At 67.4% G+C, this 56848-nt stretch carries 53 protein-coding genes (2 of these 53 running past the window's edge); 35 read left to right on the top strand and 18 right to left on the bottom strand.

Annotation, left to right across the window (positions count from 1 at the left end):
• Window positions 1-444, bottom strand: the 5' portion of a protein-coding gene (gene pgm, locus VIK36_RS01115) for a phosphoglucomutase (alpha-D-glucose-1,6-bisphosphate-dependent) (RefSeq protein WP_324643773.1). It extends 1209 nt beyond the left edge of the window; 444 of the gene's 1653 nt are visible here — the first part of the coding sequence; its start codon is at window positions 442-444; its stop codon lies beyond the left edge, outside the window.
• A 241-nt stretch (window positions 445-685) separates the two neighbouring features.
• Here pgm and VIK36_RS01120 point away from each other — a divergent pair, with 241 nt between their 5' ends.
• Entirely contained in the window at window positions 686-1642 is a 957-nt protein-coding gene (locus VIK36_RS01120; protein WP_324643774.1) for a nuclease-related domain-containing protein, read from the top strand.
• Here VIK36_RS01120 and VIK36_RS01125 read toward each other — a convergent pair.
• Window positions 1602-2528, bottom strand: a complete 927-nt coding sequence (locus VIK36_RS01125) for a LysR family transcriptional regulator ArgP (protein ID WP_324643775.1) — start codon at window positions 2526-2528, stop codon at window positions 1602-1604. The genes VIK36_RS01120 and VIK36_RS01125 overlap by 41 nt on opposite strands.
• 70 nt (window positions 2529-2598) lie before the next feature.
• Here VIK36_RS01125 and VIK36_RS01130 point away from each other — a divergent pair, with 70 nt between their 5' ends.
• Together VIK36_RS01130 and VIK36_RS01135 are read left to right on the top strand one after the other, a co-directional pair.
• Entirely contained in the window at window positions 2599-3195 is a 597-nt protein-coding gene (locus tag VIK36_RS01130) for a LysE/ArgO family amino acid transporter (protein WP_420716240.1), read from the top strand.
• 34 nt (window positions 3196-3229) lie between these two features.
• Window positions 3230-3691: a DUF4190 domain-containing protein gene (locus VIK36_RS01135; RefSeq protein ID WP_324643776.1), complete on the top strand. Its 462-nt coding sequence runs from the start codon at window positions 3230-3232 to the stop codon at window positions 3689-3691.
• An 81-nt stretch (window positions 3692-3772) separates the two neighbouring features.
• Here VIK36_RS01135 and VIK36_RS01140 read toward each other — a convergent pair whose 3' ends face one another.
• Together VIK36_RS01140 and VIK36_RS01145 are read right to left on the bottom strand one after the other, a co-directional pair.
• A complete protein-coding gene (locus VIK36_RS01140) occupies window positions 3773-5218 on the bottom strand; it encodes a cytosine permease (protein ID WP_324643777.1) in 1446 nt (481 codons plus the stop codon).
• A 139-nt stretch (window positions 5219-5357) separates the two neighbouring features.
• On the bottom strand, window positions 5358-6056 hold the full coding sequence (locus VIK36_RS01145; protein WP_324643778.1) for a FadR/GntR family transcriptional regulator: 699 nt from the start codon (window positions 6054-6056) through the stop codon (window positions 5358-5360).
• Between the two features lie 144 nt (window positions 6057-6200).
• Between VIK36_RS01145 and VIK36_RS01150 the strand changes: the two genes are divergently transcribed.
• From VIK36_RS01150 to VIK36_RS01160, 3 genes are read left to right on the top strand one after another with little or no spacing between them, the layout of a single operon-like run.
• Complete coding sequence (locus tag VIK36_RS01150; RefSeq protein WP_159634477.1) at window positions 6201-7571, top strand: SLC13 family permease; 1371 nt, start codon at window positions 6201-6203, stop codon at window positions 7569-7571.
• Window positions 7572-7616: 45 nt separating this feature from the next.
• On the top strand, window positions 7617-8840 hold the full coding sequence (locus VIK36_RS01155) for a CoA transferase (RefSeq protein ID WP_324643779.1): 1224 nt from the start codon (window positions 7617-7619) through the stop codon (window positions 8838-8840).
• A 1-nt stretch (window position 8841) separates the two neighbouring features.
• A complete protein-coding gene (locus VIK36_RS01160; protein WP_255174020.1) occupies window positions 8842-10374 on the top strand; it encodes an acetyl-CoA carboxylase carboxyltransferase subunit alpha/beta in 1533 nt (510 codons plus the stop codon).
• 12 nt (window positions 10375-10386) lie between these two features.
• Here the strand turns inward: VIK36_RS01160 and VIK36_RS01165 are convergent, their stop codons facing one another.
• The 4 genes from VIK36_RS01165 to VIK36_RS01180 all read right to left on the bottom strand — a co-directional run bounded on the left by VIK36_RS01165 (window position 10387) and on the right by VIK36_RS01180 (window position 13117).
• Window positions 10387-10839, bottom strand: coding sequence for a LapA family protein (locus VIK36_RS01165; RefSeq protein WP_255174021.1), 453 nt, complete (start codon window positions 10837-10839; stop codon window positions 10387-10389).
• A gap of 198 nt (window positions 10840-11037) precedes the next feature.
• A complete protein-coding gene (locus tag VIK36_RS01170) occupies window positions 11038-11241 on the bottom strand; it encodes a hypothetical protein (protein ID WP_324643780.1) in 204 nt (67 codons plus the stop codon).
• Window positions 11242-11351: 110 nt separating this feature from the next.
• Window positions 11352-11579, bottom strand: a complete 228-nt coding sequence (locus VIK36_RS01175; RefSeq protein ID WP_324643781.1) for a hypothetical protein — start codon at window positions 11577-11579, stop codon at window positions 11352-11354.
• A gap of 131 nt (window positions 11580-11710) precedes the next feature.
• Window positions 11711-13117, bottom strand: coding sequence for an amidase (locus VIK36_RS01180; RefSeq protein ID WP_324643782.1), 1407 nt, complete (start codon window positions 13115-13117; stop codon window positions 11711-11713).
• 219 nt (window positions 13118-13336) lie between these two features.
• Between VIK36_RS01180 and VIK36_RS01185 the strand changes: the two genes are divergently transcribed.
• The 3 genes from VIK36_RS01185 to VIK36_RS01195 all read left to right on the top strand — a co-directional run bounded on the left by VIK36_RS01185 (window position 13337) and on the right by VIK36_RS01195 (window position 14962).
• Window positions 13337-13663: a rhodanese-like domain-containing protein gene (locus tag VIK36_RS01185; protein WP_224024197.1), complete on the top strand. Its 327-nt coding sequence runs from the start codon at window positions 13337-13339 to the stop codon at window positions 13661-13663.
• Window positions 13663-14643, top strand: coding sequence for a prephenate dehydratase (gene pheA, locus VIK36_RS01190; protein WP_324643783.1), 981 nt, complete (start codon window positions 13663-13665; stop codon window positions 14641-14643). The genes VIK36_RS01185 and pheA overlap by 1 nt, the downstream gene beginning before the upstream one ends.
• Window positions 14644-14737: 94 nt before the next feature.
• The gene (locus tag VIK36_RS01195; protein WP_159634453.1) at window positions 14738-14962 is read left to right on the top strand and encodes a hypothetical protein; all 225 of its coding nucleotides are present in this window, start codon (window positions 14738-14740) and stop codon (window positions 14960-14962) included.
• Between the two features lie 52 nt (window positions 14963-15014).
• Here the strand turns inward: VIK36_RS01195 and VIK36_RS01200 are convergent, their stop codons facing one another.
• On the bottom strand, window positions 15015-16112 hold the full coding sequence (locus tag VIK36_RS01200; protein WP_324643784.1) for a diacylglycerol/lipid kinase family protein: 1098 nt from the start codon (window positions 16110-16112) through the stop codon (window positions 15015-15017).
• An 88-nt stretch (window positions 16113-16200) separates the two neighbouring features.
• On the opposite strand from VIK36_RS01200, the gene serS reads away from it, so the two are divergent.
• From serS to VIK36_RS01220, 4 genes are all read left to right on the top strand, one after another.
• Entirely contained in the window at window positions 16201-17481 is a 1281-nt protein-coding gene (gene serS, locus VIK36_RS01205) for a serine--tRNA ligase (protein WP_255174026.1), read from the top strand.
• A gap of 138 nt (window positions 17482-17619) precedes the next feature.
• Window positions 17620-18627, top strand: coding sequence for a type IV toxin-antitoxin system AbiEi family antitoxin domain-containing protein (locus VIK36_RS01210; protein WP_255174027.1), 1008 nt, complete (start codon window positions 17620-17622; stop codon window positions 18625-18627).
• A 242-nt stretch (window positions 18628-18869) separates the two neighbouring features.
• Window positions 18870-19757, top strand: a complete 888-nt coding sequence (locus VIK36_RS01215; protein WP_324643785.1) for an HAD family hydrolase — start codon at window positions 18870-18872, stop codon at window positions 19755-19757.
• Window positions 19758-19823: 66 nt separating this feature from the next.
• The gene (locus VIK36_RS01220; RefSeq protein WP_324643786.1) at window positions 19824-20408 is read left to right on the top strand and encodes a histidine phosphatase family protein; all 585 of its coding nucleotides are present in this window, start codon (window positions 19824-19826) and stop codon (window positions 20406-20408) included.
• A 53-nt stretch (window positions 20409-20461) separates the two neighbouring features.
• On the opposite strand, the gene VIK36_RS01225 is transcribed toward VIK36_RS01220, so the two are convergent.
• Together VIK36_RS01225 and VIK36_RS01230 are read right to left on the bottom strand one after the other, a co-directional pair.
• Window positions 20462-21061 carry a hypothetical protein gene (locus VIK36_RS01225; RefSeq protein ID WP_324643787.1) on the bottom strand — a complete coding sequence of 200 codons (600 nt, stop codon included), beginning with the start codon at window positions 21059-21061 and terminating at the stop codon, window positions 20462-20464.
• A 133-nt stretch (window positions 21062-21194) separates the two neighbouring features.
• Window positions 21195-23426 carry a catalase gene (locus VIK36_RS01230; RefSeq protein ID WP_324643788.1) on the bottom strand — a complete coding sequence of 744 codons (2232 nt, stop codon included), beginning with the start codon at window positions 23424-23426 and terminating at the stop codon, window positions 21195-21197.
• A gap of 187 nt (window positions 23427-23613) precedes the next feature.
• On the opposite strand from VIK36_RS01230, the gene VIK36_RS01235 reads away from it, so the two are divergent.
• Window positions 23614-26025, top strand: a complete 2412-nt coding sequence (locus tag VIK36_RS01235; RefSeq protein WP_324643789.1) for a phosphoketolase family protein — start codon at window positions 23614-23616, stop codon at window positions 26023-26025.
• A gap of 4 nt (window positions 26026-26029) precedes the next feature.
• Here VIK36_RS01235 and VIK36_RS01240 read toward each other — a convergent pair whose 3' ends face one another.
• The 3 genes from VIK36_RS01240 to VIK36_RS01250 form a co-directional block, all read right to left on the bottom strand.
• Window positions 26030-26782, bottom strand: coding sequence for a DUF429 domain-containing protein (locus VIK36_RS01240; RefSeq protein ID WP_324645344.1), 753 nt, complete (start codon window positions 26780-26782; stop codon window positions 26030-26032).
• 37 nt (window positions 26783-26819) lie between these two features.
• Window positions 26820-28163: a carboxylesterase family protein gene (locus VIK36_RS01245; protein ID WP_324643790.1), complete on the bottom strand. Its 1344-nt coding sequence runs from the start codon at window positions 28161-28163 to the stop codon at window positions 26820-26822.
• A 93-nt stretch (window positions 28164-28256) separates the two neighbouring features.
• Window positions 28257-28745 carry an inorganic diphosphatase gene (locus VIK36_RS01250; protein WP_043450105.1) on the bottom strand — a complete coding sequence of 163 codons (489 nt, stop codon included), beginning with the start codon at window positions 28743-28745 and terminating at the stop codon, window positions 28257-28259.
• A 156-nt stretch (window positions 28746-28901) separates the two neighbouring features.
• Between VIK36_RS01250 and dacB the strand changes: the two genes are divergently transcribed.
• The 14 genes from dacB (at window position 28902) to VIK36_RS01320 (ending at window position 43313) form a co-directional block, all read left to right on the top strand.
• Window positions 28902-30413: a D-alanyl-D-alanine carboxypeptidase/D-alanyl-D-alanine-endopeptidase gene (dacB, locus tag VIK36_RS01255; RefSeq protein WP_324643791.1), complete on the top strand. Its 1512-nt coding sequence runs from the start codon at window positions 28902-28904 to the stop codon at window positions 30411-30413.
• A 361-nt stretch (window positions 30414-30774) separates the two neighbouring features.
• A complete protein-coding gene (locus tag VIK36_RS01260; protein WP_255174035.1) occupies window positions 30775-31920 on the top strand; it encodes a zinc-dependent metalloprotease in 1146 nt (381 codons plus the stop codon).
• Window positions 31921-32028: 108 nt separating this feature from the next.
• Window positions 32029-33102 carry a tRNA lysidine(34) synthetase TilS gene (gene tilS, locus VIK36_RS01265; RefSeq protein ID WP_324645345.1) on the top strand — a complete coding sequence of 358 codons (1074 nt, stop codon included), beginning with the start codon at window positions 32029-32031 and terminating at the stop codon, window positions 33100-33102.
• Window positions 33103-33132: 30 nt separating this feature from the next.
• The gene (gene hpt, locus VIK36_RS01270; RefSeq protein WP_041651844.1) at window positions 33133-33684 is read left to right on the top strand and encodes a hypoxanthine phosphoribosyltransferase; all 552 of its coding nucleotides are present in this window, start codon (window positions 33133-33135) and stop codon (window positions 33682-33684) included.
• A 515-nt stretch (window positions 33685-34199) separates the two neighbouring features.
• Window positions 34200-36263: an ATP-dependent zinc metalloprotease FtsH gene (ftsH, locus tag VIK36_RS01275; protein ID WP_159634414.1), complete on the top strand. Its 2064-nt coding sequence runs from the start codon at window positions 34200-34202 to the stop codon at window positions 36261-36263.
• A gap of 9 nt (window positions 36264-36272) precedes the next feature.
• Window positions 36273-36917, top strand: a complete 645-nt coding sequence (gene folE / locus VIK36_RS01280) for a GTP cyclohydrolase I FolE (protein ID WP_324643792.1) — start codon at window positions 36273-36275, stop codon at window positions 36915-36917.
• A gap of 9 nt (window positions 36918-36926) precedes the next feature.
• Window positions 36927-37865 (top strand): dihydropteroate synthase, encoded by a 939-nt coding sequence (gene folP, locus VIK36_RS01285; RefSeq protein WP_255174036.1) that lies wholly within the window; start codon window positions 36927-36929, stop codon window positions 37863-37865.
• A 13-nt stretch (window positions 37866-37878) separates the two neighbouring features.
• The gene (gene folB, locus VIK36_RS01290) at window positions 37879-38271 is read left to right on the top strand and encodes a dihydroneopterin aldolase (RefSeq protein ID WP_324643793.1); all 393 of its coding nucleotides are present in this window, start codon (window positions 37879-37881) and stop codon (window positions 38269-38271) included.
• Window positions 38268-38813: a 2-amino-4-hydroxy-6-hydroxymethyldihydropteridine diphosphokinase gene (folK, locus tag VIK36_RS01295; RefSeq protein WP_324643794.1), complete on the top strand. Its 546-nt coding sequence runs from the start codon at window positions 38268-38270 to the stop codon at window positions 38811-38813. The genes folB and folK overlap by 4 nt, the downstream gene beginning before the upstream one ends.
• A complete protein-coding gene (locus tag VIK36_RS01300; RefSeq protein WP_324643795.1) occupies window positions 38810-39358 on the top strand; it encodes a DUF3180 domain-containing protein in 549 nt (182 codons plus the stop codon). The genes folK and VIK36_RS01300 overlap by 4 nt, the downstream gene beginning before the upstream one ends.
• Window positions 39339-39851, top strand: a complete 513-nt coding sequence (locus tag VIK36_RS01305; RefSeq protein ID WP_255174040.1) for a PH domain-containing protein — start codon at window positions 39339-39341, stop codon at window positions 39849-39851. The genes VIK36_RS01300 and VIK36_RS01305 overlap by 20 nt, the downstream gene beginning before the upstream one ends.
• The gene (locus tag VIK36_RS01310; RefSeq protein WP_324643796.1) at window positions 39848-41503 is read left to right on the top strand and encodes a PH domain-containing protein; all 1656 of its coding nucleotides are present in this window, start codon (window positions 39848-39850) and stop codon (window positions 41501-41503) included. The genes VIK36_RS01305 and VIK36_RS01310 overlap by 4 nt, the downstream gene beginning before the upstream one ends.
• Window positions 41496-42389, top strand: a complete 894-nt coding sequence (locus tag VIK36_RS01315) for a Rossmann-like and DUF2520 domain-containing protein (protein WP_255174042.1) — start codon at window positions 41496-41498, stop codon at window positions 42387-42389. The genes VIK36_RS01310 and VIK36_RS01315 overlap by 8 nt, the downstream gene beginning before the upstream one ends.
• Window positions 42390-43313 (top strand): pantoate--beta-alanine ligase, encoded by a 924-nt coding sequence (locus VIK36_RS01320; protein ID WP_324643797.1) that lies wholly within the window; start codon window positions 42390-42392, stop codon window positions 43311-43313.
• A 49-nt stretch (window positions 43314-43362) separates the two neighbouring features.
• On the opposite strand, the gene VIK36_RS01325 is transcribed toward VIK36_RS01320, so the two are convergent.
• Window positions 43363-43629: a hypothetical protein gene (locus VIK36_RS01325; RefSeq protein WP_255174044.1), complete on the bottom strand. Its 267-nt coding sequence runs from the start codon at window positions 43627-43629 to the stop codon at window positions 43363-43365.
• 168 nt (window positions 43630-43797) lie between these two features.
• On the opposite strand from VIK36_RS01325, the gene VIK36_RS01330 reads away from it, so the two are divergent.
• Window positions 43798-44376, top strand: a complete 579-nt coding sequence (locus VIK36_RS01330) for a TetR/AcrR family transcriptional regulator (RefSeq protein WP_420716281.1) — start codon at window positions 43798-43800, stop codon at window positions 44374-44376.
• A 43-nt stretch (window positions 44377-44419) separates the two neighbouring features.
• On the opposite strand, the gene VIK36_RS01335 is transcribed toward VIK36_RS01330, so the two are convergent.
• Entirely contained in the window at window positions 44420-46033 is a 1614-nt protein-coding gene (locus tag VIK36_RS01335) for an HNH endonuclease signature motif containing protein (RefSeq protein ID WP_324643799.1), read from the bottom strand.
• Between the two features lie 330 nt (window positions 46034-46363).
• On the opposite strand from VIK36_RS01335, the gene VIK36_RS01340 reads away from it, so the two are divergent.
• Complete coding sequence (locus tag VIK36_RS01340) at window positions 46364-46930, top strand: type 1 glutamine amidotransferase domain-containing protein (RefSeq protein ID WP_324643800.1); 567 nt, start codon at window positions 46364-46366, stop codon at window positions 46928-46930.
• A gap of 130 nt (window positions 46931-47060) precedes the next feature.
• Window positions 47061-48563: an MDR family MFS transporter gene (locus VIK36_RS01345; protein WP_324643801.1), complete on the top strand. Its 1503-nt coding sequence runs from the start codon at window positions 47061-47063 to the stop codon at window positions 48561-48563.
• A gap of 55 nt (window positions 48564-48618) precedes the next feature.
• Here VIK36_RS01345 and VIK36_RS01350 read toward each other — a convergent pair whose 3' ends face one another.
• Both VIK36_RS01350 and VIK36_RS01355 read right to left on the bottom strand, forming a co-directional pair.
• Window positions 48619-49455: an alpha/beta hydrolase gene (locus VIK36_RS01350; protein WP_324643802.1), complete on the bottom strand. Its 837-nt coding sequence runs from the start codon at window positions 49453-49455 to the stop codon at window positions 48619-48621.
• Between the two features lie 51 nt (window positions 49456-49506).
• The gene (locus VIK36_RS01355) at window positions 49507-50178 is read right to left on the bottom strand and encodes a TetR/AcrR family transcriptional regulator (RefSeq protein WP_324643803.1); all 672 of its coding nucleotides are present in this window, start codon (window positions 50176-50178) and stop codon (window positions 49507-49509) included.
• A gap of 240 nt (window positions 50179-50418) precedes the next feature.
• On the opposite strand from VIK36_RS01355, the gene VIK36_RS01360 reads away from it, so the two are divergent.
• The 4 genes in view from VIK36_RS01360 to uca are tightly spaced (at most 48 nt apart) and all read left to right on the top strand, a layout consistent with a single transcriptional unit that may run on beyond the window.
• Window positions 50419-51921: an amino acid permease gene (locus VIK36_RS01360; RefSeq protein WP_324643804.1), complete on the top strand. Its 1503-nt coding sequence runs from the start codon at window positions 50419-50421 to the stop codon at window positions 51919-51921.
• A gap of 48 nt (window positions 51922-51969) precedes the next feature.
• Entirely contained in the window at window positions 51970-52845 is an 876-nt protein-coding gene (locus VIK36_RS01365; protein ID WP_324643805.1) for an urea amidolyase associated protein UAAP1, read from the top strand.
• Window positions 52842-53537, top strand: coding sequence for an urea amidolyase associated protein UAAP2 (locus tag VIK36_RS01370; protein ID WP_324643806.1), 696 nt, complete (start codon window positions 52842-52844; stop codon window positions 53535-53537). The genes VIK36_RS01365 and VIK36_RS01370 overlap by 4 nt, the downstream gene beginning before the upstream one ends.
• Window positions 53538-53545: 8 nt before the next feature.
• On the top strand, window positions 53546-56848 hold the 5' portion of the coding sequence (uca, locus tag VIK36_RS01375; RefSeq protein WP_324645346.1) for an urea carboxylase. The gene runs 441 nt beyond the window's last position; the window shows 3303 of its 3744 coding nt (coding positions 1-3303); it begins with the start codon at window positions 53546-53548; its stop codon lies off the right edge, out of view.

The following is a 56848-nucleotide window of genomic DNA, read 5'->3' on the forward strand; positions in this document are numbered from 1 at the left end:
GTGGCTGGGCGTCACCACGATGCCGTCAGCCTGCGGTGCCCCGAGCGCCGCCTTCCGGTTGTACGTAAGGATGGCGTGGCTCAGCGCCGGCGTGGGGGTGTAGCCGTGCCGGGCGTCGACCAGCACCTGGACGCCGTTGGCGGCGAGGACCTCGAGGGCCGAGTTCTGTGCCGGCTCGCTCAGTGCGTGGGTGTCCTTGGCCAGGAACAGCGGACCGGTGACGCCCTGCGCCGCCCGGTACTCCACGATGGCCTGGGTGATGGCCACGATGTGTGGTTCATTGAACGACGCTTTGAGGCTGGATCCCCGGTGCCCGGATGTCCCGAACACCACGCGTTGGCCGGGATCACTGAGGTCCGGCGCGATGTCGTAATACGCGTCAAGGAGCGCAGTGATGTCAACAAGGTCCTGGGGTTGGGCAACTGTACCCGCGCGGCTAGCCATGGCACCAGCATGCCAGAAGCTGGCAGGAGTCAAAACGACCCGCCCAGAATCCGGACGCTGTGACCTGACGTGACGGACGCAAACCAAGTAGTCAACCTGAGTACACGCCCGCAAAAGTACCTATATACCGGCCCTTCCGTGCCCTGCTAATTTCAAGAAAATTCCACGAAAACACGCGAAAGGAACGGACGACGGCGGGCTGCCGGCGTCGTCCTGTCCGGCAAGGAAACGGGGACGTCCAATGGGGGCAGGAGACGGGGCAGCGGAACAGTCCAGGCTTGCTGCCGAGCGCGTTGCACGGCTGAAGCGGCGGCTGGACCAGGCCGAACATTCCACCAAGGCATGGGACGCCGGCGCGGTGGGGGAGCGGATGGTGGCCGACAAGCTCAGCGAGCTGGTTCCCCGCGGCTGGTACGTCCTCCACGATGTCCATTGGCCGGGCAGGCCCAAGGCAAACCTGGACCATGTCCTGGTGGGCCCGGGCGGCGTGGTGGTGGTGGATTCGAAGAACTGGACCGGTGAAGTGCGGGTGGCTTCCGGGGTGCTGTGGCAGGGCCGTTACGCGCGGACCCAAGCGGTGGAGGGTGCCCTGGCCCAGTGTGCTGCTGTCGCCTCGGTGCTGGCTCCGCCGCACCGCAGGCTGGTGCGTCCGCTCATTTGCATGGCTGCGCAGCCGGACCTTTTCGGAGTGACGGCCTCGGACGTCGCCGTGGCGGGTTCCCAACGGGTTGTCGGGGCCATCGAGGCGTTGCCTGCCGTCCTCGACCAGCAGGCAGTCGTGGGCCTGTATGAGGAGCTGGGCCGGCAGCTTACGCATGAGCAGGAGCCGGGCATCACGGCCCTGCGCAACGTGCGCCCGGGAACGGTGGTGCGCCCGGCGGGTGCGCTGCCCCCAACGGGGCCCGCGGTACTCCCGGGAAGCACTGCCGGCTCCGGCGACGAGTCCGCCAGGGCCCGCAGTGCAGCGCGGCACCCCGCCGGCCGGGCGCTGCCGCCACGGGAAACACCAGCAGGCCAGCGGGCCAGTGGGGCGGCTGGGCTGCCGGCAAAAAAGCGGTCAGCGCGACCGCCCGGTGCGGGGCGCCACGGCCGGAACACCAAAGCGCAGCAGCACGGCAGTACCAGCGGAGGAAAGCTGGCGCTGCTGGCTGCCTTCGTCATTTTCGCCGTCTATATCCTGCCCTACTTGGCCCGTTAGCTTCCCGGCCGCCTCCGGGCTGCAGCAGGGTTCCGGCAGCCGTCCGGACAGCTGCGCCCAGCCGCGCGAGCCGGTCTGAATCCAGGGCCCAGGCTTGCCAGTAGAGGGCCACATCCTGGTGGGCGTCCTCCTCCAGCCGGACCAGGACACCGTCGGCCAGCTCGCCGGTGAGCTGAAGCTCCGGGATCATTCCCCAGCCCAGGCCGGCCTTGACGGCTGCCAGGAACCCCTGGGAAGAAGGCACCGTATGCGTGGGTGGAAGTCCAGGCACGCTCTTCGCGGTCAGCAGCTGCTGCTGGAGCGTGTCCTTCGTGTTGAATTTCAGCACCGGCATGGCCGCCCAGTCCACGATGCCGGAGGCGGAATAGCGACGGCGCAGCGCCGGGGTGGCCACCGGGATGTAGCGCATGGATCCCAGCAGCTCCACGCGGCACCCGCTCATCGGGACGGGGTCGGACGTCACTGCGCCCATGACCGCTCCGTCGCGGAGCAGCTGGCTGCTGTAGCCCTGGTCCTCCACATGGAGGTCCAGGGCAGAGTCCTCCCAGCCTGCGGCCTGGTGCAGGACCGGAATGAACCACGTGGCCAGCGAATCAGCGTTCACGGCCACCGGCAGATGGGCCCGCGCCGGCGACCCTGCTCCCAGTGCTGCTGACGTTTCCGCCTCCAGTACCTGCACCTGCCGCGCCATCCGCAGCAGCAGCGCACCGGCGTCCGTGGCGGTACAGGGCACCCGGCGGCGTACCAGGACCTGGCCCACGGACGCTTCCAGCGCCTTGATCCGCTGGCTCACCGCGGACGGCGTGATCCGGAGCAGGTCTGCTGCGGCTTCAAAGGTTCCTTCGTCCATGACCGCGACGAGGGCTCTCAGATGCTCAAGGTTCATGAAGACATTCTAATGAGAACGAAGGATCCGTTATTTGCCTTCACCGAGAGGGGATCCTACGGTCATTGGTATGTGGGCCGCAGGAATTACGGGAATGCTGACCGGGCTGGCGCTGATAGTTGCGATCGGCGCCCAGAACGCCTTTGTGCTGCGCCAGGGCATCCGCCGGGAGCACATCGGGGCAGTGGTGGCTGTCTGCATGGCCGGTGACGCCCTGCTGATCGTGCCCGGTACGGCGGGTATCGGGGCGCTGGTCACCCGGTTCCCGGGAGTGCTGGAAGTCCTGCGCTGGGCGGGAGCCGCCTACCTGCTGTGGTTCGCAGTGCGGTCCTTTATGGCTGCGGCCAGGCCTGCCGCGCTGGCGGAGCAGGCGCCCAGGTCCAGGAATTCGGTCATCGCAACCACGGCGGCCCTGACATTCCTCAACCCGCATGTCTACCTGGACACCGTGGTGCTGCTGGGCAGCCTTGCCAACCAGCAGGGTCCTGACCTGCGCTGGACTTATTCCGCCGGCGCCGTGGCCGGAAGCGTCCTGTGGTTTTCCGTCCTGGGGTACGGGGCGCGGGCGCTGGCCGGAGTGCTGGCAAGCGCCCGCACCTGGCGGTGGATCGACGCGTCCATCGGCGTCCTGATGGTGATCCTGGCCGTCCGCCTGATCCTGCACTGAAGTAGGCTGTAGTCAGATTCGCAGGGGAGAAATCATGACCAGCCAGCCATCCCAAGGGCCTGATTACCAGGGGCCCGATTACCAGCGTCCCGGAAACCATCCCAACGGTTCGCCGTGGCCCGGGTACCAGCCGCCCCAGCAGTACGGCCAGCCCCGGTACGGCCAAAATCAGTACGGCCAGCCCCAGTACGGCAACACCCAGTATTTCGGGCAGCCGTCCTACTACGGCGGAACTGTGGAACCGAAGACCCTGAGCATCGCCAGCATGGTCTGCGGCATCGCCTCAGTCATCATGGGCTGGCTGTTGCTTCCCCAGTTCGCCGCCATCATCACCGGCCACCTGGCACTGCGCCGCGAACCCTCGGGCAAGGGGATGTCGATTACCGGCCTGGTGCTGGGCTACCTCTGCCTGCTGGGGTACGGGGCGCTCTGGCTGCTGTTCATCATTGGCGTGGCGGTCGCCGCCACCGCCGGGTCAAACACCGGCACCTTCTAGCCCTGCCGGCCTGGTCCGGACCGCGGCGGCGGCCCAGGCACCTGCGCCCGGCCCGCCGTCGTGCCTTCCGGCACCGCGTGCTTATGCCTCCACGGCCGCGGCAGCCGGCACCCCTGCGGGGCTCTCGGGGTAGATGGACTCCGCCGGGGCGCGGTTGGTTGCCTTGGCCCAAGGGTAGTAGATGGCCAGGGTGGCAACGATCCCCACGAGCCAGGAGATATCCGCGCCGCCCAGCAGCTTGGTGACCGGGCCGGTGTACAGCGACTGCGCCAGGAACGGGATCTGAACGACGACGCCGGCTCCATAGGAGACCAGGGCGGCGGCGTTCCAGCGGCCGTAACGTCCGTCCGGGTTGTAGAGGGCCGGAATGTCCAGCCGGTCGCGCGAGATCTTGTAGTAGTCCACGAGGTTGATCACGGACCAGGGCGTGAACACCATGAGCAGCAGGAGCACGAAGTTCTTGAACAGGTTCAGGAAGTCCTTGCTGGCGAACAGTGCGATGAGGACGCTGGCGCCGATAACGGCCACGATGAACGCGATCCGCACGGCTTTCGAGACGGTGTCCCGGCGGTTGACCGCGGTGCTGATGGTGACGCCGCACATGAAGGCGCCGTAGGCGTTGAGGCAGTTCACGGTCAGCTTGCCCGTGACGATCATCAGGTAGATGAAGATGGCGATCACGCCCCCGCCGGCAAGGTCTCCCATGTACCCCACCTGGTTCTTCAGGAAGTCCCCGCCGAGCTTGGCTGCGGACAGCCCGCCGGCCAGGGCACCCAGGGTCATGGCCCACTGTGCGCCGCCCACCGAGCCGGCGAAGGTGTACCAGAACGTCTTGCGCTCCGAGGTGTGGGCCGGGAGGTAGCGGGAGTAGTCGGCCACGTATGGGCCGAAGGTCAGCTGCCAGCCTGCACCGAGGGCGATGGCGGTCAGGAAGGTGGGCCATTCGAAGCCCTTGACCATCATCACCTGGGTGACATCGAACTTGGTGACGACGGCGACTGTCAGGTACAGGAACCCGGCCAGTCCCAGCACTGTGGCAATGCGGCCCAGCGCATGGATGTACTTGTAGCCCAGGATGGCCAGCAGCGCAGTGGCGGCACCGAAGATGAGGATTCCGACGGCGGGAGCGTCCACTCCCAGCATGAGGTTGATGGCCTGCCCCGAGAGGACGGTGCCTGTGGAGGCGAACCCCACGTACATCAGGATGACCAGCGCCAGCGGGATCACAGCTCCGTAGACGCCGAACTGGGCGCGGCTGGAAATCATTTGGGGCAGCCCCAGTTTGGGGCCCTGGGCAGAGTGGAGGGCCATGACGGCGCCGCCCAGCACGTTGCCCACCAGCAGGCCCACGATGGCCCAGAAGGCATCCGCCCCGAATACCACGGCAAGGGCGCCATCCACGATGGCGGTGATCTGCGCGTTGGCGCCGAACCACAGGGTGAACTGGCCCCCCGGGTGGCCGTGGCGCTCGCCCGGCGGAATCATGTCGATCGATCGTGCCTCTACGGCGGTACTGCCTCCGGCCATGGCCAAACTCCTCAGTGATGAAAACGTAAGGTCCATCACCTCGGTTTTCACGCCGCGGAAACACCGCCAATAAGGCGCACCTGTCCGGGAAGCCAGACAGTCGGGCGTGTCGCCGCGGGATGCCCGGTGCGTGCGGCTGCTAGCGGAGCAATTCCACGTCGGAGACAAGCTCGATGTGCGCCAGCATGGCGTCTGCCGCTGCCGCCGCGTCCTGCGCACGCACGGCATCCGCGATCTTCCGGTGCGAAGCCAGCGACTGTTCCGGCCTTCCCGGCTGGCCCAGGGATTCCATCCTTGTTTCCAGGATCATCTCCGCGATGAAGGCCATCAGTTGTGCAAGGACAGAGGAATGCGCTGCGCCGGTGATCGCCTGGTGGAACAGCTCATCACCGTGGGTGCCGCGGTCGCCGTCACTGATTTCCTGCGCCATGACGTCCAGGGCGTTGTCGATCGCGGCGAGATCCTGCTCCGTCCGGCGTTCCGCGGCAAGGGCGGCAAGCTTCACCTCCAGGGTGCTGCGGGCTTCCACGATTTCCGGCAGCCGGCTCTGGTGTTCACGCAGGCCCTTGACCACCGAGGCGACGCTGGGCCTCCGGGCCAGGACGGCTCCGGTGCCGTGCTGCACGTCAATGACGCCAAGGACCTCAAGGGCCACAAGTGCCTGGGCGAGAGTGGCGCGGGAGACGCCCAACCGCTCGGCAAGGTCGCGCTCGGCCGGCAGCAGGTCGCCGGGCTTCAGCTGGGCTGACTCGATATAGGCAAGGATCTGTTCCACCAGCTGCTCGTACAGTCGTGGCCGCGTGACGCGTTCCAGGCCCAGCCGTGCCGTCTTCTCCACAAAGCCCTCCCTTGGGTCTACCCGTACAGAATACCGCCTTCGTCTATTGACAGATTGACTCACTGTCTAAGAGGCTAGTCCAGTGAGCCAGTAACTCATGTCACACTTTCGCTCCCTTAAGCTCCCCCAAATGGAGGACCAACGATGTCCGCTCCTGTCCTGTCCATCATCATCCTCGCGGCGATGTTCCTGCTCGCCACCGTCCTGCCCCTCAACATGGGCGCCCTCGCCTTCGTGGGCGCCTTCCTGCTGGGTGCCGTCGTGCTGGGCATGTCCACCAACGAAATCCTGGCCAACTTCCCCGGCGGCCTCTTCCTCACCATCGTCGGCGTCACCTACCTGTTCGCCATCGCCCAGAACAACGGCACCATCGACCTCCTGGTCCGGGGAGCCGTCAAGCTCGTGGGCAGCCGCGTTGCCCTCATCCCCTGGGTTATGTTCGCCATCACCGCCGTGATCACGGCCGTGGGCGCACTGTCTCCCGCCGCCGTCGCCATCATTGCCCCCATCGCCCTGAGCTTTGCCGGCAAGTACAAGATCAGCCCGCTCCTGATGGGCATGATGGTGATCCATGGCGCACAGGCCGGCGGCTTCTCACCGATCGCGGTGTACGGCGTCACCGTGAACGGCATCCTGGCCAAGACGGACCTTGCCTTCAGCCCCACCGCGCTGTTCCTGTCCAGCTTCATCTTCAACCTGGTCATCGCCGTGGTGCTCTTCGTGGTCCTGGGCGGCAGGAACCTCCTGTCCTCCAAGGTGGGGCACTTCGTGGAGCAGGCGGCAGAAGCCCGCATGTCCGTCAGCGTCGGCGCCAAGGCAGCCGGCGGTGACGTCCCCTTCAAGGGCTTCGGCTCGGGCATGTACGGACCCCGTGACCCTGCGGGTGACGGCATCGCCGCCACCAAGGAACGCAAGGACCGGATCCCGCAGCTGGTCACCATCGCCGGCCTGATCGTGCTGGCCGTCGTGGCCCTCGGCTTCAAGATGGACGTCGGCTTCGTGTCCATCACCATCGCCATCGTGCTGGCCCTTGTCTCACCCGCCGCGCAGAAGGGCGCCATCAACAAGATCAGCTGGTCCACCGTGCTGCTCATCTGCGGAATGCTGACCTTCGTCGGCGTGCTCGAGGAAGCCGGCACCATCAAATTCGTCTCCAGCGGGGTGGCCGGCATGGGGATGCCGCTGCTGGCAGCCCTGATCATCTGCTTCATCGGCGCCGTGGTGTCCGCCTTTGCCTCCTCCACCGCCATCCTGGCGGCCCTCATCCCGCTCGCCGTCCCGTTCCTCTCCACCGGCGAGATCGGCGCCGTCGGCGTCATCTGTGCCCTGGCAGTGTCAGCCACGATCGTTGACGTCTCGCCCTTCTCCACCAACGGCGCCCTGGTGCTGGCCAACGCGCCGGAGGGTGTGGACAAGGACAAGTTCTACAAGCGGATCCTCGGGTACAGCGGGGTGGTCATCGTGGCAGGTCCCATCCTGGCCTGGCTGACGCTGGTGGTCCCCGGCTGGCTCTAGCCGGCACTGCATCCGCCGCCGTACTTACGAAAGGAAACCCAGCACATGAGCACCGCCGAAACTTCCCAAGGCCCGCTGGCCGGGCACATCGTCGTCGACCTCAGTCGGGCGCTGGCCGGACCGCACGCCGGCATGATGCTGGCGGACCTCGGGGCCCGCGTCATCAAGGTGGAGAACCCCGGTACGGGCGATGACACCCGGGGGTGGGGCCCGCCCTTCGTGGGGCCCGAAGACGACCTGCAGTCCACCTACTTCATGTCCTGCAACCGCAACAAGGAATCCATCAGCCTGGACCTGAAGAGCGAAGACGGCCAGGCGGTGCTCCGCGGGCTCCTGGAGCGGGCGGATGTGGTGATCGAAAACTTCCGGCCCGGGGTCATGGACCGGCTGGGCTTCTCCACCGCGGCGATGCACGGCATTAACCCGCGCCTGGTGATCCTGTCCATTACCGGCTTTGGCCACGACGGTCCCGAATCCCAGCGCAGCGGCTACGACCAGATCCTCCAGGGTGAGGCCGGGCTGATGTCCCTGACCGGATCCGGACCGGATGATCCACAGCGCGTGGGCGTTCCCATCGCCGACCTGCTCTCCGGCATGAACGGGGCGTTTGGCGTCCTGGCGGCCCTCGTTGAGCGGAACCGGACCGGGCAGGGCAAGGTGGTGCGCACCTCGCTGCTGGCGTCCCTGATCGGAGTCCACGCCTTCCAGGGCACCAGGACCACCGTTGCCGGTGAAGTTCCGCAGGCCCAGGGCAACCACCACCCCTCCATTGCCCCCTACGGCCTGTTCAACTGCAAGGACGGCAGCGTGCAGATCAGCGTCGGCAGCGAGAAGCTGTGGCAGTCCTTTGCCGCGGCCTTTGGCCTGGATCCGGATGCCCCGGGCTTCGCCAGCAACGCCGAAAGGGTGCGGAACCGCGTGGAGGTGATTGCCGCCGTCGAACGCGCCTTCTCGGAGTACGGCGCGGTGGAACTGCTGCAAAAGCTGAACGACGCGGGGATCCCCGCAGGCAAGGTGCGCTCGCTGGACGAGGTGTACGCCTGGGAGCAGGTGGCGTCCCAGGGGCTCGTGGTGGATGTGCAGCATCCGCTGCTTGGAAAGGTCAGCCTGCCCGGGCCGCCGCTGCGGTTCTTCACGCCGGGTGATGCCGCGGAAACCACCCTGACCGAACACGACGCGCCGCCGCTGCTCAATGAGGACGGGCAGTCGATCCGGGAGTGGCTGGGGCTCACGACGGCCGGCGCCGCTGCGGCTTCCGGGGTGAAATAGCTTGGCGACGGCAGAAAAGGTGCGGCACATGAACGCCACCGAGCTCCTGGAAACCGTGGTGGACCCGGGTTCCTTTGTCTCCTGGGACACCGAGCCCCAACAGCCGGCGCTGTCCGGGGAGTACGCCGGCGATTTGGCCAGGGCGCGCGAACGCAGCGGCGCCGACGAGTCCGTCATTACCGGCGCCGGACTGATCCGGGGCCACAGGGTGGCGTTGATCGTCAGTGAATTCTCCTTCCTTGCCGGCTCGATAGGCCACGCGGCGGCGCAAAGGATTGTTGCCGCCGTCGAACGCGCCACTGCTGAAGGGCTCCCGCTGCTGGCGGGTCCTGCGTCCGGCGGCACCCGGATGCAGGAGGGGACGCTCGCGTTCCTGTCCATGGTGAAAATCACCGGCGCAGTCCGCGCACACCGGCAGGCCGGCCTTCCCTACCTTGTCTACCTGCGGCACCCCACCACCGGCGGCGTGATGGCATCCTGGGGGTCTTTGGGCCACATCAACGTCGCCGAGCCGGGCGCCCTCCTGGGCTTCCTGGGCCCGCGCGTCTACGAGGCGCTGTACGGCGAAGCGTTCCCGGAGAACGTGCAGGTGGCGGAGAACCTGTTCAGCAAGGGACTGATCGACGGCGTGGTGGAACCCGGCGACCTGGCCGATCTGGTGGGCCGTGCGCTGGACATCCTGGCCGCGAACGGGAGTGCCGGGGGCGGAAGCGCGCCGGCGTCTGTGCCCGCCCCGCCGGAGACCCTGGACATCAGGCCGTCAACTGCTGACGCCTGGACCTCGATTGGGATTTCGCGGCGGCAGCGGCGGCCGGACCTGCGCCAGCTGCTGAGGATCGGCGCCACGGACGCGTTGCCCCTCAACGGAACCGGGCAGGGGGAAAAGGACCCGGGACTGCTGCTGGCACTGGCCCGCTTTGGCGCCCAGCCGTGCATCGTGCTGGGGCATGCGCGCCCGCTGCGGAAGGACGCCGCCGGCATGGGTCCGGGATCGCTGCGGGAGGCCCGCCGCGGCATGAAGCTGGCGGAGGAGCTGCGGCTGCCACTGCTCACGGTCATTGATACTGCCGGTGCTGCCCTCTCGCAGGAAGCGGAGGAGGGCGGCCTTGCCGGGGAAATTGCGCGCTCGCTGTACGAACTGATCGGGCTCGAATCCCCGTCGGTCTCCGTGCTGCTTGGCCAGGGCGCCGGGGGAGGGGCGCTGGCTTTGCTGCCCGCAGACCGGACCATCGCCGCCCAGCACAGCTGGCTCTCGCCCCTGCCTCCGGAGGGCGCCAGCGCCATCGTGCACCGCACCACCGCGTTCGCGCCCGCCATGGCCCAGGCGCAGGGTGTTGACGTCGCCGCACTCTATGCCAGCGGCCTGGTGGACCACATCGTGGATGAACGGGGGGACGCTTCACTGGAGCCGCGCGAGTTCTGCACCCGGATGGCGCGGGCCATCGAGTACGAACTGGGTTCGGTGGCCAATATTCCGGTACCTGACCTCGTCGCCGCCCGCGCCCGGAAGTTCGCTAGCCTGGGCGCCTTCTGAGGTCGACGGCGGCTACCTGCGTTGCCGGACCCTGTCCCGGTGGGCGTTGGAACGTAGCTGCAGGATGCGCGCGCCGCCCGCCACGGCTACCAGCACGCCGCCGGTCACGGCGGCAATGAACAGCGCCATGCCCAGCGGGACGGACCCCTCAAAGCCCAGGAACTTCACCAGGACCAGCTCCTGGTTCTGCAGGATGAAGACGATCAGCAGGATCAGGAGCACCAGGGCGGCCACCACTGCGGCCCAGATGACGCCGGCGCGGGTGACTTTTCGTTCGGGGCCGGCCCCTGCCGTGGTGGCTGGACCCCTGGCGCCCGTCGTTTCCGGTACATCCGCCCGGTAAGAGGGTGCGTTGCCGTGGCCCACAGGACGTTCCGCCGGAGTTTCCGGGGGGAGGGGCTGTGCCGTGGCGTGTTCTGGCTCCGGCTGCCTGTCAGGTGTAGGCGTGCCCTGTCCTGCGCTCATAGTGTCCTCTTCCCAGAATGCTAAGCATGCTTACGGTTCAACCATAGACGCCAGGGTCACCGCAGCACAACGGCCTGAACGACGAGGCGCCGCAGCGGCTGCATTTCGGCGGAGGGTTGCAGGGGGCCGTGGTGCTGGAGGGGTCCCGGCGCGGGGACCCCTCCAGCGACTCCGGCCCGGGTTGGTTTTGCCCGGGCGTCAGACCCTCTCCCTGCTCTTTTCGGCGGAGGGGGTGCGCGGCGCAGGCGTCCTGCGCCAGTTGGGGAAGGCCCAGAACGTGAATTCCTGTGCCTTGGCCGGCTTCCCGGGAGTTTCCGCAGGGATTTCCGGTTCCGCTTCAGGCTGGCGCTTGGTTTCTTTCTTTGCGCCCCACCCGAAGTCCTTATTCGATGCGTAGCACATCACAGACCTCCTTTTTGGTGACTGCCCTTTAATCGTCCTCCTGCCCGGCACTGGAGTCGAGAGCGGGGCAACGGGGGCACGTGCATGAGGCAGCAGGGCGCCGGCGCCCGTCAGCTGCTGCTGGCCACTATGTCCTGTGCCTCCTGCGGGCGGTGGAACTCGCAGGCCCCCTGATGGCGGAGGGGGAGCAGGCACGTCCTGCCGGTGGGCAGGTGGACCAGGGCGCAGCGGCCGGCCATGGCGAGGTCCTCCCTGACGTTGGTGTTGCTCAGGTCTGGCCGGCCATCGGGGGCCGCCGCGTCAGTTTCGGCGCCGGTTGCGCTGGGTTCAGCATTCATGCGGGACAACTCCTCGTGGAGCATTGGTGGGTGGAGGAAACGGAATGGCGCTATACCAGTCTGGATAGCCCAGGTTACGGCTGGGTTAAGCCGCCGTTAGGTTAAGGTCAACAGCAAAGCGCCCAACTGGCCTAGTACCCCAACTGGTTCGCCACCTGGAGGAGGAGGGCTTCCGATCCCACGGGACCCACCAGCTGGATTCCCATGGGAAGTCCGTTCCCGGGGGTACCGCCGGTCCAGTGCACAGGGATGGTGATGGCCGGCAGTCCGCACACATTCACCATCGACGACCAGGGCGCGTATTCGCACTGCTTCCGGTAGTCGCCGTCCGCATCCCCCGGCCACTGGGCCGCCGGCCAGCGGTCACTGCCGTGCGCGGTGCCGGTGAACCAACCCACAGGCCGTGGCGTCTGTGCCAGCGCCGGCATCAGCATCAGGTCCCACTGCCCGTACTGCGCCAGGGTGTCGTGCTGGAACTGCCGCAGGAATGCCAGCGCCTCCGCGAGCTTCGCCGGGCTGCGTTGCTGGGCGCGCCGGCGGAAGGTCCGGGTCAGGGGCGCCAGCAGCGGTTCCCGGGACGGGCTGATGCGGGCAGCGCCCACTCCGGCGGTCCACGCGGTGGTGAAGGCGTCCGGGTAGCGGTTGTCGTAGCGGATGCCGGCGTCACCAAGGGTATGGCCGGCCTGTTCCAGGAGGGTTTCGCCGGCCTGGAGCGCGTCCAGGGCCTCCCGGTCCGGCGTGAATGGAAATGTGCTTGACCACGGGCTGTCCAGCGTGACGCCGATCCGCAGCCGCGGTGGCTCCTGCTTAACTGCCGAAAGGTATTGATTCCCGGGTGCCAGGACGTCCATCATCAGTGCCGCGTCCTCCGCGCTCCGCGCAAGGGGGCCCGGCGCCACCAGCCGTGCAGGGTCCCCGCTACTTTCCCCGGCGGCCACGACTCCCCGGCCGGGCTTGAGTCCCACCAGGCCGCAGGCGGCGGCGGGTATGCGGACTGATCCGCCGCCGTCGGTTCCGGGAGCGAAAGGCAGCAGCCCTGCTGCCACAGCGGCTGCACTGCCGCCGGAGGACCCACCCGAACTCCTGCTGGGTGCATGGGGATTGCGCGACGGCGGCGCAATGCGGTTCTCGCTGTAGGCCGTCAGTCCGAATTCGGGCACCTGCGTCTTGCCCAGCGAAATCGCGCCGGCATCCTTGAACAGGGCCACGAGGGGAGCGTCGACGGGGGCTGGTTTGTGATCCAGGGCGGCACTGCCGTGCGTGGTCACCACCCCCGCCACGTCCGTGAGGTCCTTGAACGCAACCGGTATGCCATGCATCAGGGGAAGGTCGTCGACCTCCGAACGGGAGCGCAGGGCATCCGCCGCCCGGGCCTGCTCCATGGCCTGGTCCGCCGTCACCGTAACAAAGGCGCCCAAAAGGGGGTTTTGCCGCCCGATCCGGTCCAGGAAGTGGGAAGTGACGTCAGCGGATGACACCGCTCCACTGCGAAGGAGGTCCCGCAGGGCCAGCGCCGGGAGTTCATGGAGTTCAGTCACGGTGGCACCCCCAGTGGCATCCCCTCGGCTGCGGCCCGGCGCTCCGGCCTGGACATACCAGTAGCGCGGGAAGGGCTGTCAGCTGCTGGGACATGGAAACCTCCTGGGCCTTCACCAGCCTAACCCGCAGCTTTTCCGTTGTGATCCGGGCGGAGTGGGGTGGAAGGGCTAGGCTTTAACCTGACTTTGATCCGCCAGCTCCGCCAAGACAGGACTCCGATGAGCGATTTCGATACCGTCCCCGTCCATGACGTCCCCGCTGACGCCGTGATCCTGGACGTCCGGGAGGATTACGAGTGGGTTGCCGGCCACGCTGAAGGCGCTGTCCACATTCCCATGGACCAGATTCCTGCCCGTCTGGGCGAACTGGATCCCGACGAGGATGTCTACGTCATTTGCCGCACGGGTGGCCGCTCTTTCCGCGTCGCCCAATGGCTTACCGGCCAGGGGTACACCGCCATTAATGTGTCCGGCGGAATGGACCAGTGGCTGGAATCCGGCAAGCCCCTCGTCTCGGACAACGGACTCAAGCCCCTGGTCCTTTAGTGGCCGGCACGTCCCGCACCTACGCCTTCCTGGGCCCGGAAGGCACCTTCACCGAGGCTGCCCTGCTGCAGGTGCCTGACGCCGCCCAGGCTGTCCGGTTGCCGGCGTCGAACGTCAACGCTGCCCTTGACAAGGTGCGCGACGGCTCGGCCGACGCCGCCATGGTCCCCATCGAAAACTCGGTGGAGGGCGGCGTCACCGCCACGCTGGATGCCATCGCCACCGGCCAGGAACTGCGGATCATCCGCGAGGTCCTGGTTCCCATCAGCTTTGTCCTGGTAGCGCGGCCCGGGGTGCGGTTGGAGGATGTGCGCCGCGTATCCACCCACGGTCACGCGTGGGCGCAGTGCAGGCTGTGGATGGACCAGAATATACCTGGAGCGGAATATGTTTCCGGCTCCTCAACTGCCGCCGCGGCCCTGGGATTGCTGGATGGGGATGGCCACTACGACGCGGCGATCTGCGCACCGCTGGTGGCCCGGGAACATCCAGGGTTGTCGGTCCTGGCGGAGAATATCGGGGACAACCCCGGTGCGGTGACGCGCTTCGTCCTGGTCAGCCGGCCAGGCGCGCTGCCGGGGCGCACCGGCGCGGACAAGACCACCGTCGTGGTCCCGCTTCCGGAGGACCGCCCCGGCGCCCTCATGGAGATCCTGGACCAGTTCGCCAGCCGCGGCGTCAACCTCAGCAGGATTGAATCCCGCCCCACAGGCCAGTACCTGGGCCACTACTTCTTCAGTATTGATGCCGACGGCCACGCCGGCGAAGCGAGGGTCGCTGACGCGCTGGCGGGGCTGCACCGCATCAGTCCGGGCACCCGCTTCCTGGGCTCGTATGCCAGGGCCGACCGGCAGGCCACGCTGGTCCCCGCACACACCTCTGACGAAGCTTTCGCAGCGGCCCGGACGTGGGTGCAATCCATACTTGCCGCGGAATCCGTCGCAGGTGAAAGCGGTTCCGGGGCTTCGCCCAAAGCGTAGGTAAATGCCTTCAGAAGTACTTCCGCGGGCTGTGGACAATGCGTATGCTTGCCTGATCCACACGGGGTATGGCCCCTGACGAAGGGAGCGGGTCATGACCAGCAGCACTGACAACGACGGCCAGGGGATGATCGTCAATCCCAAGCCCACGGGAGATAACCAGGACTGGGACGGGGACGACGCCGACCGTGCTGACCGCCTGCGCTTCGAAGAGGAGCAGGCGATGATCCGCGAGCAGTCCGAAGCCCATGCTGCTGCCAAACAAGCCCATGCGGACGCGAAAGCTGCCGCTGAGGCAGAGAAGAAGTCCGGGGCCTGACGGCGCCGACTACTGGGTCAGAGCCGCATCGCGGCACCCCTTGAGCCGTCCGCTACCGTGCGGCGTGTGCACTTCCATGCACGGGACCGCTGTCCTGTACCTGTCCTTTGACCCGGACCAGGAGTGACCGGGGCTCCACCTGGACCGTGAGCTGCGTCGCTTCCCCCGACGTGTCGCCGTCGAGCTGTGTGGGCATGGGTTCGGGGCACTTGATGACCACCTTGACTGACCGGTAGACGGTCATGATGGGCAGCTTTCCGCTGTGCTTGAACATGATCTTCACGTACATCAGCAGCCAGCCCAGGGCGCTGCGGGGACTCATGACCACGACGTCGAGCATGCCGTCGTCGATCATGGCCTGCGGTATGAAATCAATGCCGCCGGGGACCAGTCCACAGTTGGCGAAAAGCACGCTCCGGATGTTCCGGACCTGCTCCGGACTGCCATCCAGGGCGATGGAGACTTTTTTCCGCCGGCCCGGAAGGTGGCGCACGCCCGCCTCGGTGTAGGCGAGCCAGCCCACGGCTTTCTTCAGCCCCGCGTTGGTGTCGGCCAGGACTTCCGCGTCCATGCCGATTCCGGCGATCACCAGGAAGACGTGCTCCGAGTAATGGCCTGTGCGGGAGTTCTCGATGGCCATCCGGGCGGTATCGATGTACCGCTGGCGGCCGAAAAGCGCTGTCTGGACGCTGCTGTGGAGGTCGTTCACATCCATGTCCACGTTCCGGGCGAGCAGGTTTCCCGTGCCCAGCGGAATCAGGCCCATGGCAATGCCGGTGTGCGCGAGGGCCTCCGCCACCACGCGGACGGTGCCGTCGCCACCGCCCACCAGGACGACGTCGGGCTTTCCCGCCAACGCAGCCTGCATCTGCGAAAAGCCCGGGTCCTCGGCCGTCGTCTCGAAAAAGACCGGTTCCTCCCAGCCGGCGGCCAGGCAGGCCCTGTGGATCATTCCCCTTGCTTCGTCGGCCCGCGCCTTAATGGGATTCAGGATTACGGCCACCCGCTGCTGCGCCAGCCCGGAGTCGTAGGAATCACCGGCCACCGTACTGCGCACATGCAGCGCCTTGAGGCGGCGCACCCCCCACCAGCTGGACGTGGCGAAGGCAAGCGCCACCGCAATCAGCACGTAGAGAATCCAGTCGCTCATGGTGCTTCAACAGTAGCCCGGCGCACGGCGGGCCGCGGCACGGAGCCGCACGCCCGCCGTCGTGCAGTGAATTGGATACCCTTGTCTGGTGATCGACGTAAAAGACCTCAGCGAAAACCCGGACAAGTTCCGTGCCAGCCAGCGCGCCCGCGGCGCGGACGAATCAGTGGTGGACGCGATCATCTCCGCGGATTCCGCCCGCCGTGCCGCCCTGCTCCGCTTCGAGAACCTCCGCGCGGAGCAGAACGTGTTCGGCAAGAAGGTGGCGAAGGCGAAGGGCGAGGAGAAGCAGGCCCTGCTGGCCGAGGTCAAGGAACTGGCCAATTCGGTCAAGGCGGCCTCCGCAGAGGCCGATGCCGCCCAGACCAAGCAGGAAGAACTGCTGCGCACCATCCCCAACCTGGTGGAGGACGGCGTTCCCGAAGGCGGTGAGGACGACTACGTGGTGGTCAAGACCGTTGGCACCCCGCGCGAATTCCCTGACTTCGAGCCGAAGGACCACCTGGAGATCGGCGAGCTGATCGGTGCCATCGACATGGAACGCGGCGCCAAGGTCTCCGGCGCGCGCTTCTACTTCCTGCGCGGCGTGGGTGCCCGGCTGGAGATGGCACTGCTGCAGATGGCCATGGACCAGGCCATCGAGGCCGGCTTCGTCCCCATGATCACCCCCACCCTGGTGCGCCCCGAGACCATGCAGGGCACCGGCTTCGACGTAAAGCACGACGCCGAGATCTACCGTCTTGCCGAAGACGACCTTTACCTTGTGGGCACCTCAGAGGTGGCACTGGCCGGATACCACGCCGACGAGATCCTCGACTTCTCCGCCGGCCCCATCCGCTACGCGGGCCAGAGCTCCTGCTACCGCCGTGAGGCCGGATCCCACGGCAAGGACACCCGCGGCATCATCCGCGTGCACCAGTTCAACAAGGTGGAGATGTTCATCTACACCACCGTTGAAGAGGCCGCCGCCGAGCACCAGCGACTCCTGGCCTGGGAAGAGGAAATGCTGGCCAAGTGCGAGCTGCCGTACCGGGTCATCGACACCGCGGCCGGCGACCTCGGCACCTCCGCGGCCCGCAAGTACGACTGTGAAGCCTGGGTCCCCACGCAGAACGCCTACCGCGAGCTGACCTCCACCTCCAACTGCACCACGTTCCAGGCCCGCCGCCTGAACATCCGTGAGCGTGTGGTGAACGCGGAGGGCGTCTCCAAGGGCACCCGCGCCGTGGCCACGCTGAACGGCACCCTCGCCACCACCCGCTGGATCGTGGCGCTGCTGGAGCACCACCAGAACGCGGACGGCTCCGTGAACGTACCGAAGGCCCTGCAGAAGTACCTGGGCGGCCTCGAGGTCCTCCCGGTCCTCTAGCGGTCCACTCATAAGCTTGTTCGCGGATCCGAACCTACGTGGTTCTGATCCGCGGACCAGCTTAGGTCCGGCTCGTGATTGTCCACATGCAGGCGCTGGCCCCCCATCCCTGCTTCCGCTGTCGCGCATCATGATGGCATGGATGTACCGCCGGGACTGATTGATACTGCCGCCATTCTCCGCACGGGCGCCGGCACGGACCGCGTGCACCGTGCCTTTAAAGCGGGGCAACTGGTGCGGATTCGCCGGGGTTTCTACGTTCCCACCGAAGACTGGCTTCGTGCACTGCCCTCCCGGCGCTTCGAATGGACGACGACGGCAGTTGTCAGATCAGTCAAAGGTGCAGTTCTGTGCGGGCTTACGGCAGCAGTGGCCAGTGGGTTGCCAACGCTTGGAACGCCGCCCTGCGTGGAACTGGCCACCACGCTTCCCGGCCGCAGCGGCATCCGAAACTCGCCGCTGTTGGTACTGGGCGGGGACGATTCCGCCGGGAACGTACGCCGCACACGTTCCTATCCGCTTCGGTACCGCCTCATGACCGGGTTCAATGCCGTGCCCTTTGGCGAGTTCCTCTGTTCAGGGCTCATCCAGACCACCGTGGACGTACTGGGCTCAGCGGAGCTTAGCCAGGCCTTGGTGCTCGCAGACGGGGCCGCCCGCAGACTACTCGCAGATGGCGAGCTGGAGCAGGGTGTCAGCCTCCTGTCCGTGCCGGAAATTGCCGCCGGCATAGCCGCCCTTCCTTCCGCAGCTGCCCGGTGCCGCGCGGAGCGGGCGGCCAGCCTTGCCAGCCCGCAGCCGGAGTCTGTTGGGGAGTCCTACAGCCGTGCCGTCTTTGAATTCCTCGGCTTTGAGCAACCGGTCCTTCAGCAGGTCTTCAGGGATGGTACCGGCTTCATCGGCAGGAGTGACTTCTGGTGGCCCCGGCAAGGCGTGGTGGGTGAGTTCGACGGCAAAGGGAAGTACGTGGAGTTGGCCCGGCGGGACGGGATCACCGCAGAGGAGGCTGTTTACCGGGAGAAGCTCCGCGAAGACCGGATCCGTGCACTCGGCCATGGTTTCGTCCGGTGGCGGTGGGCAGACCTGACGGACCCAAACAAGCTGCGTCACAAGCTCCTCGCCGCAGGCCTGCGCCCGCGCTCGTAGCGTCCCGCCGCCGGAATCAGAGCCTTGTTCGCCAATCACAACGCTGAAGGCGCGGATGTGCGAACAAGGTTGGGATTCGAGGAATCAAGTGCCCTCCTCACGGACAGGATCGCTCAGAGCCGGGGTGAACGAACGCGCCAGCAAGCGCATCGAATGTGGTAAACCGCCGTGTTAACCAACAGTTCAATAAACCTGTGGTCCGCGTCCTAGCGCGTGTCAGTTAGGTCTGGTTCACTATGTGGATGACAACGCTGACTGAAACCTCAGTCGCCGGCAACGATGACCGGCGAGACAACAATCGAGACTACAACCAGAACAACATCGGCTTTGCCGGTGTCGACCGGAAGTTCATGGTTGCCCTGGACGTGGACGGGACCCTGGTCAACCACGACGGGCATATGTCCCCTGGCGTACGGGAAGCCGCGCAGGCCGTCGTGGCCGCCGGGCACGAGGTGATGATCGCCACCGGCCGCTCCCTGAACGCCACGCTTCCCATCATCGAGAAAATTGGCATCGAGCGCGGGTACGCCGTCTGCTGCAACGGCGGCGTGACCCTTCGGCTCCACCCGGAACTGGAAAACGGCTACGAGGTCATCCACAAAGCCACGTTTGATCCCGCGCCGGCGCTGCGTGCCCTCCGCGAACGGCTTCCGTCCGCCAAGTATGCGCTGGAGGACGCAGACGGCAACTTCCTTTCCACCGAGCGGTTCCAGGATGCCAGCTTCGGCGTCGAGGCCGTCGGCGTTGACTTCCACACCATGCTGGAGGCAACAGCCGTCCGCGTGGTGGTGTTCAGCACCGAAAACACGCCCGAGGAGTTCAACGAGGCCATCAACCACGTGGGCCTCGCGGGGGTGACCTACTCGGTGGGCTGGACTGCGTGGCTGGACATCGCCGCTGCGGGTGTGACCAAGGCCAGCGCCCTGGAAAACCTCAGGCTCCGCCTCGGCTTTGAAGAACACCTGACGGTTGCGGTGGGGGACGGCCGGAACGACATCGAAATGCTCACCTGGGCCGGCCGCGGCGTCGCCATGGGGCAGGCCCCGGCGGAAGTGGTCGCCGCAGCGGACGAGGTCACCCACTCAGTGCACGACGACGGCGCCGCCCACGTGCTGCGCAGCCTCCTCTAAGGCGCTGAAGGCACCGTCCGCTGCCGCGATTCCGGTGCGGGCCGGGAGCCAAGGCAGAATAGAGGCATGACCCTTACGACGTTCGCCCTCGTCCGCCATGGCCAGACCGACTGGAATGCCGAGCGCCGGCTGCAGGGATCAACCGACATCCCCCTGAACGACGTCGGACGCGGCCAGGCGCGGGACGCCGTCGGCATCCTTGCGCCGTACGAATGGGGCGCCATCGTCTCCTCGCCGCTGAGCCGCGCTGCCGAGACCGCGGACCTGATCGCCGAAGGGCTCGGGCTCACAGTGGCCCGGCGCGTCCCGGAACTCACCGAGCGCAGCTTCGGCCCGGCCGAAGGGATGCAGGCCGGCCCCGAGCTGGAGGCGCTGCGTATTCCCGGCGGATTCAAGGGCGCGGAAAGCGAAGACGAGGCCGCCGAGCGCGGCATTGCAGCCCTGGAAGCCCTGGCCGAGGAGTTCCGCGGCCAGCGGCTCCTGGTGGTCACCCACGGCACCCTGCTGCGCGTCAGTCTCAGCCGCGCCGTCGGCCAGGCCCTGGCCAGCGTGGACAATGCGGTGCTGAACCTGGCGCACCACCACGCGGTCGATGGCTGGAAGCTGGAGTACTTTAACGGCGAGCCTGTAATGGCCGCCACCGGGAGCTAAGGCCCAGCAAAGCCCCGGCAGTAATTGACGACGGCGGGACCCGGCTCGGGCAGTCAGCCCACCGCGAGGATCAAGGACAGCAGCCGGGCGGCAGCGGGCCGGGCGGCGTGTTCCTCATTCCACTGCGCCCGGGCCACCGCTTTGCTGACGGCCTGGGTGGTGATGCCCAGTTCCTGCGCCACCGCCTTCTGCTGTCCGCGGACCCCGGGGGTCAGCAGGTCCAGCACCCGCCATTCCGCGTCCGAGCGGTCCCGCACGTTGTGGCCCAGCAGGCGGAGGATTGCTTCGGCGTCGCGGGCTACATCGGCCAGCGGGCCCTCTACTGCCACGGGGATCCGCTCCTTGCTGTTGCGGAGCCGGTCCACCGCCCGGCGGGCGTAGACCAGGCCGTGCCCGGACGCGTCCTTGATCTGGTTGGGCAACGGCTCGTTCACCGGCCCCGCGCCAATCCCTACGTACCAGTGCCCGCTCCGCAGTGCGATCAGCGCGGCGTCCACGGCCTGGTGTGGGCAGTCGACGATCCCCTGGACTTCGTCCTCCACCGACCTGTCAAAATCCAGGCGCGCGGGAATGTGCCGCAGCGCCTTAAGCAGCTGCGGCACCTGGTCGCCGTCGCGGCGGCTGTCCGTCTGGTTGATGGTCAGGGTGAACATTCTGGGTCCACACTACCCGGAAGTAGGAATTGCGAAACGGCCGGTTCCCGCCCCGGCAAACGGCTGGGTGCCCGCATCGCGTGGACGCAGACCCCCAGCCGCAGACCGGCAGGCCAACAGACAACAGCCCGGGTCAGTTTCCCTGTTCCGCAGCGGCGCCCGCTGCCGGGAAACGGTCCCAGGCGCGGTGGGCGGCGATGAGCCCGGAAATTTCGGTGGTTACCGAGGCAGCATCGTTCCCGCCAACTACCCCGGCGGCCCCCTGCGGGATGCCGGCCGCATCCAGGACGGCCGAACCGGAGCCCCAGGCCGCAATGGCCTTGGCGTGCCGGTACGCCTCGGACAACATCAGCGCGGCGCGCGGATCCAGCCCGTCAACCGGCTCCCCGGCCTTGGGATCCCGCCCTGCGGAAGCATCGGCCGCGGGCTGCTTGCCGCCGGCGACCAGCAGTGCGTCGAACTCGGTGGACCGTGCCGTGAGGAAGGTCCGCTGCACCGTCACCGAAAGCCCGTCGGAGGAAAGCGTGCCCCCGGCCGGTGCGATGACCAGCGGGACCATGCCCTCGCCGTCGAGCGCCTGGCGGGCCGCTTCCACCTGGGACAGGTCGCTGGAGGAATCGGCAATGATGCCTACAACGCGCCCGGCAACCGGCCAGGTTTGACCAACCTGGGACACCGCCGGGCTCGGGTCGCGGTCCGGGACCTGCTCGGTGGCCTCCGGAGCGGGCATGCCCAGGCCGGCGGCCACCCCGGCGCACAGTGCGGCGTCGATGTTGGCCAGGGCCAGCAGTTGGCGTTCGCGGACGGCGCTTTCGTAGCACTTGCCGAGCTCAAACGTGTAGGCCTGGATCACGTGGTCCTGCTCCACGGCGCTCAGGCTGCGGAAGAACAGCCGGGCCTGGCTGTAGTGGTCATCGAAGGAGGCCGGGTTGCGCCGCTCCTTGATGGATTCCGCCACCGCCTCCGGCACGTCCACGAACGCGTCCATGTCCTGCCCGGCCAAGAAGGGGCACCCGCCGTCCAACGAATTGGGCCGGTACGGCGCCACTCCGGCGTGGTCCGCCGTCTGGTGCATGCCGTCGCGGAGCATGTCGTTGACCGGAGCCTGCGGCCGGTTGATGGGGATCTGGGCGAAGTTGGGGCCGCCCAGCCGCGAGATCTGGGTGTCCAGGTAGGAGAACAGGCGGACCTGCAGCAGGGGATCGTTGGTGACGTCGATGCCCGGAACCAGGTGGCCCGGGTGGAAGGCCACCTGCTCGGTTTCCGCGAAGAAGTTGGTGGGGTTCGCGTTGAGGGTCATGAGGCCGATGGGCTGCACCGGCGCCAGTTCCTCGGGGACGAACTTGGTGGGGTCCAGGAGGTCGATGCCCTGGAACATCTGGTCTTCCGTGTCCGGGAAGGTCTGGATGCCCAGTTCCCATTCAGGGTAGGCGCCGGCCTCGATGGCGTCGGCCAGATCCCGCCGGTGGAAGTCCGGGTCCATGCCGTTGATGATTTGGGCTTCCTCCCAGACCAGTGAGTGCACGCCCTGCTTGGGCTTCCAGTGGAACTTCACCAGGGTGGTGTCACCCGCAGCGTTGATGAGGCGGAAGGTGTGGACGCCGAAGCCTTCCATGGTCCGGTACGACCGGGGGATGCCGCGGTCTGACATGTTCCACAGGGTGTGGGCCTGTGCCTCGGTGTGGAGCGACACGAAGTCCCAGAAGGTGTCGTGCGCGCTCTGGGCCTGGGGAATCTCGCGGTCCGGGTGGGGCTTGGCCGCGTGCACCACATCCGGGAACTTGATGCCGTCCTGGATGAAGAAGACGGGAATGTTGTTTCCCACGAGGTCGTAGGTGCCCTCATCCGTATAGAACTTCGTGGAGAAACCCCGGGTGTCCCGCACCGCGTCGGCCGACCCACGGGAGCCAAGCACTGTGGAGAACCTGACAAACACGGGCGTTTCGACGTCCGGGGCGAGGAATCCGGCGCGCGTTACCTTCGACGCCGTGCCGTAGGACCGGAACACCCCGTGCGCTCCTGCGCCGCGTGCGTGGACAACGCGCTCCGGGATCCGCTCGTGGTCAAAGTGGGTGATCTTCTCGCGCAGGTGATGGTCCTGCAGCAGGATGGGACCTCGCGGGCCGGCCTTCAGGGAGTGGTCCGTATCCTGCAGCCGCAGGCCCTGCGCGGTGGTCAGGTACTGGCCGGACTGGGCGCGGGCGGTGGCAGGTGCACCGGTAGGGCTGCCGGTGGGGGACACGGCCTCGGGGCCGCGCTGGTCCGGCTTTGGCGGCAACGGCTCCCGCGGGCTGGTGGGCTCCTCGAGCGCCGGCGGCTCGCTGGACGGAACCCCGGGAATTACAACGTCGTCTTCGGCTGGCATGTCTTGATCTCCCCACGTTTTGATGTTCCCAGCCTCCGCCTCAGCGAAAGCTAAGCTTGCTTAGTACCCTACAGGTGCCCACGGTCCAAAAGGCAAGGTACGACGGCGGGGGTTGCCTCCGTACCCCTCCATCTGTTGCGATGGGGGAACTGCCGCCTGCAGCGGCACACCCGACGTAAGGATGGTTATGGCCGGCGGCGCAGGGCAGGACGAGATGCAGCAGGACGGCATCGAACAGGGGGAACTCGAACTCGTCGACAGGTGGTGGCGGGCAGCCAACTATCTCTCCGTGGGCCAGATCTACCTGCGGTCCAACCCGTTGCTGCGCGAACCGCTGCAGGCTGGGGACACCAAGTCCCGCCTGCTGGGCCACTGGGGCACCACACCCGGGCTCAACTTCGTCTATGCCCACCTGAACCGCGTGATCCGCCGCGACTCACTGGAGATGCTCTTCGTCGCCGGTCCCGGCCATGGCGGGCCCGCCGTCGTCGCAAATGCCTGGCTGGAAGGCACCTACTCCGAAATCTATGCCCACGTGGGCAACGACGAGGCCGGCCTGGCGGAGCTGTTCAGGCAGTTTTCTTACCCGGGCGGCATCCCCAGCCACGCCGCACCGGAAAGCCCCGGCTCCATCAGCGAGGGCGGTGAACTGGGATACTGCCTGGCCCACGCCTACGGATCGGTGTTCGACAACCCGCAGCTGGTGACCGCCGTCGTGATCGGTGACGGCGAGGCCGAGACCGGACCGCTGGCCGCCAGCTGGCACTCGCACAACTTCCTGGACCCGGCCGCCGACGGTGCCGTGCTGCCCATCCTGCACCTGAACGGCTACAAGATCGCCAACCCCACGGTCCTGGCCCGGATGCCGCAGCATCAGCTGGAGCAGCTGCTGCGCGGGTATGGCCATGAGCCCTATTTCGTGACGGTGGCGGATCCGGACAACACGGAGCAGGCGCACCGTGATTTCGCCGCGGTCCTGGACCGCTGCCTGGCCGATATCAGGGCCATCCAGGACGCCCACCGGCAGGATCCGGACGCTGAAGAGGCCGGGGAGGGCGGGCACCGCTGGCCGATGATCGTCCTGCGTTCGCCCAAGGGCTGGACCGGGCCGCGCATTGTGGACGGGCTGCAGGTGGAAGGAACGTGGCGGGCGCACCAGGTGCCGCTGTCCGAGGTCCGCACCAACGGGGAGCACCTGAAGCAGCTGGAGGAATGGCTGCAGTCCTACCGGCCGGAGGAATTGTTCGACGGCGACGGCCGGCTCCGGCCCGACGTCGCCGAAGGCGCACCCACCGGGGACTTCCGCATGAGTGCCACCCCGCACGCCAACGGCGGGCTGCTCCGGCGGGCCCTCAAGCTGCCCGCCTACCAGGACCACGCCGTCGAGGTGCCCAGCCCGGGAACCGACCGGGTCAGCCCCATGATCACGCTGGGCTCCTGGATGCGGGACGTGATTGCCCAGAACATGGAAAACTTCCGGCTGTTCGGCCCGGACGAGACGGCCTCCAACCGGCTGCAGAACGTCTACGAGGTCACCGACAAGGTGTGGCAGTACCGGATTGACGACGTCGACGAGCACCTTGCCCGCTCCGGCCGGGTCCTGGAGGTACTCAGCGAGCACCTGTGCCAGGGCTGGCTGGAGGGCTACCTCCTGACCGGGCGGCACGGCGTGTTCAACTGCTACGAGGCCTTCGTGCACATTGTCGATTCCATGTTCAACCAGCACGCAAAGTGGCTGAAGGTATCCCGCAAACTGCACTGGCGCCAGCCGGTGCCGTCGCTGAACTACCTGCTGTCCTCGCACGTGTGGCAGCAGGACCACAATGGTTTCTCGCACCAGGATCCGGGCTTCATCGACCACGCCGTGAACAAGAAGGCCGAGGTCATCCGGGTATACCTGCCGCCGGATGCCAATACGCTGCTGTCCGTCATGGAGCATTGCCTGGCGTCGACGGACTATGTGAACATCGTGGTCAGCGGCAAGCAGCCCTCGCCCACCTGGCTGGGCCCGGCCGATGCCGCCAATCACTGCCACCGCGGCCTGGGCATCTGGACGTTCGCCGGCTCCGAGGTGCCCGGCGAGGAGCCCGACGTCGTAATGGCCTGCGCGGGTGATGTCCCCACCGTGGAGACCGTGGCGGCTGCGGAACTGCTCCGCAATGGCGCCCCCGGTCTCAAGGTGCGGGTGGTCAACGTGGTGGACCTGATGCGGCTGCAGGACGAAAGCGAGCATCCGCACGGCCTCCCCGCCCATGACTTCGACGGCATCTTCACCCCGGACAAGCCCGTCATCTTCGCGTACCACGGCTACCCGGCGCTGATCCACCGGCTGGCGTACCGGCGCACCAACCAGCAGGGCCTCCATGTGCACGGCTACAAGGAAGAGGGGACCACCACCACCCCGTTCGATATGGCCATGCTCAACGGCATCGACCGCTTCACCCTGGCCATCGACGCGATCGACCGCGTTCCGGGCCTTGCCGAAAAGCACTCGCTGCTCCGCCAGGACCTGCAGGACCGGCGCAACCGGGCACGCGAGCACACCCGAACCCACGGCGAGGACCCGGAGGAGATCCGGAACTGGAAGCTGGGCGGCTGACACCCTAAAGCGGGAGGTCGTCCAGAGTGCAGGCGGGCAGGTGGATCCAGCCTTCGCTGCGGGCGGCTTCGGCGTGGGCACTGTCTGGCAGGAGTGTCCGACGGCGGTCCACGGCCCGGGCGGTCAGCGAGGCAATGACGGCGTCGAACAGGTCGTCCGAAGCGGTTAGCCTGTCGCGGTGCCCGGCCAGGTCCAGCCAGGGCGCCTGCTCTTCGAGGGCCGCCAGCAGGAGGCCCAGGCGCTCGGTTTCGGGGATGCCGCGGCCTTTGTAGCCGCGCCCGTTGAGGCCCCAGATCTTCAGCGACGCCGCCGGGTACACCTCGGCAAACCGCCCCGACCCGTCCCGGAGCTGCGGGCCACGCAGTGCCGCGATCTTCGCCTGGATCACCGCGCAGCGCATCGCAGGGTGGGCCAGCCTGTCGGCGGAAACGCTCAGGGGGATCAGGCCGGTTTCGCGCGTGACGAAGCGGTCCGTGTCCCGGTAGGCAAGCAGCCTCCGGCCCGCTAGGCCGTCGTGCTCCAGAACCGGCGCTGCGTTGAAGTTCAGGTGGCCGGTGAGGAACGGGATCAGCGCGTCAGGCCAGCCCACGGGGCAGTCGACGCCGGTCATGCCGCAGGTGCCGAACAGGTCCACGATCTCCTGGTCGTCAACATTCAGGGCCAGGTGGGCCAGCCGGGCCCGGTCACCGCTCCACTCGATGACCGCCACGGCAGTCTTTTTGGTCGCTGCCGCCAGATCCACGCCAAGGGTTCTCATGGGCTGCCCGTCAATGCTGTGGTCAGACGGCATTGCGTCAGACCGCGCGGTAGCGCAGGACGCCGGGGATGCTCCCGGATCCGCCAAGGTCAGTGCCCCGCGCGAAGCCGGCCCACAGTGCCCGCATCTCCCGGCCCGCGGCCTCCACATCCGCCCACTCTGAACCGGCGATCAGGCCCACGCCCTCCCACGTCTTCCGGCTTCCCAGCAGCAGGGGCAGGTCCACGGTGTGGGCGGCGCCGAAGATGTTGCCGGGGGCATGCCAGTCCAGGACGTAGCGGTGCGCCCTTCCGCCTGCCTTGGCATGCCGGCGCGCGAACCTGCGGGTTGCCCGGCCGTACACAGTTTCGGTGACAACCCAGTCAACGGCGCGGACGGCGGCCTTGCCCACAAACGGAACCGCGGCCAGGCTCATCAGGCGGGGGCTGCGGGGGAGGAACAGGCGGGCCTCCTCGGAGGTATGGCCGATCAGCACGTCGATGGCCGGCGCGGTCCGGTTCCAGGCAGCCTCGATGCCTGACTCTTCCGGGAGCGGGTCGTGGCCGTACTGGGTGCCGAACGGCATGGCCGCCAGCATGCCGAACTTCCGGGCCACCTGCGTGACCTGTGCTTCGAGAGCCACCACGTCCATGGCGGGGGTCTCCTCGGTCACGGAATCCGCGGCAATGCCCATGGCGTGGTTCATCTTCGCCCGGCCGCGGGTGATGCCCAGCGGGGCGCTTTGGATGATGGCGCGCTGGAAGAGGGTTGGTGCCTCGGGCGTGGCCATCAGGTGGGCGATCGCGTCGCCCCCGGCGGACTGGCCGAAGGCGGTGACCCGGCCGGGATCGCCCCCGAACGCGGCAATGTTCCGCTGCACCCACCGGAAAGCTTCGAGCTGGTCCAGGAGTCCCAGGTTGCCGGGCCGGCCTGCCGGTGTTGCCAGGAACCCGAACAGTCCGAGCCGGTACGTCACGGAAACCACGATCACCCGGTTTTCGGCCACCAGCCGTGCGGGGTCGAAGATGGCCAGGTCCCCGGAGCCGGTGGTGTAGGAGCCACCGTGGATCCAGACCATGACGGGCAGTTTTTCGTCCGGCTTCAGGGTGCCGGGCAGCGTGATGGAAAGGTTCTGGCAGTCCTCGCTGCCGGGAAGCTCGCCGTATTTGGTCCCCAGGACGTCGTCCAGGAACGGCACCGGCGCCTGGGGGCAGGCGGGTGCGGGAGAGGTGGCGGCATATTCGGCGGTCCAGTCCGGAACCGGTGCGGGCGCCTGGAAACGTTCAGCGGTGGCGTAGGGAATGCCGGTGGCACGGATGACGTCGCCGTCCCGCCGCCCGCTGACGGGGCCGCACGGCGGATGGAACAGAAGCTGGGACGTCACGGCTGGCTCGGAACTCACAGCCCCCACCATGCCATAACTTCCTGAAACAACGACGGCGGGTGCCCGGCTTCGAAAAGCCAGGCACCCGCCGTCGGACTGGTGGTTCGTGGACTAGTGACCGGTGGGCACGTAGCGCTTGATGGAAGCTTCCAGCTCGGCTTCGGCGGCGGCGCGGTCGCCCCAGCCCTCGGCCTTGACCCACTTGCCCGGCTCCAGGTCCTTGTAGCGGGTGAAGAAGTGCTCGATTTCCTTGATCAGGTACTCGTTGACGTCGCTGACTTCCTGGATGTGGTCAAAGCGGGCGTCTACCGGCACGCACAGGATCTTGGCGTCTCCGCCACCGTCGTCGGTCATGTTGAAGACGCCGATGGGGCGGGACTCGACGATGACGCCCGGGTGCAGGTCGAAGTCCTGCAGCAGCACCAGTGCGTCCAGCGGGTCGCCGTCCTCGCCGAGGGTGTTCTCGAAGTACCCGTAGTGCGTGGGGTACTGCATGGAGGTGAAGAGGACGCGGTCCAGGCGGACGCGGCCGGTCTCGTGGTCAACTTCGTACTTGACGCGTGATCCCTTGGGGATCTCGATGGTCACGTCGTGCTTCATGGGAATGCTCCTCGGCAATTGCAGGGGGTGCGCGGCACACTTGACGGGCCCACAAAAAAGCGTGTCGGTGCCGCCGACTACAATTGAGGATATAGCGAGAGGCCCTGGAATCAGGAACTTGTGGGGAAATTTCAGGACTTGAGGACCGGCACCAGCATGACCAAACCAACCGGCAGGGAACCATTGCGCGTCCGGCGTTCCCGACGCTCCGGCGGCATGGCCCAGGAGGCAAGGAAGTCCTGGCACCTGGTCCTGGCCACGCTGGTCCTGGTAGTCCTCGCCATCCCGGCGGCCCTGCTCGTGGCCCCCGGCATCGTCGGACCCGGATTCTTTGGTTCCAGCGCCCCGGCGCCGGCCCCCGCTGCGCCCGCCTGGCAACAGGCCCCCGCCACACTTTCCGCCCCGCAGGTGCTTGCACCCCTCCAGCCTTCGGCCCCGGTGCCCGCGCCGTCGGCCGTCGCGGCCCAGGTGGAACCAGTATTGACGGCCGACGGCGGCGGTACTTTCACGGGCATGGTGCAGGACGCGCTCACGGGCCAGGTCCTCTTTGACCGGGGTGGCGCGGAAGGCCGGGTGCCGGCGTCGAACCTCAAGCTGCTGACCGCCGTGGCCGCGTTGCGCACCCTGGGGCCGGAGCACCGGTTCACCACGCAGGTGGTGCAGGGCCCTGCTCCCGGTCAGGTCGTCCTGGTAGGCGGCGGCGATGTCCTCCTGGGCGCCGGGCAGTCGCGGCCAGGACAGGCCATGGGCCATGCCGGCCTGGCCACGCTTGCAGCCCTCACCGTGCAGGCCCTGCAGGCCGCCGGTACCGCGGGTGACATCAAGGTGCTGGTGGACGACTCCCTTTTCACCGGCCCTGCACTGAATCCCAACTGGCAGTCCGGCGATGTGGAAGCCGGCGAAATCGCTCCGCTGTACCCGCTGGCCCTCAACTCCGCACGTTTTGATCCCGCCGTCACCACCGGTCCCCGCCCCCAGGATGCAGCCATGGCTGCGGCGGAGGCGTTCGCGGCCCAGCTCCGTACGGCAGGTGCCGGGGCGGGACTGACGGTAGCGGCCGGCGTCGACCGTTCACCCGGTGCGGCCAAGGCCGGCGCTGCAGCCCTGGCCAGTGTTGCTTCGGCCCCCGTGGCGGAGCAGGTGGACCTGATGCTGCAGGTCTCGGACAACTACCTGGCTGAAACCATGGGCCGCATGGCGGCGGTAGCCACGGGACGGCCCGGAAGCAATGACGGCGCCACGGCCGCAGTCACTGCCGAGCTTGCGGCAGCCGGCGTCACCCCCGACGCCGTGAAGCTGGTGGATGTGTGCGGCCTGGCCATGGGCAACCAGGTCACTGCCCGCCAGTTCACGGACGTGGTGCGGGCCATGACCACCGGCGCTGATACCAGGCTTCGCGCCGCGCTGGACGGATTCCCGGTTGGCGGATTGTCGGGCACGTTGGACACCCGTTACGGGGATGCCACCACCTCCGGCGGCGCCGGGCTGGTCCGTGCCAAGACCGGGACCCTGAATACCGTGCTGGCGCTGAGCGGCTATGTTGTTGACTCCGACGGCCGGCTCCTGGTGTTCTCGTTCATCGGCAACGGCCTGACGCCCGGAGCTGCCGGCAACAAGGTGGCGCTGGACCGCGCAGCTACCGCGCTGGCGGGCTGCGGCTGCCGCTAACGCGGGCTTGCGGTGGTCCCCAGCAGCGCGGCCATGACGACGGCGGCCAGCACCGACCTCCAGCCCGTGCGCGGGCCGATGGTCAGGGGAGCGATGGGACGGTAGGGGATCATGGTGTCTTCCTTCGATGGTTATGACCGGCCCTGTCCCGCATGAACGGCCCTGTCCCGCGTAAACGGTGCGGGGCGGCAACGGTTGTGCGGGTTCGGGCCGCTCCTGGACAGGAAGGTTGCCCTGCGGTTTCCAGCCTGCCCGGCGGGTCTGGGACAGCGCTTTCGCCCTCCTGTGCAGCGGCTGTGGAAGTTTCGCCGGTCAGCGAACTTAAGGACGATCCCCGGCCTGCTGTGTTCTGATGGGAACCATGGAGTCCACTGCGCGCGAGTCCGCATCGACGTTGTCCCCAACAGCCCAGTCCGACCAGGCGCAAGCCCTGATCAACTGGGACCTCGCTGCCTCTGCCGCGGCGAGGCTGGCTCCGGCCGGGCCCGTGCTCGACGGAAAAGCCATCGGGGAGGCGGTGGACAGCCTGCGCCGGCTGGCTGACGCATCCGTGCCGCACGTCCACGAAATCACCCGGCTGGAAGCGGCCCGCGACCTGCGCGACTCCTCCGTGCTGGTGGTGGACCGGGCGTCCTGGGCCAAGGCCAACACCCAAAGCTTCGCGGTGATGCTCAAGCCCGCCATGCAGAAGATGCTGGACACCCGGCGCGGAAACCTCAGCCCCGCGGCCGCCCAGGTCAGCGGCGCCATTACCGGCAGCCAGTTGGGGGCCGTCCTTGCCTTCCTGTCCAGCAAGGTCCTGGGCCAGTACGATCCCTTTGCGGCCCTGGCGGAGAACTCCACGGCCCCTGCTGCCGGCCGGCTCCTGCTGGTGGCGCCGAACATCGTCTCGGTGGAGCGCGAACTCAACGTCACGCCGGAGGATTTCCGGCTCTGGGTGTGCCTGCACGAGCAGACGCACCGGGTGCAGTTCGCGGCAGCGCCGTGGCTGCGCCACCACATGCTGGAGCAAATCGACGAACTCAGCGGGCACCTCCTGGGCAACGTCGATTCCCTGATGGAGCGTGCCTCGGCCGCCGCGCGTTCGCTGAAGGACCGCTCTGCCAGCGGAAACACGCCGGGCCGCGGCGCCATCCTGGACCTGCTGCAGGACCCCGAGGAAAAGGCCGCCATCTCGCACCTCACCGCCGTGATGAGCCTGCTCGAGGGGCACGCGAACGTGGTGATGGATGCCGTGGACGCGAGCATCGTGCCTTCCGTGAAGACCATCCGGCAGCGTTTCAACGACCGCGGCAAGGACCGCGGCGTGATCGAGAAGTTCATCCGCAGCCTCCTGGGCCTGGACGCCAAAATGCGCCAGTACTCCGACGGCGCCCGCTTTGTCCGCGCGGTGGTGGACGTGGCCGGCATGGAGGGCTTCAACAAGGTGTGGGACTCGGTGGACCACCTTCCCACCGAGCCCGAGATCCACGACGCCAAGCTGTGGCTCGACCGGATGGGCCTCTAGTTGCCTTCAGAGGTACCGGTGGGCGCCCCGGCGGCTGAAGGACAGGGTGCGCGGAGCGGCCGACGCCAGCCCGGCAGGTTGGCGCCCGTCGTTGGCACTGCGCGCAAACTGCTGCAGAACGCCCTGGCCGGGGCCGGCTACCCACGCCACGTCCTCGTAGCCTGCAGCGGCGGGCCGGACTCCCTGGCGCTCGCCGCCGTCGCCGCGTATTTTGGCCGCCGCGGACACGTGGACGGCCACCCGCTGACCCTTGGCGCCGTGGTGGTGGACCACCAGCTGCAGGAGGGATCGGGCGATATTGCCGCCCGCACGGTGGAAGCACTGCAGGATTTGGGCCTGCATCCGGTGGAAATCCGTACCGTTACGGTGGCCGGTGCCGGCATGGGCCCCGAAGCCGCCGCCCGTGAAGCCCGGCATGCCGCGCTTGAGGCCGCAGCCGCAGACCAGGGCGCGGAGGCAATCCTGCTGGGGCACACCCTGGACGACCAGGCCGAACAAGTACTGCTGGGCCTGGCCCGCGGCTCCGGCACGCGGTCCCTCGCAGGGATGCGGCCGGCACGTCCTGGAACCGGAAATGCCGTCCTCCTGCGCCCCTTCCTGGAACTCCGGCGAGCGGACACCGAGGAAATCTGTGCCGTGGAGGAATTGGATCCCTGGCACGATCCCACCAACTCCGATCCCGCCTTCGCGCGGTCACGGACCAGGGTGGAAGTCCTCCCGCACCTTGAGGAAAAACTCGGTCCCGGCGTCGCCGAATCCCTGGCCCGGACAGCCGCCATCCTGCAGCTGGACGCCGACTACCTGGAGGATGTGGCGGAAAGCACCTACGCGTCCCTGGTGGAACGGGACGGCAGCGGACTGGGCCTGCCGGAGGAGGCGCTGCGGGCGCTGGCACCGGCCATCAGGTTCCGTGTGATTGCCAAGGCAGCGGCCGACGCCGGCGGGCAGCAGCCCAGCTACCGGCGCCTTTTGGCGGCAGAAGGGCTGCTCCGGCGGCAGGGCTCGGCCGGACCGGTGGAGCTTCCCGGCGGCGTGAGTGTGTACCGGTTGTCACTGGCGCAGCTGGAGGAATCGAAGGACGCGGCCGCTCCCGGGGCTCCGGGCGGCGCCGCTTCCGTTCCCCGCGAACCCGCGCGCTGTGGGAAGCTAGTATTCCGGCCTCAAAAACCGCCCGCAAAATAGTCGCACCCCGCATCTAAACAGGAGCCATTGGTGGATTCAAACGACGTCCAGGCAGATCTCAAGCACGTTCTCTACACCAAGGAACAGATCCAGCAGCGGATCACCGAACTCGCCGCGCAGATCGACAAAGACTACGAAGGACGCGAAATCCTCATTGTTGGCGTCCTCAAGGGCGCCGTCATGGTCATGGCTGACCTGGCCCGGGCACTGCACAGCCACATCTCCATGGACTGGATGGCCGTTTCCTCCTACGGCTCGGGTACGCAGTCCTCCGGCGTGGTGCGGATCCTCAAGGACCTGGACACCGACCTGATGGGCAAGGATGTGCTGATCGTCGAGGACATCATCGATTCCGGCCTCACGCTGTCCTGGCTCAAGACCAACCTGGAATCCCGTGGCACCGCGTCGGTGGAAATCTGCACCGCGTTCCGCAAGCCCACCGCCGCGAAGGTGGAGATCGACGTCAAGTACGTGGGCTACGACATCCCCAACGAGTTCGTGGTGGGCTATGGCCTGGACTACGCGGAAAAGTACCGCAACCTGGACTTCGTGGGCACCCTGGCGCCGCACGTCTACGAGTAACCCCTTCCGCGCGAACATGGCGGTTCACGGCAATGTTGCCGCCCGGGACTGCCATGAAATGCCATCCCGCAGTGGCCTTGGTGAGGTCCGGGAAGCGTGAGCAGCAGCAGCGTGGGCATCCGGGACGTGGCGCGGGACTCCGGCGTCCCGGCCACCAGGGTCCCGCACGCCCTCAATGACGTGCCTTTCGTCCTGTCAGTCCCGAAACCTGCGGGAAAGTACGGACGACGGCGGTCGGCTGGGGTACGGCCCCAACCGCCTGGCGCGCGCCCTCTTTTGCTGCAGTGACCGCTCACGCGTGCATCCGTGGGGCCCGCCCCGCACCGGGATATCGCAGCTTTGACGCGGCATTCTGCGGACTGCCGCACCATCTACGCCCACAGGGAACTTTTGCTTTTCGCTATGCGTGATTTACTCCGGACGGTGTATAGCTAGAAGCTGACGCAGCACCATCACGCGCGCAGACTACTCGCCGTGAAGCACTACCGGAAGGGACGGGGCCAGCCCCCGAACAGATGAAAGCTAAGAACTTCTTCAAAGGCCCGGGCATCTGGATCGTCGTTGTGGTCGGTCTGCTCCTTGTGGCTTTTGCAACGCTCGCCCCCGGCGGTGCGGCCCGGATCGACACGGACAAGGGCCTGGAACTGCTCTCCAGCAACAAGGTGGAGCAGGCCAAGATCTTCGACGGCGAGAACCGCGTTGACCTCACGCTGAAGGACAACCTGCAGGTGGACGGGCAGGACAAAGGCAAGAGCGTCCAGTTCTTCTTCGTCGATGCCCGTGCGCAGGACGTGGTGAAGGCTGTCACCGATGCCAAGCCCGCACAGGGCTTCACCGACCAGCCGATCGAAAGCAACTGGTTCTCCGGCCTGCTGTCCCTCCTGATCCCCGTCATCCTGCTGGGCGCCCTCTTCTGGTTCCTGATGACCCGCATGCAGGGCGGCGGCTCCAAGATCATGCAGTTCGGCAAGTCCAAGGCCAAGATGGTCAGCAAGGACATGCCGCAGGTCACCTTCGCTGACGTTGCAGGTGCTGATGAGGCCGTGGAGGAACTCCAGGAGATCAAGGAATTCCTGCAGGAACCGGCCAAGTTCCAGGCCGTGGGAGCCAAGATCCCCAAGGGTGTCCTGCTCTACGGCCCCCCGGGCACCGGTAAGACCCTGCTGGCACGCGCAGTTGCGGGCGAGGCAGGGGTTCCCTTCTTCTCCATCTCGGGCTCCGACTTCGTGGAAATGTTCGTCGGCGTCGGCGCCTCCCGCGTCCGCGACCTCTTCGAACAGGCCAAGGCCAACTCGCCGGCAATCATCTTCGTGGATGAGATCGACGCCGTCGGCCGCCATCGCGGCGCCGGCATCGGCGGCGGCAACGACGAACGCGAGCAGACCCTCAACCAGTTGCTCGTGGAGATGGACGGCTTCGACGTAAAGACCAACGTGATCCTCATCGCCGCCACCAACCGGCCCGACGTCCTGGACCCGGCCCTGCTGCGCCCCGGCCGCTTCGACCGCCAGGTGTCCGTGGAAGCGCCGGACCTGATCGGCCGCGACCAGATCCTGCAGGTGCACGCCAAGGGCAAGCCGATGGCTCCCGGGGTGGACCTGAAGGGTGTGGCGAAGAAGACGCCCGGGTACACCGGCGCCGACCTCGCCAACGTCCTTAACGAGGCCGCTCTGCTCACCGCGCGTTCCAACGCCAACCTGATTGACGACCGCGCCCTGGATGAGGCCATTGACCGCGTCATGGCCGGCCCGCAGAAGCGCAGCCGCGTCATGAAGGAACACGAGCGCAAGATCACCGCCTACCACGAAGGCGGCCACGCCCTGGTGGCGGCGGCCCTTCGGAACTCCGCTCCGGTCACCAAGATCACCATCCTTCCCCGCGGCCGCGCCCTTGGCTACACCATGGTGGTCCCGGAAAACGACAAGTACTCCGTGACCCGCAACGAACTCCTGGACCAGATGGCCTACGCCATGGGCGGCCGTGTTGCTGAGGAGATCGTGTTCCACGATCCCTCCACCGGTGCCTCCAACGACATCGAGAAAGCCACCGGAACCGCACGCAAGATGGTCACCGAGTACGGCATGAGCGAACGCGTCGGTGCTGTCCGCCTGGGCCAGGGCGGCGGCGAACCCTTCCTGGGCCGCGACGCAGGGCACGAGCGGAACTACTCTGACCAGATTGCCTATGTGGTGGACGAGGAAGTGCGCCGCCTGATCGAGCAGGCACATGACGAGGCCTACGAAATCCTCACCGAGAACCGGGACATCCTGGACTACCTCGCCTTGGAGCTGCTGGAGCGGGAGACCCTCAACCAGGCCGAGATTGCCGACATCTTCCGTGACGTCCGCAAGCGGGACTTCCGCGAGGTGTGGCTGTCCAAGGAAACCCGTCCCGTCCAGCTGACCGGACCGGTGGAGAGCCGCCAGGAGCGGGCTGAACGGGAAGCGCAGGAGGAAGCGAAGAAGGCGCGCCTTGACGAGCCGCTGGACGCCCAGCCCCCGCACCCGCAGGGCGTTTCGGAGGATGCTCCGTTTCACGGAGGCACCCCCGACTCGGGGCCTGACACCCTTCGCGGCTAAGCTTTCCTTGTGACTTCCTTCGACGACGACGACGTTTCCGACTCCGCCGCCTACCCGGCGGAGGACGGTTCCCACCACTCCAAGCGCGAAAAGGTGGACCGGCCACGGATTGAGGCGGCCGTCCGCGAGATCCTCCTTGCCATCGGCGAGGACCCGGACCGCGGTGGCCTCGTGGACACCCCGAAAAGGGTTGCGAAGGCGTACGCCGAGGTGTTCGCCGGACTGCATCATGATCCTGCGGACGTCCTGTCCACCACCTTCGACCTTGACCACGAGGAACTGGTCCTGGTCAAGGACATCCCCTTCTACTCCACGTGCGAGCACCACCTGGTGCCGTTCCATGGGGTGGCCCACGTTGGCTACATCCCCTCGCACGACGGAAAGGTGACCGGGCTGAGCAAGCTGGCCCGGCTGGTGGACATCTACGCCCGCCGCCCCCAGGTACAGGAGCGGCTGACTACCGAAATTGTCGAAGCGATGGTGCAGCACCTCAAACCCCGCGGTGCGATCGTCGTCGTTGAATGCGAGCACATGTGCATGTCCATGCGCGGCATCCGCAAGCCCGGAGCGAAGACCGTCACCAGTGCGGTCCGCGGGCAGCTTCATGACCCGGCCACCCGTGCCGAAGCCATGAGCCTCATCCTCGGAAGGTAACCACACACCATGGATTCACTCGCTGCAGCCCCTGGAACGGGGCCCGCTACGTCCCCGCTGCCCATCCTGCGCAAGCCCCGCCCGGCTGCCCGCTTTGAGGACCTCCCCACCGGCCGCACCCTGGTGATGGGCATCCTGAACGTCACCCCGGATTCATTCAGCGACGGCGGCAAGCACGCGACGGCGGACACCGCCATCGCGGCAGGCCTGCGGATGTTCTACGCAGGCGCGGACATCATCGACGTCGGGGGCGAGTCCACCCGGCCCGGCGCCGACGACGTCACCCCGGACGAAGAGCAGCGCCGCGTCCTGCCCGTGATCGAAGCCCTGGTGAAAGCCGGCGCGCTGGTCAGCATCGACACCACGCATGCCTCCACCGCAGCCGCTGCCCTGAAGGCCGGCGCGGCCATCATCAATGACGTCTCCGGGCTGACCATCGAACCGGAGATGGTGGAGCTCGTGGCGGCCTCCAAGGCACCTTATGTCCTCACGCACCGCCGGGGCGACGCCCGGACCATGAACTCGCTCGCCGAATACACGGACGTGGCCGGGGAAGTCGTGGCGGAACTCGCAGGAGTACGGGACAAGCTCTACGCAGCCGGTGTCAGCCGGGAACAGATCATCATCGATCCGGGCCTGGGGTTCGCCAAGAACGACGCCCAGAACTGGGAACTGCTGCAGAACCTGGACCAGCTGGACAGCCTGGGCCACAAGGTCCTGGTGGCTGCCTCCCGCAAGCGCTTCCTCGGCACCCTGCTTACGGTGGCCGGGAAGTCTGCCGCTCCTGACGAGCGGGACAGCGCCACGGCCGCAATCACAGCCATCAGCGCCTACCGCGGGGCCTGGGCCGTCCGCGTGCACGACGTCGGTTCCAGCCTTGACGCGGTCAAGGTGGCTGCGCGCATGGCGGCGGCACCCACAACACAAGCCGTACCCAAAACGCAATAGGGCCGGGGGACCCATGGACAGGATTACGCTGACCGGAGTGACCGCCGTCGGCCACCACGGTGTCTTCGATTTTGAACGCCGGGAGGGCCAGCCCTTTGTTGTGGACGCCGTGCTCTACCTGGACTTCACCGAAGCGGCGCAATCCGACGACGTCCGGGACACCGCCCACTACGGTGAGGTGGCGCAGCGTATTACCGACTGGATCACCGGGGAGCCCCTGAACCTCATTGAGGCCCTCGCGGTGCGGATCGCCGACTGCCTCCTGGCCGAATTCACGCTGCAGGCCGTGGACATCACCGTCCATAAACCGCAGGCGCCCATCGAGGTCCCCTTCGGTGACGTGGCCGTTACGGTCCACCGCGAGCGGGAACCCGCCGCCCCTGCGCTGTCCGGTGCGCAGGCATGAACGGGATCTACACCAAGGCCGTGCTGGCCCTGGGGAGCAACCTTGGTGAACGGAACGAGACCCTGACAGAGGCTGTGGCGGACCTGGTGGATCCGCCCGAAGTACGGCTCCTCGCCGTCTCGCCCATAGTCCAGACCAAGGCCGTGGGCGGCCCTGCCGGCCAGCCGGACTTCCTGAACATGGTCATTACCGTGGAAACCAGCCTCACCCCTGCCGAACTGCTGGAACATTGCCAGGCCGTGGAGAACAAGCACCTCCGTGTCCGCGAGGTCCGCTGGGGGCCGCGGACGCTCGACGTCGACATCATCACCTACGGTGAGCTCCGCAGTGAAGACCCCGCCCTGACCATCCCCCACCCCCGGGCTGCGTCACGTGCTTTCGTCCTCTACCCGTGGTCGCTCATCGAACCCGCCGCCACGCTGAACGGCGAACGGATCAGCTCCTTGGCAGTCCAGGCGGACGATTTCAAGGACCTTGCCCCGTTCGACGGGTTCGGAGACTTTGACGGAATGCCGACGGCCGGAGCGGTGGAGGAGAGATGAAGCCCATCAACCCGCTGCGCCTGCTGCTGATCTGCGTCATCCTTGCCATCGCGGGCTGGTCAGCCACGGTTGTCACCAGCCGGTACAGCATGGCCACGCCTGTCCTGCCTGCCACCGCGCTGGCCACCATGGGCGTCATCGTCATCATCACCCTGATCCTGGGTATCCGGATCCTGAGGTGGCGGAACAGCCACCAGCCCAACAGCAAGACGAAGAGGACGCAGCTGGATCCCCTGCTGGCCGCCCGGACCCTGATCCTGGCGCAGGCGTGCGCCTACGCCGGATCGGTGCTGCTGGGATGGCATGTGGGCATCTTCCTGGACCAGTTGCGGATCTGGAGCCTGCGCAGCGACCAGGGCATCACCTGGCTCGCCCTCGCCATGGCGGGCGGCGGCCTGGTGATGATCGTGGTGGGGCTCGTCGTGGAGCGGTTCTGCAGGATCCCGCCGGAAGACGGCGACACCAACACGGTTGACGGGAAGAAGGGCCGGCCTGCCCGCGGGGAAGCCGCTGGGGAAGGCGAATATGCGTACCGAGGCGATTGACCCGCCGGGTATCAACTGGCAGCGGGTGTCACCGAAATACGTCACCGTCCGCCTGGTGGAATGGGCGTTGGCCAACATCGCCGCCGTACTGGTCCTGTCCGCGCCGCTGGTATTCGTCCTCCTGGGATGGTGGCGGTGGCCGCCGCTGTGGCTGGCCATCACTGTTCCGGCCGCCACCCTGCTGCTTGCCTTATGGCGGCTTGTCCTCATCCCCCGGCAGGTCCGGGCCATCGGCTACGCCGAGCGCGACGAGGACCTCCTGGTCAGGAGCGGCATCTTCTTCCAGCGCACCATGGCCGTCCCGTACGGACGCATGCAGTATGTGGACATCGCCGTGGGACCTGTGGAGCGGAGCATGGGCCTGTGCACCGTCAAGCTCCACACAGCGTCCCCTGGCACCAATGCGCGCATCCCCGGCCTCCCGGCGTCGGAAGGCGCCCGGCTCCGGGAACAACTGGCCGCCCGCGGCGAAGCCAGGCTGGCAGGACTGTGACCACTGACGGCCAGCTGCCCGGCCCGGCGCTGCCGCCTGCCGGTACCGGCCCGGAAGCCACGGGAACGCCCGACGGCGAATGGCTGCGTGTGCATCCCGCCTCACCTTTCGTCCGCGGCTGGGTTGCACTGGCCGCCATCACGTTCTTCTTCGGCCGCGACCTGTTTGAGCGGACACTCCAGGGCCAGCCCGTGTTCGAGGACGGATTCGCCCGCCGTGCACCGTGGCTCCTGGGCGGCGGCGCCGCCGTGCTGGCCGTGGCAGTCCTGGGATTCGTCCTGACCTGGTACTTCACCAAGTACCAGGTCTCCGGCGGCTATGTCCGGGTCAACACCGGCCTCCTCTTCCGCCAGCACCGGCAGGCACGCCTGGACCGGGTCCAGGCAATTGACATCGTGCAGCCCCTGCTGGCCCGCATCTTTGGCCTGGCCGAACTCAAGTTCGAAGTTGCCGACGCCGGTGAATCCGCCGTGCGCCTGGCGTACCTCAGGATCGACGACGCCCGCCAGCTGCGCGCCACCATCCTGGCCCGGGCCTCCGGTGCTGAGGCAAGCTTCGGTGCGGTCCCGGCGGCCGGCATCAACGCCGCGGCGCGTTCAGGTCCCGGCAGCCCATCGGCGGCGTCCTTTGACCCGTCCGCACCTGAGGCGCCCGAAATCCAGGTACTCAGCGTGCCGCCGTCGCGCCTTGTCGGATCGCTGCTATTGAGCGAGCAAAGCTTCTTCATTGTGGTGGGCGGCTTCGCTTCCGTGGTCCTGTCTGCGCTGACGGACAACCGCGCTTTCTACTTCTACCTGGTGCCCGCAGCGCTGGGCCTTGCCGCCAGCTACTGGAACTTCTTCAACAAGGGCTACAACTTCACCGCGGCCGTCTCGCCGGACGGCATCCGGTTGCGCTACGGCCTGCTGGACACCCAGGCGCAGACACTTCCGCCGGGCCGGATCCAGGCTGTGAAGATTGCCCAGCCGCCGCTGTGGCGTCCGTTCGGCTGGTACCGGATGCAGGTGAACGTTGCCGGTTACGGGGCGTCCGGCAACGCCGTCGAAGGCAACACCCGGACCATCCTCCTGCCGGTGGGCAAGTTCGCCGACGTCCTCGCCATGCTCTCGCTGGTCCTGCCGGACCCCGGAACGGAACGCCCTGCGGAGGTGTTCGCGGCGGGGCTTATGGGCAGCGGTTCCGACGGCGGGTTCACCACCACGCCCCGGCGGGCCCGGCTGCTGGCGCCGCTGGCCTGGCGGCGGAACGGGTTTGCCGCCACGGACACGGCACTTCTGATCCGCTCCGGGCGCTGGTGGCGGGACCTTGTGCTGGTGCCCCACCAACGCACGCAGTCACTGGCGATCCATCAGGGGCCCGTGGCGCGCCGGTTCCGGGTGGCCGATCTGGTCCTGCACACGACAGCCGGTCCCGTTGCCCCGCGGCTGACCCAGGCGGGGCTGGACGAGGCCAGGCAACTCTTCGACGAGCAGTCGGCGCGGGCGCGGCTGGCCAGGAAGCGGCAAACCACCGAACAATGGTTGCGGCAGGTCGTTCCGGCAGTGGAACCCGCGGCCGTGCCGGACACACCCGTCCCAGGAGCGCCGCACCCTGGGACACCAGCCAGTGAAGCCCGCACCCATTACCAACAGGAAGGCCAGACGCATGGCTAAGCCCGGACGCCTCGGCGTCGGAATCATCGGCGCCGGCAAGGTGGGCGCCGTGCTCGGCGCGGCCCTGCGCGCCGCCGAGCACGCCGTCGTGGGAGTGTCAGCCGTCTCCGACGCCAGCCGGGACCGGGCCGAGGCACTGCTTCCCGGCGTGCCCATCCTTGAAGTGCAGGACATCGTGGAACGTGCGGAACTGGTGCTGCTGGCGGTGCCCGACGACGCGCTGCCGGACTTGGTGGAGGGGCTGGCGAAGCTAGGCGCCTGGCAGCCGGGGCAGCTCGTGGCACATACCTCGGGCCGGTTCGGCGTGGGCGTGCTGCATCCGGTCCGTGCCGCCGGGGCCGTGCCGCTGGCGCTGCACCCGGCCATGACGTTCACGGGCATGAGCCTGGACCTCACCCGGCTGCTCGACTGCACCTTTGGCGTGACGGCCGATGCCGCCATGCTCCCCATCGCGCAGGCGCTGGTGGTGGAGATGGGGGCGGAGCCTGTGGCCATCGCCGAGGCGGACCGGACGCTCTACCACGCGGCCCTGGCCCATGGTTCCAACCACCTGGTCACCTTGGTGGCACAGGCGTCACAGCTCCTGCGCGAGGTGGGAGTGGAATCACCCGAGCGCATGCTGGGGCCGCTGCTGCGCGCCACCCTGGAAAACGCGCTGGCCTCGGGGGAGTCTGCGCTGACCGGGCCGGTGGCCCGCGGGGACGTGGGCACCGTTCGTGCGCACGCTGAGGCGTTGCGGGAGTTCGACGGCGGCGGGCACGGTGACGTGCTCGAGGCCTACCTTGCAATGGCCCGCGCCACTGCCCTGCGCGCTGAAGGGCGCGGCCTGCTGAAACCCGACCAGCTGAAGGGGCTGCGCGAGGCCCTCGATTCGAAGGAAGACTGAATGCCCATTCAACTCGTCACCACCGTGGCCGGCCTGAAAGCCGAAAGCGCCCGTTTGCTCGGCGCGAAACAGGGTGTTTCCCAGGGGCTTGTGCCCACCATGGGCGCACTCCACGAAGGCCACGCAACGCTGGCGCGAACCGCCGTCGAGCAGAACGATGTGGTGGTGGCCAGCATTTTCGTCAACCCGCTGCAGTTCGGCGATGCCGTTGACCTGGACCGCTACCCGCGGACGCTCGACGCGGACCTCGCCCTGCTCGAGGAGCAGGGCGTTGACCTCGCGTTCGCGCCCTCCGTGGACGAGGTCTATCCCGGTGGTGAACCCCTGGTGCGGATCACTTCCGGCCGCCTCGGGGATAAGTGGGAGGGCGCCTCGCGGCCCGGCCACTTTGACGGCGCACTCACTGTCGTGGCAAAACTGCTGCACTACGGCACACCGGCGGCCGGCCTCCCCGCCGGCCCTGCGGGTTCTGCCGCCGGCAGCCTGCCGGCGTACCGGGCCTACTTCGGGCAAAAGGACGCCCAGCAGCTGGCCCTGGTCCGGCGGATGGTTTCCGACCTGAACTTTCCGGTGGAGATCGTGGGCGTGCCAACGGTGCGCGCAACGGACGGGCTGGCGCTGTCCAGCCGGAACCGCTTCCTGTCCGACGCCGAGCGGGACGCCGCGCTTGTCCTGTCCAGGGCCCTGCGGCTGCTGGAGCAAAGGGCGAACGCCCATGAGCCGCTGGACCTCGACTCCGCGCTGGCGATGGTGGAATCGCAGCCCCTGGTCTCGCTGGACTACTTTGACGTAGTGGACCCGGGCACCCTTGAGCCGCTGGCGGAGAACTGCCGGGAAACGCCCTTCCGCGGCGAGGCCCTGGCGCTCATCGCCGCCAAGGTGGGCCCGGTGCGCCTGATCGACAACGTGCCACTGAGTTCGTAACTGCTGCTCATAGCTGCCACGTCGGCCCGGCGCACGCCCGGGTGCCCCGTTACAGGCCTGAGTGGTCCCGGTTGATCATGAGCTGTTCGAGCAGCGCGCGTTCAGGCCTGCCCGGGTTCCTGGCGACGCAGCGGCGAAGGCGGGCCCGGGCGAGTTCTTCACAGGGATCCTGGCCGCCGAGCAGCTCATCGATGATTTCCTGCGCCTGCCACCGCAGCGACTCGATAGCGAACTGCCTGACCTCTTCGGGCGTATCACTGGACATCCAGGGATCCGGATCCGACGGGACACTTTGGAACATCCGCTCTGCTGACATTGGGGCCTCCTTGCTCCAAACCGGCGGACCCTTGGGCGCGCCTTGCGGTGTTCTAAAGAACTGCGTAGGAGAAACACTACAGCGGGCAAGACCGGTCTGTCTCCCCTGAAGTAGACTCCAAGTCCTATGAGCACAGAGGCGAAGGTCCCGATATCCGATTCCTCTTCCATGGCTCCGGCGGCGGTGGGCAACACCAATTCCGTGGAGCGGATCCTCTCGGTGGCCTACGAGCTGTTTTCGCGCAGGGGAGTCCGGGACGTGGGTGTCAATGAACTCATCGAGCGGTCAGGCGTGGCCAAGGCCACCTTCTACCGGCATTTCCCGTCAAAGGACTCGTTGGTCCTGGCCTTCCTGGAGCAGCGGGACAAACTGTGGACTGTTGAAGCGATCGTGGCCCAGGCCCGGGGCCGGGGACAGACGCCGGTGGAGCGGCTGCTGGCAATCTTCGATGTCCTGGGGGAATGGTTCCGGCGCGATGACTTCGAAGGGAGCACCTTCACCCAGGTCCTGCTGGAGATGGGACCGTCCCACCCCTTGGGGCAGGCCAGTATCAACTACCTGGCAAAGCTCCGGAGCCACGTACAGGCGTTGGCCGAAGAAGCCGGGCTTGTGGACCCGGACGGGTTCGCGCGTTCCTGGCAGATCCTGATGAAGGGTTCCATCATCTCGGCAACCGGCGGTGACCTGGACGCCGGGAAGCGTGCCCAAGAGATGGCTGTCTGGCTGATCGAGCACCACAGGGCATAGCGGCTGGCTCTCCAGGACGGGCTTCAGCACCGACCGTGGCAGCCTACGGCCGGGCCCCTATGACGTCCGGGAACAGGGCGAATGAGGTGGCGAGGAATTCGGCCCAGAGTGGATCATCGGCCGGCAGATCGTCCAGGTCCACGTATCTGGCGTCGTCGGGTTCCCACTGCGGGAGGTCTTCGAGGTGCGCGTCGAGGCACCGGCATTCACGGGGCACGGCCCACTGCGGCCATTGCGGCCAGGTTCCTGGTGGCCAGGGGGTTGGTTCGGCATCCTGTTGTTCGGCGTTGTAGTGCCTGCCTGTTGGTGAGGTCCAGCCGGGCGGATTGTTTTCGGTTGCGGGGTGGGGTGTCCATTGGCTGTGGTGCTTGAGCCGGTGGTGTTTGGGGCAGAGCTGTGCGAGGTTGCTGACGTTGGTGGTGCCGCCGTGTTCCCATGCTTTTAGGTGGTCGGTGTCGTTGTCGGGGGTGCGGTTGGTGCAGCCGGGAAAGGTGCATTTGGCATCCCGCATCCTGATCCAGCGTTTGATGGTTTCGGTGAGCCGGTAACGTGTGCGGCCGATTTCCAGTGCTGCCCCGTTGCGGGGGTCGACGAGGACCCGGTAGAACGAATCCGCCCCGTCGGCAACGAGATTGCGTGCCATGGACGTCGGGATCGGCCCGAAACCATCCAGTATGGCGGCCTCGTCGGTGAGGCCGAGGAGCGAGAACACCGGCACGGTGACCAGGACATCGGCCCGCGGCGCAGGGACCTTCCCGATCTCTGTGGGTTTCCCGGTTTGTGTGGTGTGCCCGGCGCCGAGGAGCAGGGAGGCGGCGATGTCGGGGCGGAGTTGGGTGAGGGTGCGCTGTTCGTCCGGTCCCTGCAGGCCACGGGCGATAGCGGTGGTCCGGTTCCAGATAGCACAGGCGGTGTCCCCGGGCAGGCAGAGGGAGACCCAGGCCATGCCGTCCTTGTCGGGGGTGTATTCCATCCGCCGATCAGCCACACCCTTCACATGGCGCTTCTCGATGGATTCGGGGTGGTGGCGTTCCCGCCAGCTACGGACCTTGGCCCGGAATCGGGACGGGACGAGCTCGCCGGGGGCGGCGCCGCGGGCGGGGTGGGGTGCGTCGGGGTCGAAGAAGTGCGCCACCAGAGACGCCGCGCCCTCGGAGGTGAGGCCTTCGGTTTCGTCGGCAATGATGCGGGCGTGCTGCCAGGACAACACGCCGGCGGCCAGTGCGTCCATGACGGGTGGCAGGGAACAGATCCGCCGCGACTGCTCCACCAAAGCGCCCGCGGCCGCCGAACTGATGGTGAGGACTCCGGCGATCTCCTCCACCACGGACATGCCCGCGTACGTGCGGTCCTGGACGGAGGCGTCCGGCGGGGTCATCGCCTGCTGGAACTCCACTGCCTCAGCGACGTCCCGTGCCTTCACCGCAGCGAGCTTCGCCTCCAGCCGGGCCATAAGCTCCAGTTTTTCCAGCCTGATCCCATACCGTCGCTGCAATACATCTATACCGGCACCAACATCCACACCGGCACCAACATGAGCCCCGGAAGCGAGGAAAGAGTCCTCTTTCTCCAACGCGTGCAGGGCAGCAACAGAGGCGTGGACACCCTCCAAAGCCACCCCAGCACCACCGCCGATTCCCATACCGACATCATCCATGACCCACTGACATTTACGCCGGGAACCCTGGCCACCAAGGCCTACCCCAGCCAAAGGCGCCTCAGTCCAAAAAGCAGTGCGCCGCCGTCGTGCGCGTTCCCGCTGCGCGAATTACTTCCCGCGCCCCTAATACCCCCAGCGAAAAGGAATCTGCGCAGCGCAGATTCCTTTTCGCGCGCAGCAGCCGACTCGGGTACGGGGAGTCGATACAGATAGTCAGCTTGCTTATTACTTTTGTCTTTCCTAGGCTGGAATGCGTCAGGCAATCAACTCTCGAGCGGGACCCGGCGCGCCCAAAGGCCGGCCGGCCCACTCCAGCGAGGAGGAACAATGTCAGAGCACAGCATCGCAGGCAAGAAGGTCGCATTCCTGCTGACTGACGGAGTGGAGCAGGTAGAGCTCACCAGTCCCTGGCAGGCAGTGAAGGACGCCGGCGGCGAGCCCACCCTGGTGGCGCCGAAGAACGGCAAGCTGCAGGGCTACAACGGCACGGAGAAGGGCGACACGTTCGACGTTGACCTGACTGTCGCGGAAGCGAACGCCTCGGACTTCGACGCGCTGGTACTCCCGGGTGGCGTGGTGAACGCCGACCACCTTCGCGTCGACAAGGACGCCCAGAGCTTCACGCGGAGCTTCTTCGAGCAGCACAAGCCCGTGGCATCGATCTGCCATGGACCGTGGCTGCTCATCGAGGCCGGAGTCATCCGGGGCAGGAATGTCACGTCCTACTTCACGCTCGAAACCGACCTGAAGAACGCGGGCGCCAACTGGACGGACCAGGAAGTGGTGGTTGACCAGGGCCTGGTGACCAGCCGGAACCCTGATGACCTCCCGGCGTTCAACAACAAGCTGGTGGAAGAAATCTCCGAAGGCCAGCACGCAGGGCAGACCGCCTAAAGCAAATCCCTAATGTTCCCTCAGGGGTAAAAAGAACCCATGCGGAGGAATTACTCCAGCGGGTAGAGTGTTGGAATCTGCAGCGGCGCCGACCGCGCACCACTCTTAAAACACCCCTGAGGGAACACCCATGTCTACCGAAGTCTCTCCGAACGCCAGCGGACAGCCCGCCCCTGACCAAGGACTCGGCGAAGGAGTCCGCCAAGGAACCCTGCCCGCCGCCCCGGAGAAGATGTCCCGGGAGTCCGTGACCATCATCAGCACGCTGCTGGTGGCGACGTTCGTGGTGATCCTCAACGAGACCATCATGAATGTTGCCCTGCAGCGGCTCATGGTGGACCTCCGGGTGGACGCGCCCACCGTCCAGTGGCTGTCCACAGGATTTATGCTCACCATGGCCGTGGTCATTCCCACCACCGGCTTCATCCTCCAGCGCCTCTCCACGCGGGCCGTCTTCATGCTGGCCATGGGCCTGTTCGCGGGCGGAACAACACTGGCCGCGGTGGCCCCCGGATTCGAGGTCCTGCTCCTGGCACGGATCGTCCAGGCCGGTGGTACCGCCATCATGCTGCCGCTGCTGATGACCACCATCCTCACCCTGGTCCCGCTTGCCAAACGTGGCGCCGTCATGGGCAACGTGAGCATTGCCATCTCGGTGGCACCGGCCATGGGCCCCACCGTCTCCGGGCTGATCCTTGAGCATTTCACCTGGCGCTTCATGTTCGTCTTCGTCCTGCCCGTGGCCCTCGCCGCGCTGGCCATCGGCGCCAAGTACCTTACCAACGTGGGTGAGGTGGAGAAGGGCAAGCTCGACGTCTTGTCCGTTGTCCTCACCGTCCCGGCTTTCGGCGGCCTGGTCTACGGGCTCAGTCAGATCGGCGGTGGCCACGGCGGCCAGGCGGGACCGGGTGCCGGTGCCATTGCGGCCCTTGTCATCGGCGTCGCAGCGCTCACGGAATTCGTACTGCGCCAGGTCCGGCTCCAGAAGGCCGCCGCGCCGCTGCTGGATCTTCGCGCGTTCAACTTCCGGATGTTCACCGTCTCGGTCCTGCTGATGGTGGTGGCCATGATGGCGCTGTTCGGCGGCGTCATCCTGCTCCCGCTCTACCTGCAGGAAGTCCGCGGCCTGGGGTCGCTCGAGACCGGCCTTGCGCTGCTTCCCGGCGGCCTGGCCATGGGACTCCTGGGCCCCGTCATCGGCCGCGCGTTCGACAAGGTAGGCCCGCTGCCACTCACCGTCACCGGCTCCATCCTGATGGTGGTTGCCCTTTGGCAATTTTCAATGCTCGACGCCGGCACAGCGGTTTGGTGGATCATCACCCTGCACGTGACGCTGAGTTTCGGCCTGGCGCTGCTGTTCACCCCGGCCTTCACCACAGGCCTGAACCCGCTGCCGCCGCACCTTTACTCCCACGGCTCCGCGATCATGAGCACCACGCAGCAGGTGGCCGGCGCGGCGGGCACGGCGCTGCTGGTATCCATCTTCGCTGTGGTGAGCGCGGCGTCGGGACTCGTCGCTGGGATGAGCGCCGCCTTCATGACGGCAACCGTCATAGCCTTTGCCGCCGTCGTACTGTCCGCGATGATGCGCAAGACGGAAGGTGCCGGCCCGGGCCACGGCGCAGGACATTAGTCGGCGCAGAACACTGGCCCGCGCAGGACGTTAGTCCAAGCGGCGCCGGCAGTACTCAGCCGGCGAAGAAGTCGCTCAGTTCCTTGATCAGCTTGTCCGGGGCCTTGATGGCGCCGTCGTGGCCGAAGCCGGGCAGGATGGTGTAGCTGGAGCCGGAGAGCACGTCGTGGATCTGGCCGCAGGCGATGCCGAAATAGGCCGGGCTCTTTTCGCCCACCACGATCAGCGTCTCCAGGGGCAGTGCCTGGAACGGCTCGGCCGGCATGTCCGCGGCAATGATGGCCTTGATTTCGCGGACGCCGGTGCGCATCAGCTCGCGCTGCTGCTTTCCTTCCGTGGTGCCCGCGGTCAGTTTGTTGGCGAGGGTCAGCATGGAGAGCGGCATGCGCGAGGAGAAGGAGCCGCCCGCTTCCAGGCCGCGCTGGATGACGGCCAGGGCGCGGTCATGGTCGCCGGCGGCGATGGCGCGCTCGTACTCGGCAATCCAGTTGGCGGTGACGCTGCCGTTCACGGAGACTGCGGGATCGTAGACGGCGAGCCGTTCCACGGGCAGGGTCCGCGCGGCGTGCAGGGCGACTGCTCCGCCGAAGCTGTGTCCAAAGACGTCGGTGCTGGAGGTGTGCTTCATGACCGTGTCCAGGTCCCGGATATCCACGTCCAGCGTGTAGTCCTCGGGCTGCGGCGACGATGAGCCGCGGCCGCGCCGGTTGAACGTGTGGACCGGCCGGCCCAGGGCGGCGCTCAACTTCTGGGCGAACTTCGTGTAGTCCGCGGCCGTCACCATGGAGGGCGGCACCACCACCACGCCGGACCCGGCCGACGCCAGTTCCGCGCCGGTGGAGAAGAGCTCAATCGTGCCGCCGTCGGGGGTCCTGATGTTCTCTCGCGTCATGCTCCGAGCCTAGCCGAGCAAGTGGTTGCAGGCATCCCGGAGACCGCCGGCTCAGGCCAGCCGGTCTATGAGGGACCGGCTCGCCGCGCGGATGGCCGGCAGCTCCCGGCCCAGCCCGCAGAGGATCAGGCCGGCGTCGGCCGCCTGCAGGGGCGATTCCGGACCAACCGCCCCGTCCGCCCGGAGGTAGATCAGGGATTCGACCAGGCGGAAGGTGAGGTCGCCGCCGTCCGGTCCTGCCGCGGTGGCTGACAGGCCGCCGCCCAGCTCTCCGTACAGGTGCCGGAGCTCCTGCCGGTCGTTCAGGAACCGGGCAAAGCGCGTGCTCCGCACCTCCGGCAGGTGGTACAGGACGCCAAGGTTCCACCGGGCATTGCACAGCTGGGTGCCGTCATAAACGGCGACGGCGTGCAGCCGGCTCCCAGCCGGGCCTTCGGCTTCCAGGGGTCCGGCAGGGAGCGCCGCCACTGCGCGCGCGAACGTCAGGCCGCCGGACACCGTCCCCTCCAGCAGGTCCTCGAGGATGTCGTCCTTGGTTTTGAAGTGGTGGTAGAGGGACGACTGCCGGATTCCCACGGCGTCCGCAATGGACCGGGTGGAGGTGCTGGCGAAGCCTTGCGTGGTGAAGAGCTCTGCCGCGGCGTCGAGTATTTCCTCGCGGGCGGTGGCACCTGGCCGGGAGGGTTGCTGGTGGCGGGGGCGTCCCGGTCCGGCTGAAGTCACTGCTTCATTCTTGCACCACCAGGCGCTGTGCCGGGCAGGGCTGAAAGGCCGGATGGAGCTGGTGAGGGGACGGAAATCTGGCCGAAACAAGATGTCTATCCGCCTTTTACAGAGGCGAAACTGTTTGGGGACATCCCGCTGGAAAACTATCAACTGACCGGTAATCAGCAGCCTTCGGCCGAGCGCTGCGGTGCCGGGAGGCTTTGCCCCCAGATTCCTTTCCAGCCCCGGAGATTCCCGATGACATCAACCGTCCTCCCCACCGTCCACCAGGACGATGCAGACCTGACGTCCCTTGGCTACCAGCCCACCCTGCACCGAAAGCTCGGCCGCTACGCTTCCTTTGCCGCCGGTTTTTCCTTCGTCTCCATCCTCACCACCATCTTCCAGCTCTTCGCCTTCGGCTACTCTTTTGCCGGTCCTGCGTTCTTCTGGACCTGGCCGGTTGTCCTGGTGGGCCAGCTGCTGGTGGCGCTGAATTTCGCCGAACTCGCCGCCCGCTACCCGCTGTCCGGCGCCGTCTACCAGTGGGCACGGCGCGTCGGGGGAGAAGGCGTCGGCTGGTTCGCAGGCTGGTTCATGGCCATCGCGCAGGTGGTCACCGCAGCCGCTGCCGCCATCGCCCTGCAGGTGGTCCTGCCCCAGCTCTGGGACGGCTTCCAGGTGGTGGGCGGAGACCCGGGGCTCAACACCGTGAGCGGGGCTTCGAACGCCGTGGTCCTCGGCGCGGTCCTCCTGGTGGCCACCACCATCATCAACTCCCTTGGCGTAAAGCTCATGGCCCACGTGAACTCCGTTGGCGTCACCTGCGAGATCGTCGGCGTCGCGGCAGTGATCCTGGCCCTCATCAGCGCTGCCCAGCGCGGACCGGACGTGGTCGCTGACACCACCGTGCTGCAGGGGTCCGGCCTGGGCGCCGTGGGAGCCTTCCTGGTCTCAGGCCTCATGGCCGCCTACGTCATGGTGGGCTTCAACTCCGCCGGCGAGCTCTCAGAAGAAACCAAGGACCCCCGCCGCACCGCACCGCGGACCATCCTCTCCGCCCTCCTCATCTCCGGCGTCGGCGGCGCACTGATGATCATCACCGCGCTGATGGCGGCACCAAGCCTGGACGATGGCCGCCTCGCCACCGAAGGCCTGCCCTACGTGCTCACCGCCGTCCTGGGCACCTTCTGGGGCAAGGTCCTGCTGGTGGACGTGGCCATCGCCATCTTCGTCTGCACCCTGGCAATCCAGACTGCAGGTTCCCGCCTGGTGTTCTCCATGGCCCGCGACGGCAAGCTCCCGGCGTCGCGCCTCCTCTCCTCCGTCCACCCCACCCGCGGCACTCCCATGTGGCCCTCCATCGTGATCGGTGCCCTGGCCGTCGCGGTGCTGGCCATCAACGTGGGCAACGCAGCCCTGTTCACCACCCTCTGCAGCGTCTGCATCGTGATGGTCTACCTCGCTTACCTCCTGGTCACCGTTCCGCAGCTGGTCAACCGCCTCCGCGGCGACTGGGACCGGGTGGGACAGACCATGCCCGCGGGCCTCTTCTCACTGGGCCGCTGGGGCCTTCCGGTCAACATCCTCGCCGTGCTCTACGGCGCAGTCATGGTGGTCAACCTCGCCTGGCCGCGGCCCGAGGTGTACGACCCCTCCGGCGAAAACGGGCTCCTCCTCTGGTCCGCACCGCTGATGGTCACGGCCGTCCTGCTCCTGGGCCTCTGGGTCCGGCGCCGGAATGCGGCAACCAGGGCCTGACGGGCCGCCCCAGCTTTCCCAAGAACTTCCACGACATCCAGGACTGACATGACACAGACCATTGAAACGCCAACAACCGGTACCGCCACCACCGCCGGTGCCCGCACACACGCCAGGGAACAGCACGGCAAGACCGTGGACACCATGCGCTTCGTCCCGGCAGCCTCCGCGCCGCACCAACTGCTGGCAGGAATGCCCGACGGCGCGACCCCCAGTTGGGCAGAGTCCCTCGCCTTTGGCCGCTACACCACCATGGCGCTGGCCCGGGGCACCCGGATCCGGATCACGGACACTGCCGGAGATGCGTGCGTCCATACCCTGCTCTACCGGACCGGCGCCCTGCACGAACGCCTTAACATTGCCGATACCGTCAAGGTCCCGTGGCAGGCCTACCCCGCCACCGGCCACCCGCTGCTGTCCGACGCAGGCCGCCTGATGGCCACCATCGTGGCGGACACCTCCAGCCGGCACGATGCCCTCACCGGGGCCACCACCCTGGCAGGCAACACTGCCAAGTACGGCGCCGGGACCGTCCACAGCGCCTCACCGGCCGCCCGCGAACTGCTCACCCTGGGCGCCCTCAAGAACGGCCTGGGCGCCCGGGACGTGGCGCCGTCGCTCTCGCTCTTCAAGGGCATCACCGTTGACCCGGCCGGAAGCATCACCTTCACCGGCAGTGCCGGGCCGGGCGCCGCCGTCGAACTTCTCCTCCAGATGGACGCCGTGGTGGTGCTCGCCAACACCGCCCACCCGCTGGATCCCCGCATCAACTTCACCGGAACCGCCGTGGACATCACCGCCTGGCACGCACCGCAGGACCTCGCCGGGCTCGAAGCGGGACGCCTCACCGGACCGCTCAGCCCGGAACACCTGCAGGCCCTCCGCAACACCGAACACGACCTCACCGCAAGGAACGCCCGATGAACACCGCTATTGACGCCAAAACCCCTGCGGACACCAAGCCCAACCCGGACGCCGCGGAAACCGCACTCGCTGCCGGCACCGTGATCCTGGATGAATTCGTCGAAGCCCGCGGACCCTGGTCCGCCGTGGTGGCCGCCGGTGACGTCCTCACCATCGTGGACCTGGAAGGCAACCAGGCCGTGGACTGCCTCCTGTACGCAGCGGCCGACCCCACCGTCCGCTACTCGGCTCCGGCAACCATTGCCGCGCAGCGGTCGATCGTCCTCACCACCGGTTCCGTCCTGAGGGCGGATACCGGCGCACCCCTGATGACCGTCATAGCGGACGAAGTTGGCGTGCACGACACCATCGGCGGTGCCTGCTCACAGGAATCCAACACCCTCCGGTACGGCCAGCACACCCGCGAACAGCACGCCTGCGTGGAGAACTTCCTGATCGAGGGCTCCCGCTGGGGCCTCGGCAAACGCGACCTCGTCTCCAACATCAACTGGTTCATGAACGTCCCGGTGGACCCGGACGGCGCCCTGGGCATCGTGGACGGCCTGTCCGCCCCCGGCAAACGCGTGGCGCTGCGCGCGGAGCTGGACACCCTGGTGCTGGTCTCCAACTGCCCGCAGGTCAACAACCCCTGCAACGGCTTCAACCCCACCCCCGTCCGCATGATCGTCACCCGGCCGGAGGCTGCACTGTGAACAACACCCTGAACACATTCGACACCCTGCTGGTTGCCAACCGCGGCGAAATCGCCTGCCGGATCATTGAATCCGCGAAGAAGCTGGGACTGCGCACCGTGGCCGTCTTCTCCGAGGCGGACCGCGGCGCCAAACATGTCCGGCTCGCCGACGAAGCCGTGCTCCTGGGGCCCGCCCCGGCCAAGGAGTCCTACCTCCGCGTTGAGGCGATCCTGGACGCCGCCAAGGCAACCGGCGCCGGCGCCATCCACCCCGGCTACGGCTTCCTGTCGGAGGACGCAGCCTTCGCCGAAGCGGTGGAAGCCGCAGGCCTGGTCTTTGTTGGCCCCACGCCGGAGCAGCTGCGCATCTTCGGCACCAAGCACACCGCGCGGGACGCCGCTCGGGCCGCCGGGGTGCCGATGATCGCCGGTTCCGGACTGCTTGAGGACGTGGCAGCCGCCGTGGAGGCCGGCAGGACGATCGGGTTCCCGCTCATGCTCAAGGCCACCGGCGGTGGCGGCGGCATCGGCATGACGGTCTGCCGGTCCGAGGCGGAACTGTCGGAGAGCTTCCCGCGCGTGGCCCGCTTGGCCGGCGCCAGCTTCGGAACCGCCGGGGTCTTCGCCGAACGGTACGTGGAGAACGCCCGGCACATCGAAGTCCAGGTCTTTGGCGACGGTGACGGCCGGGTCGTGAGCCTGGGCGACCGCGACTGCTCGCTGCAGCGCCGCCACCAGAAGGTCCTGGAGGAAGCTCCGGCACCGGACCTGCCCGACGAACTCCGTGCGGAACTGCACCGCACCTCCCGCGCGCTCTGCGCCTCCCTTAACTACCGCTCCGCAGGCACCGTCGAGTTCGTCTATGACCCTGCCCGCCAGGAAGCCTCGTTCCTGGAAGTCAACGCCCGCCTCCAGGTGGAGCACCCCGTCACCGAAGCCGTCACTGGCGTGGACCTGGTGGAATGGATGCTCCATCTGGCGCAGGGTGGAAACGCAGCGCAAGCGGTGCTGGAAAACGTGCCGGACGCGCTGCCCGTCACCGGCCACGCCGTGGAAGCCCGCCTCTACGCCGAGGACCCGGCCCGCGGGTTCCAGCCCAGCGCCGGAACCGTCACCAACGCCGCCTACCCTGCGGCGGGAGCAGCGCGGGTGGACGCCTGGGTGGAAACCGGCACGGAAGTCTCCACCAACTACGATCCCCTCCTGGGCAAGATCATCACTTCCGGCGCCAACCGCACGGAGGCCCTTGACCGGCTTTCCTCCGCCCTGGAAAGCACCCGGATTGACGGTATCGAGACCAACTTAGGGCTGCTCCGGGCCGTCAGCGGAATGGACGTGGTCCGCAGCGTGCAGCACTCCACCAGCACCCTGGACCCGGTGGGGGATCCGGAACCCCGGATCACCGTGAACCGCCCCGGCCTGCAGACCAGCGTGCAGGACTGGCCCGGCCGCACTGGCCTCTGGCAGATCGGTGTCCCGCCCAGCGGCCCCATGGATGACCTGTCCTTCCGGCTGGGCAACACCGCCCTGGGAAACCCGGAGGGCGCGCCGGGCCTGGAGTTCACCATGACCGGCCCCAGCCTGACCTTCACGCACGCCACCACCGTCTGCGTCACCGGGGCGGACGTCACGGTGACGGTTGACGGGGCGGAGGTGCCGGCCTGGACCCCGGTCACGGTGCCTGCAGGTGGAACGCTCGACGCCGGCACGGCCACCGGGAACGGCCTGCGCGGCTACATCCTGTTCCAGGGCGGCCTGGACATCCCGCAGTACCTGGGCAGTGCGTCCACCTTCACCCTGGGCCAGTTCGGCGGCCACGCCGGGCGGGTCCTGCGCGCCGGCGACGTGCTCCGCGCGGTGAAGTCCGCCGTCGAACAGGCCCCCGTCCAACAGGCCACCGGCACCGCGGTCCCGCTGGACAGCCGCCCCACCCTCACCTCCACCTGGGAACTGGCCGTGGCCGAAGGCCCGCACGGCGCCCCCGAGTTCTTCCAGCGCGACGACATCGAAGAACTGTATGCCGCGGAGTACGAAGTGCACTTCAACTCCGCCCGCACCGGCGTCCGCCTCATTGGCCCCAAGCCCCGTTGGGCCCGGACCGACGGCGGCGAGGCAGGGCTGCACCCGTCCAACATCCACGACACCGCCTACTCCGTGGGCGCCCTGGACTTTACCGGCGACACCCCCATTCTGCTCGGCCCCGACGGGCCCAGCCTGGGCGGCTTCGTCTGCCCCGTCACGGTGGTGACCGCCGAGCGCTGGAAGCTCGGCCAGCTCCGGCCCGGAGACAAGGTCCGGTTCGTGCCCATCAAAGCCGGCCGGGCGCCGTCGGCCAAGGACCTGGGACCGGGCCGCCAGCTCGTCCTCCCGGGCGACACCGACTGGTCGGCGAACCCGTCCACGGCAGCTCAGGCCGGAGGCCGCGCCGTCCCCGGACCCATCCGCGGGGATGGCGACGACGGCGTGCTGGGCCGGGTGCCGGAAGGTTCCGGCCGGCCCGCGGTCACCTACCGCCGGTCAGGAGACGACAACCTGCTGGTCGAATACGGCGAGATGGTCCTGGACCTTGGCCTGCGCGCCCGGGTCCATGCCCTGCACCAGCACCTTGAGGCGCTCCGCGTGCCCGGCATCGTGGACCTCACCCCGGGTATCCGCTCCCTGCAGATCAAGGTGGACCCGTCCGTCCTGTCCACCACGCGGCTGCTGGACCTGGTCCGGGAGGTCGAGGCCGCCCTGCCGGCGAGCTCCGAACTGGTGGTTCCCAGCCGTACGGTCCGGCTGCCGCTGTCCTGGGATGATCCCGCTACCCGCGAGGCTATAGAGCGGTATATGGCAGGCGTCCGGGACGACGCTCCGTGGTGCCCCTGGAACATCGAGTTCATCCGCCGCATCAATGGCCTGGATTCGGTCAACGACGTTTTCGATACTGTCTTCAACGCCGAGTACCTGGTCCTTGGCCTCGGGGACGTGTACCTTGGCGCGCCGGTGGCCACTCCGCTGGACCCGCGGCACCGCCTGGTCACCACCAAATACAACCCGGCCCGCACCTGGACCCCGGAAAACGCAGTTGGCATCGGCGGAGCGTACATGTGCATTTACGGCATGGAAGGCCCCGGCGGCTACCAGTTCGTGGGCCGCACCACCCAGGTCTGGTCGCGCTACGCGGACTCCGCCCCGTTCGAGCCCGGATCCCCGTGGCTCCTCCGCTTCTTTGACCGGATCTCCTGGTACCCCGTCAGCCCGGAGGAACTCCTGGACCTGCGCGCCGACATGGCAGCCGGAAGGGGACGCGGCGTCGAGATCGAGGAGGGCACCTTCTCCCTGGCCGGG

This window comes from Pseudarthrobacter sp. LT1, assembly GCF_035621795.1.
GTDB lineage: Bacteria > Actinomycetota > Actinomycetes > Actinomycetales > Micrococcaceae > Arthrobacter.

Coding starts and splice junctions, on each gene's coding strand:
- VIK36_RS01155 (WP_324643779.1), top strand. CDS start 7,617: ATGAGCACCGCCGAAACTTCCCAAGGCCCGCTGGCCGGGCACATCGTC.
- VIK36_RS01210 (WP_255174027.1), top strand. CDS start 17,620: ATGGATGTACCGCCGGGACTGATTGATACTGCCGCCATTCTCCGCACG.
- VIK36_RS01120 (WP_324643774.1), top strand. CDS start 686: ATGGGGGCAGGAGACGGGGCAGCGGAACAGTCCAGGCTTGCTGCCGAG.
- VIK36_RS01320 (WP_324643797.1), top strand. CDS start 42,390: ATGCCCATTCAACTCGTCACCACCGTGGCCGGCCTGAAAGCCGAAAGC.
- VIK36_RS01325 (WP_255174044.1), bottom strand. CDS start 43,629: ATGTCAGCAGAGCGGATGTTCCAAAGTGTCCCGTCGGATCCGGATCCC.
- VIK36_RS01335 (WP_324643799.1), bottom strand. CDS start 46,033: ATGGATGATGTCGGTATGGGAATCGGCGGTGGTGCTGGGGTGGCTTTG.
- VIK36_RS01250 (WP_043450105.1), bottom strand. CDS start 28,745: ATGAAGCACGACGTGACCATCGAGATCCCCAAGGGATCACGCGTCAAG.
- VIK36_RS01220 (WP_324643786.1), top strand. CDS start 19,824: ATGACCCTTACGACGTTCGCCCTCGTCCGCCATGGCCAGACCGACTGG.
- VIK36_RS01150 (WP_159634477.1), top strand. CDS start 6,201: ATGTCCGCTCCTGTCCTGTCCATCATCATCCTCGCGGCGATGTTCCTG.
- folK (WP_324643794.1), top strand. CDS start 38,268: ATGAACGGGATCTACACCAAGGCCGTGCTGGCCCTGGGGAGCAACCTT.
- VIK36_RS01370 (WP_324643806.1), top strand. CDS start 52,842: ATGAACACCGCTATTGACGCCAAAACCCCTGCGGACACCAAGCCCAAC.
- VIK36_RS01165 (WP_255174021.1), bottom strand. CDS start 10,839: ATGAGCGCAGGACAGGGCACGCCTACACCTGACAGGCAGCCGGAGCCA.
- VIK36_RS01330 (WP_420716281.1), top strand. CDS start 43,798: ATGGCTCCGGCGGCGGTGGGCAACACCAATTCCGTGGAGCGGATCCTC.
- ftsH (WP_159634414.1), top strand. CDS start 34,200: ATGAAAGCTAAGAACTTCTTCAAAGGCCCGGGCATCTGGATCGTCGTT.
- VIK36_RS01300 (WP_324643795.1), top strand. CDS start 38,810: ATGAAGCCCATCAACCCGCTGCGCCTGCTGCTGATCTGCGTCATCCTT.
- VIK36_RS01350 (WP_324643802.1), bottom strand. CDS start 49,455: ATGACGCGAGAGAACATCAGGACCCCCGACGGCGGCACGATTGAGCTC.
- VIK36_RS01140 (WP_324643777.1), bottom strand. CDS start 5,218: ATGGCCGGAGGCAGTACCGCCGTAGAGGCACGATCGATCGACATGATT.
- VIK36_RS01195 (WP_159634453.1), top strand. CDS start 14,738: ATGACCAGCAGCACTGACAACGACGGCCAGGGGATGATCGTCAATCCC.
- VIK36_RS01200 (WP_324643784.1), bottom strand. CDS start 16,112: ATGAGCGACTGGATTCTCTACGTGCTGATTGCGGTGGCGCTTGCCTTC.
- folP (WP_255174036.1), top strand. CDS start 36,927: ATGGATTCACTCGCTGCAGCCCCTGGAACGGGGCCCGCTACGTCCCCG.
- VIK36_RS01135 (WP_324643776.1), top strand. CDS start 3,230: ATGACCAGCCAGCCATCCCAAGGGCCTGATTACCAGGGGCCCGATTAC.
- VIK36_RS01240 (WP_324645344.1), bottom strand. CDS start 26,782: ATGAGAACCCTTGGCGTGGATCTGGCGGCAGCGACCAAAAAGACTGCC.
- VIK36_RS01175 (WP_324643781.1), bottom strand. CDS start 11,579: ATGAATGCTGAACCCAGCGCAACCGGCGCCGAAACTGACGCGGCGGCC.
- VIK36_RS01260 (WP_255174035.1), top strand. CDS start 30,775: ATGGAGTCCACTGCGCGCGAGTCCGCATCGACGTTGTCCCCAACAGCC.
- dacB (WP_324643791.1), top strand. CDS start 28,902: ATGACCAAACCAACCGGCAGGGAACCATTGCGCGTCCGGCGTTCCCGA.
- folB (WP_324643793.1), top strand. CDS start 37,879: ATGGACAGGATTACGCTGACCGGAGTGACCGCCGTCGGCCACCACGGT.
- VIK36_RS01125 (WP_324643775.1), bottom strand. CDS start 2,528: ATGAACCTTGAGCATCTGAGAGCCCTCGTCGCGGTCATGGACGAAGGA.
- VIK36_RS01365 (WP_324643805.1), top strand. CDS start 51,970: ATGACACAGACCATTGAAACGCCAACAACCGGTACCGCCACCACCGCC.
- VIK36_RS01230 (WP_324643788.1), bottom strand. CDS start 23,426: ATGCCAGCCGAAGACGACGTTGTAATTCCCGGGGTTCCGTCCAGCGAG.
- VIK36_RS01130 (WP_420716240.1), top strand. CDS start 2,599: ATGTGGGCCGCAGGAATTACGGGAATGCTGACCGGGCTGGCGCTGATA.
- VIK36_RS01215 (WP_324643785.1), top strand. CDS start 18,870: ATGACAACGCTGACTGAAACCTCAGTCGCCGGCAACGATGACCGGCGA.
- VIK36_RS01340 (WP_324643800.1), top strand. CDS start 46,364: ATGTCAGAGCACAGCATCGCAGGCAAGAAGGTCGCATTCCTGCTGACT.
- VIK36_RS01305 (WP_255174040.1), top strand. CDS start 39,339: ATGCGTACCGAGGCGATTGACCCGCCGGGTATCAACTGGCAGCGGGTG.
- VIK36_RS01315 (WP_255174042.1), top strand. CDS start 41,496: ATGGCTAAGCCCGGACGCCTCGGCGTCGGAATCATCGGCGCCGGCAAG.
- VIK36_RS01170 (WP_324643780.1), bottom strand. CDS start 11,241: ATGTGCTACGCATCGAATAAGGACTTCGGGTGGGGCGCAAAGAAAGAA.
- VIK36_RS01345 (WP_324643801.1), top strand. CDS start 47,061: ATGTCTACCGAAGTCTCTCCGAACGCCAGCGGACAGCCCGCCCCTGAC.
- VIK36_RS01185 (WP_224024197.1), top strand. CDS start 13,337: ATGAGCGATTTCGATACCGTCCCCGTCCATGACGTCCCCGCTGACGCC.
- VIK36_RS01235 (WP_324643789.1), top strand. CDS start 23,614: ATGGCCGGCGGCGCAGGGCAGGACGAGATGCAGCAGGACGGCATCGAA.
- VIK36_RS01360 (WP_324643804.1), top strand. CDS start 50,419: ATGACATCAACCGTCCTCCCCACCGTCCACCAGGACGATGCAGACCTG.
- VIK36_RS01225 (WP_324643787.1), bottom strand. CDS start 21,061: ATGTTCACCCTGACCATCAACCAGACGGACAGCCGCCGCGACGGCGAC.